The sequence below is a fragment of the Roseovarius sp. genome, assembly GCF_030373445.1.
Taxonomy (GTDB): domain Bacteria; phylum Pseudomonadota; class Alphaproteobacteria; order Rhodobacterales; family Rhodobacteraceae; genus Roseovarius.
In genome coordinates this window covers 1-54,845 of sequence record NZ_JAUCYU010000004.1, presented here as the reverse complement: position 1 = coordinate 54,845, position 54,845 = coordinate 1, and the positions used below count along the sequence as shown (strand labels likewise).

56 protein-coding genes (1 of these 56 running past the window's edge) are annotated in these 54,845 nt (G+C 62.4%); 20 read left to right on the top strand and 36 right to left on the bottom strand.

What is annotated here, in order from left to right:
• Positions 1-84, bottom strand: partial view of a SpoIIE family protein phosphatase gene (locus QUV18_RS08670; protein WP_300893340.1) — the 5' end (the start) only. It extends 1,182 nt beyond the left edge of the window; only the first 84 of its 1,266 coding nucleotides appear in the window; its start codon is at positions 82-84; its stop codon lies off the left edge, out of view.
• A gap of 157 nt (positions 85-241) precedes the next feature.
• Between QUV18_RS08670 and QUV18_RS08665 the strand changes: the two genes are divergently transcribed.
• Complete coding sequence (locus QUV18_RS08665) at positions 242-574, top strand: Hpt domain-containing protein (protein ID WP_300893338.1); 333 nt, start codon at positions 242-244, stop codon at positions 572-574.
• Here QUV18_RS08665 and ilvA read toward each other — a convergent pair.
• Positions 571-1,809 (bottom strand): threonine ammonia-lyase IlvA, encoded by a 1,239-nt coding sequence (gene ilvA, locus QUV18_RS08660; protein WP_300893337.1) that lies wholly within the window; start codon positions 1,807-1,809, stop codon positions 571-573. The two genes, QUV18_RS08665 and ilvA, sit on opposite strands and share 4 nt — an antisense overlap.
• Positions 1,810-1,951: 142 nt before the next feature.
• Here ilvA and QUV18_RS08655 point away from each other — a divergent pair, with 142 nt between their 5' ends.
• Positions 1,952-3,178 (top strand): argininosuccinate synthase, encoded by a 1,227-nt coding sequence (locus QUV18_RS08655; protein WP_300893335.1) that lies wholly within the window; start codon positions 1,952-1,954, stop codon positions 3,176-3,178.
• A 52-nt stretch (positions 3,179-3,230) separates the two neighbouring features.
• On the opposite strand, the gene QUV18_RS08650 is transcribed toward QUV18_RS08655, so the two are convergent.
• The 3 genes from QUV18_RS08650 to QUV18_RS08640 form a co-directional block, all read right to left on the bottom strand.
• Positions 3,231-3,647, bottom strand: a complete 417-nt coding sequence (locus tag QUV18_RS08650) for a hypothetical protein (protein ID WP_300893334.1) — start codon at positions 3,645-3,647, stop codon at positions 3,231-3,233.
• 90 nt (positions 3,648-3,737) lie between these two features.
• Positions 3,738-4,454, bottom strand: a complete 717-nt coding sequence (locus tag QUV18_RS08645) for an HAD family hydrolase (protein ID WP_300893333.1) — start codon at positions 4,452-4,454, stop codon at positions 3,738-3,740.
• Positions 4,454-5,362, bottom strand: coding sequence for a D-amino acid aminotransferase (locus tag QUV18_RS08640; RefSeq protein WP_300893332.1), 909 nt, complete (start codon positions 5,360-5,362; stop codon positions 4,454-4,456). The genes QUV18_RS08645 and QUV18_RS08640 overlap by 1 nt, the downstream gene beginning before the upstream one ends.
• Positions 5,363-5,540: 178 nt before the next feature.
• Here QUV18_RS08640 and msrA point away from each other — a divergent pair, with 178 nt between their 5' ends.
• The gene (gene msrA, locus QUV18_RS08635) at positions 5,541-6,206 is read left to right on the top strand and encodes a peptide-methionine (S)-S-oxide reductase MsrA (protein ID WP_300893791.1); all 666 of its coding nucleotides are present in this window, start codon (positions 5,541-5,543) and stop codon (positions 6,204-6,206) included.
• Here the strand turns inward: msrA and QUV18_RS08630 are convergent.
• Together QUV18_RS08630 and QUV18_RS08625 are read right to left on the bottom strand one after the other, a co-directional pair.
• The gene (locus QUV18_RS08630; protein ID WP_300893330.1) at positions 6,203-7,072 is read right to left on the bottom strand and encodes a ribokinase; all 870 of its coding nucleotides are present in this window, start codon (positions 7,070-7,072) and stop codon (positions 6,203-6,205) included. The two genes, msrA and QUV18_RS08630, sit on opposite strands and share 4 nt — an antisense overlap.
• A 7-nt stretch (positions 7,073-7,079) precedes the next feature.
• Positions 7,080-9,335, bottom strand: a complete 2,256-nt coding sequence (locus QUV18_RS08625) for an NADP-dependent malic enzyme (protein WP_300893328.1) — start codon at positions 9,333-9,335, stop codon at positions 7,080-7,082.
• Between the two features lie 165 nt (positions 9,336-9,500).
• Between QUV18_RS08625 and mutS the strand changes: the two genes are divergently transcribed.
• On the top strand, positions 9,501-12,116 hold the full coding sequence (gene mutS, locus QUV18_RS08620; RefSeq protein WP_300893790.1) for a DNA mismatch repair protein MutS: 2,616 nt from the start codon (positions 9,501-9,503) through the stop codon (positions 12,114-12,116).
• A gap of 4 nt (positions 12,117-12,120) precedes the next feature.
• On the opposite strand, the gene QUV18_RS08615 is transcribed toward mutS, so the two are convergent.
• Together QUV18_RS08615 and hrcA are read right to left on the bottom strand one after the other, a co-directional pair.
• On the bottom strand, positions 12,121-12,681 hold the full coding sequence (locus tag QUV18_RS08615) for a nucleotide exchange factor GrpE (protein ID WP_300893327.1): 561 nt from the start codon (positions 12,679-12,681) through the stop codon (positions 12,121-12,123).
• 10 nt (positions 12,682-12,691) lie between these two features.
• The gene (hrcA, locus tag QUV18_RS08610) at positions 12,692-13,756 is read right to left on the bottom strand and encodes a heat-inducible transcriptional repressor HrcA (RefSeq protein WP_300893325.1); all 1,065 of its coding nucleotides are present in this window, start codon (positions 13,754-13,756) and stop codon (positions 12,692-12,694) included.
• A 123-nt stretch (positions 13,757-13,879) separates the two neighbouring features.
• Here hrcA and rph point away from each other — a divergent pair, with 123 nt between their 5' ends.
• Genes rph through QUV18_RS08590 form a run of 4 tightly spaced genes read left to right on the top strand, consistent with a single transcriptional unit; the run spans position 13,880 to position 16,704 of the window.
• Positions 13,880-14,596 (top strand): ribonuclease PH, encoded by a 717-nt coding sequence (rph, locus tag QUV18_RS08605; protein ID WP_300893324.1) that lies wholly within the window; start codon positions 13,880-13,882, stop codon positions 14,594-14,596.
• Positions 14,589-15,197: an RdgB/HAM1 family non-canonical purine NTP pyrophosphatase gene (rdgB, locus tag QUV18_RS08600; protein ID WP_300893323.1), complete on the top strand. Its 609-nt coding sequence runs from the start codon at positions 14,589-14,591 to the stop codon at positions 15,195-15,197. The genes rph and rdgB overlap by 8 nt, the downstream gene beginning before the upstream one ends.
• The gene (gene hemW, locus QUV18_RS08595) at positions 15,181-16,347 is read left to right on the top strand and encodes a radical SAM family heme chaperone HemW (RefSeq protein WP_300893322.1); all 1,167 of its coding nucleotides are present in this window, start codon (positions 15,181-15,183) and stop codon (positions 16,345-16,347) included. Before rdgB ends, hemW begins: the two co-directional genes overlap by 17 nt.
• Before the next feature lie 3 nt (positions 16,348-16,350).
• Positions 16,351-16,704, top strand: coding sequence for a YbaN family protein (locus QUV18_RS08590; protein ID WP_300893320.1), 354 nt, complete (start codon positions 16,351-16,353; stop codon positions 16,702-16,704).
• On the opposite strand, the gene QUV18_RS08585 is transcribed toward QUV18_RS08590, so the two are convergent.
• The 7 genes from QUV18_RS08585 to hemJ all read right to left on the bottom strand — a co-directional run bounded on the left by QUV18_RS08585 (position 16,694) and on the right by hemJ (position 24,051).
• Positions 16,694-17,596, bottom strand: a complete 903-nt coding sequence (locus tag QUV18_RS08585; protein WP_300893319.1) for a ParB/RepB/Spo0J family partition protein — start codon at positions 17,594-17,596, stop codon at positions 16,694-16,696. The two genes, QUV18_RS08590 and QUV18_RS08585, sit on opposite strands and share 11 nt — an antisense overlap.
• A 20-nt stretch (positions 17,597-17,616) precedes the next feature.
• A complete protein-coding gene (locus QUV18_RS08580; RefSeq protein WP_300893317.1) occupies positions 17,617-18,426 on the bottom strand; it encodes an AAA family ATPase in 810 nt (269 codons plus the stop codon).
• A complete protein-coding gene (gene rsmG, locus QUV18_RS08575) occupies positions 18,419-19,030 on the bottom strand; it encodes a 16S rRNA (guanine(527)-N(7))-methyltransferase RsmG (protein ID WP_300893316.1) in 612 nt (203 codons plus the stop codon). The genes QUV18_RS08580 and rsmG overlap by 8 nt, the downstream gene beginning before the upstream one ends.
• Positions 19,027-20,898 carry a tRNA uridine-5-carboxymethylaminomethyl(34) synthesis enzyme MnmG gene (mnmG, locus tag QUV18_RS08570; protein ID WP_300893314.1) on the bottom strand — a complete coding sequence of 624 codons (1,872 nt, stop codon included), beginning with the start codon at positions 20,896-20,898 and terminating at the stop codon, positions 19,027-19,029. The genes rsmG and mnmG overlap by 4 nt, the downstream gene beginning before the upstream one ends.
• 3 nt (positions 20,899-20,901) lie before the next feature.
• Complete coding sequence (mnmE, locus tag QUV18_RS08565) at positions 20,902-22,188, bottom strand: tRNA uridine-5-carboxymethylaminomethyl(34) synthesis GTPase MnmE (protein WP_300893313.1); 1,287 nt, start codon at positions 22,186-22,188, stop codon at positions 20,902-20,904.
• A 25-nt stretch (positions 22,189-22,213) separates the two neighbouring features.
• Positions 22,214-23,485: a transcription termination factor Rho gene (rho, locus tag QUV18_RS08560; RefSeq protein ID WP_300893311.1), complete on the bottom strand. Its 1,272-nt coding sequence runs from the start codon at positions 23,483-23,485 to the stop codon at positions 22,214-22,216.
• Positions 23,486-23,610: 125 nt separating this feature from the next.
• On the bottom strand, positions 23,611-24,051 hold the full coding sequence (gene hemJ, locus QUV18_RS08555; RefSeq protein WP_300893309.1) for a protoporphyrinogen oxidase HemJ: 441 nt from the start codon (positions 24,049-24,051) through the stop codon (positions 23,611-23,613).
• Positions 24,052-24,468: 417 nt separating this feature from the next.
• On the opposite strand from hemJ, the gene QUV18_RS08550 reads away from it, so the two are divergent.
• From QUV18_RS08550 to dnaQ, 4 genes are read left to right on the top strand one after another with little or no spacing between them, the layout of a single operon-like run.
• Positions 24,469-25,068 (top strand): nucleoside triphosphate pyrophosphatase, encoded by a 600-nt coding sequence (locus QUV18_RS08550; protein ID WP_300893308.1) that lies wholly within the window; start codon positions 24,469-24,471, stop codon positions 25,066-25,068.
• On the top strand, positions 25,065-25,898 hold the full coding sequence (locus tag QUV18_RS08545; protein WP_300893307.1) for a shikimate dehydrogenase: 834 nt from the start codon (positions 25,065-25,067) through the stop codon (positions 25,896-25,898). The genes QUV18_RS08550 and QUV18_RS08545 overlap by 4 nt, the downstream gene beginning before the upstream one ends.
• The gene (gene coaE, locus QUV18_RS08540; RefSeq protein WP_300893305.1) at positions 25,895-26,488 is read left to right on the top strand and encodes a dephospho-CoA kinase; all 594 of its coding nucleotides are present in this window, start codon (positions 25,895-25,897) and stop codon (positions 26,486-26,488) included. Before QUV18_RS08545 ends, coaE begins: the two co-directional genes overlap by 4 nt.
• Complete coding sequence (gene dnaQ, locus QUV18_RS08535) at positions 26,481-27,179, top strand: DNA polymerase III subunit epsilon (RefSeq protein WP_300893303.1); 699 nt, start codon at positions 26,481-26,483, stop codon at positions 27,177-27,179. The genes coaE and dnaQ overlap by 8 nt, the downstream gene beginning before the upstream one ends.
• Here the strand turns inward: dnaQ and secB are convergent.
• Positions 27,176-27,688 (bottom strand): protein-export chaperone SecB, encoded by a 513-nt coding sequence (gene secB, locus QUV18_RS08530; RefSeq protein ID WP_300893302.1) that lies wholly within the window; start codon positions 27,686-27,688, stop codon positions 27,176-27,178. The genes dnaQ and secB overlap by 4 nt on opposite strands.
• A 60-nt stretch (positions 27,689-27,748) precedes the next feature.
• Positions 27,749-28,249 (bottom strand): FxsA family protein, encoded by a 501-nt coding sequence (locus tag QUV18_RS08525; RefSeq protein WP_300893301.1) that lies wholly within the window; start codon positions 28,247-28,249, stop codon positions 27,749-27,751.
• A gap of 111 nt (positions 28,250-28,360) precedes the next feature.
• On the opposite strand from QUV18_RS08525, the gene QUV18_RS08520 reads away from it, so the two are divergent.
• The 3 genes from QUV18_RS08520 to QUV18_RS08510 are packed head-to-tail and all read left to right on the top strand — an operon-like array spanning position 28,361 to position 30,653.
• Entirely contained in the window at positions 28,361-29,026 is a 666-nt protein-coding gene (locus tag QUV18_RS08520; RefSeq protein ID WP_300893299.1) for a Tim44/TimA family putative adaptor protein, read from the top strand.
• Entirely contained in the window at positions 29,023-30,060 is a 1,038-nt protein-coding gene (locus QUV18_RS08515) for an MltA domain-containing protein (protein ID WP_300893297.1), read from the top strand. The genes QUV18_RS08520 and QUV18_RS08515 overlap by 4 nt, the downstream gene beginning before the upstream one ends.
• Positions 30,057-30,653 carry a Smr/MutS family protein gene (locus tag QUV18_RS08510; protein WP_300893296.1) on the top strand — a complete coding sequence of 199 codons (597 nt, stop codon included), beginning with the start codon at positions 30,057-30,059 and terminating at the stop codon, positions 30,651-30,653. The genes QUV18_RS08515 and QUV18_RS08510 overlap by 4 nt, the downstream gene beginning before the upstream one ends.
• Here the strand turns inward: QUV18_RS08510 and QUV18_RS08505 are convergent.
• From QUV18_RS08505 to hslU, 5 genes are all read right to left on the bottom strand, one after another.
• Positions 30,636-31,859 (bottom strand): MFS transporter, encoded by a 1,224-nt coding sequence (locus QUV18_RS08505; RefSeq protein ID WP_300893295.1) that lies wholly within the window; start codon positions 31,857-31,859, stop codon positions 30,636-30,638. The two genes, QUV18_RS08510 and QUV18_RS08505, sit on opposite strands and share 18 nt — an antisense overlap.
• A gap of 516 nt (positions 31,860-32,375) precedes the next feature.
• Entirely contained in the window at positions 32,376-32,996 is a 621-nt protein-coding gene (locus tag QUV18_RS08500) for a class I SAM-dependent methyltransferase (protein WP_300893293.1), read from the bottom strand.
• Between the two features lies 1 nt (position 32,997).
• On the bottom strand, positions 32,998-33,753 hold the full coding sequence (gene pssA / locus QUV18_RS08495) for a CDP-diacylglycerol--serine O-phosphatidyltransferase (protein WP_300893292.1): 756 nt from the start codon (positions 33,751-33,753) through the stop codon (positions 32,998-33,000).
• Positions 33,754-33,766: 13 nt separating this feature from the next.
• Positions 33,767-34,441, bottom strand: coding sequence for a phosphatidylserine decarboxylase (locus QUV18_RS08490; protein WP_300893290.1), 675 nt, complete (start codon positions 34,439-34,441; stop codon positions 33,767-33,769).
• A gap of 38 nt (positions 34,442-34,479) precedes the next feature.
• Positions 34,480-35,787, bottom strand: coding sequence for an ATP-dependent protease ATPase subunit HslU (hslU, locus tag QUV18_RS08485; protein WP_300893288.1), 1,308 nt, complete (start codon positions 35,785-35,787; stop codon positions 34,480-34,482).
• A gap of 191 nt (positions 35,788-35,978) precedes the next feature.
• On the opposite strand from hslU, the gene QUV18_RS08480 reads away from it, so the two are divergent.
• Together QUV18_RS08480 and QUV18_RS08475 are read left to right on the top strand one after the other, a co-directional pair.
• Positions 35,979-36,272: a BrnT family toxin gene (locus QUV18_RS08480; RefSeq protein WP_300893287.1), complete on the top strand. Its 294-nt coding sequence runs from the start codon at positions 35,979-35,981 to the stop codon at positions 36,270-36,272.
• A 10-nt stretch (positions 36,273-36,282) separates the two neighbouring features.
• A complete protein-coding gene (locus QUV18_RS08475; RefSeq protein ID WP_300893285.1) occupies positions 36,283-36,492 on the top strand; it encodes a BrnA antitoxin family protein in 210 nt (69 codons plus the stop codon).
• 4 nt (positions 36,493-36,496) lie between these two features.
• On the opposite strand, the gene QUV18_RS08470 is transcribed toward QUV18_RS08475, so the two are convergent.
• The 11 genes from QUV18_RS08470 to regB all read right to left on the bottom strand — a co-directional run bounded on the left by QUV18_RS08470 (position 36,497) and on the right by regB (position 51,320).
• Complete coding sequence (locus tag QUV18_RS08470; RefSeq protein ID WP_300893284.1) at positions 36,497-37,558, bottom strand: hypothetical protein; 1,062 nt, start codon at positions 37,556-37,558, stop codon at positions 36,497-36,499.
• The gene (gene hslV, locus QUV18_RS08465; protein WP_300893282.1) at positions 37,555-38,109 is read right to left on the bottom strand and encodes an ATP-dependent protease subunit HslV; all 555 of its coding nucleotides are present in this window, start codon (positions 38,107-38,109) and stop codon (positions 37,555-37,557) included. Before hslV ends, QUV18_RS08470 begins: the two co-directional genes overlap by 4 nt.
• Positions 38,110-38,171: 62 nt before the next feature.
• Positions 38,172-39,320: an amidohydrolase gene (locus QUV18_RS08460; RefSeq protein ID WP_300893280.1), complete on the bottom strand. Its 1,149-nt coding sequence runs from the start codon at positions 39,318-39,320 to the stop codon at positions 38,172-38,174.
• Positions 39,321-39,467: 147 nt separating this feature from the next.
• A complete protein-coding gene (trxA, locus tag QUV18_RS08455) occupies positions 39,468-39,788 on the bottom strand; it encodes a thioredoxin (RefSeq protein WP_300893279.1) in 321 nt (106 codons plus the stop codon).
• Between the two features lie 63 nt (positions 39,789-39,851).
• The gene (gene addA, locus QUV18_RS08450; RefSeq protein ID WP_300893276.1) at positions 39,852-43,220 is read right to left on the bottom strand and encodes a double-strand break repair helicase AddA; all 3,369 of its coding nucleotides are present in this window, start codon (positions 43,218-43,220) and stop codon (positions 39,852-39,854) included.
• Positions 43,217-46,156, bottom strand: a complete 2,940-nt coding sequence (gene addB / locus QUV18_RS08445; protein ID WP_300893275.1) for a double-strand break repair protein AddB — start codon at positions 46,154-46,156, stop codon at positions 43,217-43,219. Before addB ends, addA begins: the two co-directional genes overlap by 4 nt.
• On the bottom strand, positions 46,149-46,841 hold the full coding sequence (locus QUV18_RS08440; RefSeq protein WP_300893273.1) for a nucleotidyltransferase family protein: 693 nt from the start codon (positions 46,839-46,841) through the stop codon (positions 46,149-46,151). The genes addB and QUV18_RS08440 overlap by 8 nt, the downstream gene beginning before the upstream one ends.
• Complete coding sequence (locus QUV18_RS08435; protein ID WP_300893271.1) at positions 46,814-47,833, bottom strand: phosphotransferase; 1,020 nt, start codon at positions 47,831-47,833, stop codon at positions 46,814-46,816. Before QUV18_RS08435 ends, QUV18_RS08440 begins: the two co-directional genes overlap by 28 nt.
• The gene (gene tsaE, locus QUV18_RS08430; protein WP_300893270.1) at positions 47,826-48,302 is read right to left on the bottom strand and encodes a tRNA (adenosine(37)-N6)-threonylcarbamoyltransferase complex ATPase subunit type 1 TsaE; all 477 of its coding nucleotides are present in this window, start codon (positions 48,300-48,302) and stop codon (positions 47,826-47,828) included. The genes QUV18_RS08435 and tsaE overlap by 8 nt, the downstream gene beginning before the upstream one ends.
• 40 nt (positions 48,303-48,342) lie before the next feature.
• Positions 48,343-49,839, bottom strand: coding sequence for a PAS-domain containing protein (locus QUV18_RS08425; protein ID WP_300893268.1), 1,497 nt, complete (start codon positions 49,837-49,839; stop codon positions 48,343-48,345).
• An 89-nt stretch (positions 49,840-49,928) separates the two neighbouring features.
• The gene (gene regB / locus QUV18_RS08420; RefSeq protein WP_300893266.1) at positions 49,929-51,320 is read right to left on the bottom strand and encodes a sensor histidine kinase RegB; all 1,392 of its coding nucleotides are present in this window, start codon (positions 51,318-51,320) and stop codon (positions 49,929-49,931) included.
• An 87-nt stretch (positions 51,321-51,407) separates the two neighbouring features.
• Between regB and QUV18_RS08415 the strand changes: the two genes are divergently transcribed.
• Both QUV18_RS08415 and QUV18_RS08410 read left to right on the top strand, forming a co-directional pair.
• Positions 51,408-52,031: an SCO family protein gene (locus QUV18_RS08415; RefSeq protein ID WP_300893264.1), complete on the top strand. Its 624-nt coding sequence runs from the start codon at positions 51,408-51,410 to the stop codon at positions 52,029-52,031.
• Positions 52,032-52,111: 80 nt separating this feature from the next.
• Entirely contained in the window at positions 52,112-52,663 is a 552-nt protein-coding gene (locus QUV18_RS08410) for an ActR/PrrA/RegA family redox response regulator transcription factor (RefSeq protein WP_300893262.1), read from the top strand.
• A 3-nt stretch (positions 52,664-52,666) separates the two neighbouring features.
• Here the strand turns inward: QUV18_RS08410 and QUV18_RS08405 are convergent, their stop codons facing one another.
• Positions 52,667-53,152 carry a GNAT family N-acetyltransferase gene (locus QUV18_RS08405; protein WP_300893261.1) on the bottom strand — a complete coding sequence of 162 codons (486 nt, stop codon included), beginning with the start codon at positions 53,150-53,152 and terminating at the stop codon, positions 52,667-52,669.
• Complete coding sequence (locus tag QUV18_RS08400) at positions 53,149-53,715, bottom strand: HD family hydrolase (RefSeq protein WP_300893259.1); 567 nt, start codon at positions 53,713-53,715, stop codon at positions 53,149-53,151. Before QUV18_RS08400 ends, QUV18_RS08405 begins: the two co-directional genes overlap by 4 nt.
• Before the next feature lie 193 nt (positions 53,716-53,908).
• Between QUV18_RS08400 and QUV18_RS08395 the strand changes: the two genes are divergently transcribed.
• On the top strand, positions 53,909-54,845 hold a 937-nt coding region (locus QUV18_RS08395; protein ID WP_300893257.1), incomplete at its 3' end, for an adenosylhomocysteinase.

The following is a 54,845-nucleotide window of genomic DNA, read 5'->3' as shown; positions in this document are numbered from 1 at the left end:
GGAACTGTCATCGACAACGAGTACCTTTCGCACCGCCTTGGCGGTGCCTGCCCCCCCAGCCTGATTATCCGTCACCTGCACCACGCACCACCGCCCAATGAAATTGCCGGGTCGGTCTAGTGCCAGGGGCTTAATCATCCGTGAAACATGGAATTCGCGCCAAAATCGAGGTGCGATCTCAACCTTTGATTAACGCACCGCCCATAGTTTTGCCGATGAAAGGAATTATCGGGGCTGAAGAATGATCGATTGGAAACGTGTTTCTGAACTGCGCGAAGAGGTCGGTGAAGACAATTTCGACGAGGTGATCGACCTATTCCTGTTCGAGGTGGAGGAAGAGCTTGCAAGGCTTGCAAATTGTCGCGATGCAGCGGCTCTTGCCGCGCGCCTTCATTTTCTGAAGGGGAGCGCGCTCAACATAGGCTTCACGTCGTTTTCCGTCCTGTGCCAGGCCGGTGAAACCGCGGCCGGCAACGGTGCGGAGGCCGACGTCGATATTGATGGTGTCCTTACATGCTATGATCAGTCGAAGCAGGCCTTCGTCCGCGGCCTCCCTCGCATTGCCGCGGCCTAGATCAGGAACTCGGCGAGCACCTCGTCATTGGTGATGTCGCGAAATGCGAAACCGGCTGAGGCCATCTTCGTTTCGATCCGGGAGAAGTTTTCCGGATCGCTGGCTTCGATCCCAATCAGGACCGAGCCAAAATTCCGTGCAGACTTCTTGAGGTACTCGAAGCGGGAGATATCGTCATGCGGGCCGAGAATATTGAGGAAATCCCGCAACGCCCCGGGCCTCTGCGGCATCCTCAGAATATAGTACTTCTTGATCCCGGAGGACCGTAACGCTCGCTCGCGCACCTCGGGCAGCCGTTCGAAATCGAAGTTGCCGCCTGACGTGACGCAAACCACCCGCTTTCCACGGATGTCCTGGCGCAGGTCCTTGAGCGCATCGACAGACAAGGCCCCGGCCGGTTCCAACACGATGCCTTCCACGTTCAGCATCTCCAGCATGGTGGTGCACAACCGGTCTTCACTTACGGTCAACGCACTCGACGGATCGAGGTCGCTCAATCTCTCGAATGTCTTTTCTCCGATCTGGGCAACCGCCGCCCCATCGGCGAATGTCTCGACCTGGGCGAGGCGCACCGGACGCCCGGCCTTCAGCGCCGCACCGAGGCAAGCGCCGCCCATCGGCTCGACAAGGGCGTAACCACAGTCATTCCCGAGATAGCTTCGCACACCGGACGACAGCCCGCCGCCGCCGACGGGCATCACGATCAGGTCAGGCACGCCGTCGAGCTGCTGTTCAATCTCGACGCCAACCGAGGCCTGGCCCTCAATCACGTCCACATCGTCGAACGGCGATAGAAAATGTCCGCCAACGTCCGCGCAGTGGGCCTGGGCCGCGGCGAGCGTGTCATCGAAATAGTCGCCGGTCAGCTCAACTTTCACGAATTCGCCGCCGAAGCTTTTCGTTTTCATAATCTTCTGCTGCGGCGTCGTGACGGGCATGAATACCATGCCGTTGACGCCGAAATGGCGGCACATGAACGCAACACCCTGCGCGTGATTTCCAGCGCTGGCGCATACGAAAGAGGACGTATCCGGATTCCTCTCCAGCACTTTGCGCATCGCGTTGAACGCGCCGCGCAGCTTGTACGATCTTACCGGCGTCAGGTCTTCCCGTTTCAGAAGGATCTCCGCCTCGTACCGGTCAGACAGGTGATCGTTGCGTTGCAATGGCGTCGGCTCGAACACGTCGCGCATGGCGGCTTCTGCGGTGCGGGCAAGGGTACGGAAATCTGTCATAGAGGTGTCACTGTCGCAATCAGGGAACCCTGGCAAGAGGCAGCTGCAATGAATACCGGCGCATACAGGCACGCACGCCACCTTGCCCAGCGCGTCAAAAGCCGATAATCGCCTCGCCCAAGACCGTGCAAAGGGGAAAGCGATGTCCGCGCCGAAAAAAGTCGTACTGGCCTATTCCGGGGGGCTTGATACCTCGATCATCCTGAAATGGCTGCAAACCGAGTATGGGTGCGAGGTTGTGACCTTCACGGCCGATCTCGGCCAGGGCGAAGAGCTCGAGCCCGCACGCGAGAAGGCCGAACTTCTGGGGATCAAGCCTGATAACATCTACATCGAAGACGTTCGCGAAGAGTTCGTGCGCGACTTCGTCTTCCCCATGTTCCGCGCCAACGCACTCTACGAAGGGCTGTACCTGCTTGGCACTTCGATCGCCCGGCCGCTGATTTCCAAACGGCTCGTGGAAATCGCCGAGGAAACCGGCGCCGACGCGGTGGCACACGGGGCCACTGGCAAGGGCAATGACCAGGTGCGGTTCGAACTGGCGGCCTATGCGCTCAACCCCGAGATCAAGGTTATCGCACCTTGGCGGATTTGGGACCTGACGAGCCGCACAAAGCTGATCGACTTTGCCGAGAAGAACCAGATACCCATTGCGAAGGACAAGCGGGGTGAGGCGCCATTCTCGGTCGACGCAAACCTTCTGCATACGTCCTCGGAAGGCAAGGTTCTGGAAGACCCTGCCGAAATGGCGCCGGATTACGTCTATCAACGAACGACCCACCCCGAGGATGCCCCGAATGAAGCCGAGTTTATCGAGGTCGGGTTCGAAAAGGGCGATGCCGTCAGCATCAATGGCGAGGCGCTTTCGCCTGCCTCGCTTCTCACGAAGTTGAACGAGCTGGGCGGCAAGCATGGCATTGGCCGGCTTGACCTGGTGGAGGGCCGATTCGTCGGTATGAAGTCGCGCGGGATCTACGAGACACCCGGCGGCACGATCCTGCTTCAGGCGCATCGCGGCATCGAGCAGATCACTCTCGACCGCGGAGCCGCTCATTTGAAAGACGAGTTGATGCCGCGCTACGCCGAACTCATCTACAACGGTTTCTGGTTCAGTCCGGAACGTGAAATGCTGCAGGCGGCGATTGACCGGAGCCAGGAGCATGTGACCGGTTCCGTGCGGCTGAAGCTTTACAAGGGGTCGGTCAACGTCGTCGGCCGCTGGTCGGACCATTCGCTTTATTCCGAAGCGCACGTGACCTTCGAAGAAGATGCGGGTGCCTATGATCAGAAGGATGCAGCCGGGTTCATCCAGCTCAATGCCCTGCGGCTGAAGTTGCTTGCCGCTCGTGATCGGCGCCTCAAGGGCTGAAAAGAAAAAGGGCGGCCCTACAAACTGGCCGCCCTCTCGGTTTGTTCGCTGATTATTGTACGGTGATAACCGTCATGACCAGTTCGCCATCGGGCTTGATGGGTCCGTCTTCCTTGGCCCCAAGTGTGTATTCGAAGATCCCGGTTTCCATCCCGCCATCTTCGGAATGAACCATCAACATCAGCATGTCGCCCGCGGCCACATCTTCCGTCAGGATCGCGGCCACGTCCATCGTTTCGCCTTCGCGGATCGGCGCGTGACCGACAACCGGACCCGGCTTCATGTCGGCATCCGTACGATGCACGACGAGCCAGCCGTTCTGCATGGCGGAAACCTTGTCGGCACTGACGATCCCATTCGCAACGCTTTGGTCCGAGGCCTCGACCATTGGCGTCATGCCGTGGTTGTCCGCAAGGGCCGTGCCCGCTGTCAGGATCGTTGCTGCAGTAAGGCTGATCAGGGTCTTCATTGAAAATCTCCAATCTGTTGAATCTGCACGCGGTCTTTCCGCGCCTGCGAGAAGGCACGTGGATTGAGAGAATTAGTTTCAAGAAATAGCCTAGAGGAGCGCCATTTCGCGCAAAGGCCGATAGAAGGGCATAGCTTCCTCTGCCAGGGCGGCCTGTTCTCCAGTAAGTTCGGGAAGCTCACCCTCTGCCGGGGCAAAGCCGGTCGAACGATGTACCGCGCCGTACCAGTGCGGTGCCCAGACGCCATCCTCTACGTGACCGCCTGTCGGCCAAGAAAGCATGGCCGTTGTCCAAGGTAGACCGATCGCCTCGCAAAGTGATCGCATCATCCTTTCAGGGTCGCGCCGTATGTCATCGGAATCGATGATCACCGGCTTCTGTCCTTGCGCTCTGAGTTGCTCATAAAGCTCGAATTGCTGGGTGAAGCCGATATCGGACAGCGTCGGGTTATCGTATTTCAGCGAGAAGCTGGCCGCGACCCGGGCGGGATGGCGGATCAGGAAAACATTGGACACCTTGCCAATCCAGTCGCGCGGCACGCCCTCGATCATGTGTTGGGTCATGTGCTTCTGATAGAAATGCGGAAGGCCGCCGGGGATGGGACCGAGAAGTTCCTCGATCACTTCGCTCGGATCGACGGCCTGCGAGGCAACGATTTCATCCCGCATCGGGTGGATCAGCCCCGTCCTCGACAGATAGGCAGCGTAGAAGGGCTCGTCCACGACGGCACAATCGCCGCGGGCCGCGAATGCGTACATCATGGCCGTCGACAAGTTTCTCGGGCCGGACCACATTGCAATCCTCATCAGGCCATTTCCCGCTGTATCAGTGCCTTGTAGAGACCTTGGATCGTTTTGGTGACCGGCCCTAGCTGACCGTCCCCGATCGTCCGTCCATCGACCTCGCCGACGGGCGTCTGGGCGCCGAACGTTCCCGTCAGGAACGCCTCGTCAGCGCCGTAGGTATCCACCAGGGAATAGTTGCGCTCGAAAACCGGTATCTGGTTCTCACGGCACAGATCGATCACCTTCTGACGCGTTATGCCGTTCATGCAGTAATCGCCCGTGCTGGTCCACACAGCCCCTTTTCGCACGATGAAGAAGTTGCAGGCATTCGTCGTGTTCACAAAACCATTTACGTCGAGCATTAGACCTTCGTCTGCCCCTGCTTTCTCGGCTGCGATACAGGCGAGGATACAGTTGAGCTTGGAGTGCGAGTTGAGCTTCGGATCCTGGGTCATCGGCATTCCGCGGAGATGCGGCACCGTCGCTAGCCGGATCGGCCGGCCAATCTGCGGCCTGGAGTGTTCCATGATAATCGTAACGGTCGGCCCCTGCTTTGACAGGGAGGGGTGCTGAAATGGTCGGCTTTTGACACCCCGCGTGACCATCAGGCGGGCGTGGGCATCCGATGTCATCTCGTTCGCGATCTGCGTGTCTATGACGGCCTGAAACACCTCCTGCCGCGTCATTCCGATATCAAGGTCGATGGCCTTTGCCGCCTCGAACAGACGGTCAAGATGCTCGTCGATGAACGCCCATGTCCCGTTATAAAGTCGCAAACCCTCCCAGATGCCGTCACCCAGCATGAACCCGCTGTCATACACGCTCACTACCGCTTCGGCCTTAGGAACGATCCTTCCGTTGAGCCAGATCCGAATGGTCTCGTTTCGGGCATCTTCCTCCGCCTGGTGTGTGGTCTGGTGCTCTGTCATTTTCGCCCCCGAATGTTACAGACGGCCTTTTCAGCGCCAGTCGGCCGAACGTTATTTGCGGCGATTCCCGGTGCCAAGGGTAAAATCGGCTCACCACTTCGTGACATGGTCGTCGGCTCTATTGGTGAGACTCGTGCTTGCTGTCAGAATGATCGCGTTGATTGGGGAGGCCGTTTCGATGATCATGTGTGGCAAGGAAATGAAAGCGGTTGTGCTGGCTGCATTGATCGTTGTCGGCATAGGTGTCCAATGCACCAAGGCGCGTGCGGCGGGTACCGAGATTCTGACAGTGGCCGGGGGTTGCTTCTGGTGCGTCGAGGCGGATTTCGAGAGCGTCAGGGGCGTCAAGGAGGTCGTTTCGGGGTACACTGGCGGTACGACCAAGAATCCGACCTACAAGGAAGTCACGCGTGGCGGAACAGGCCACTACGAGGCAGTCCAGATATTCTATGACCCGGCACGGGTCACCGAAGAGCAATTGCTGCACATGTTCTTCCGTTCGATCGATCCAACCGATGCGGGCGGCCAGTTCTGCGACCGCGGGGCCAGTTACCGGACGGCGATTTTCGCGAAGGACGCCGCAGGGCGACAGGCGGCTGAAGCAGCAAAGGCGGAGGCCGCGCAGGCATTGGGCCGATCCATCGTGACGCCCGTTCTGAACGCCGGGCCCTTCTACAAGGCCGAGGCGTATCACCAGGATTACTACAAGGGCTCCAAGCTGGTGATCACCCGCGCGGGGCCCAAGAAACAATCGACGGCCTACAAGTTCTACCGTGAAGGCTGCAACCGCGATCAGCGCATCAAGCAACTTTGGGGATCGGCAGCGCCCTTCGTCGGAAGCTAGGCCAGAAACGCTTCGACTTCGGCAATCGTCGGGATGGCGTCCGCCGTACCAGTCCGCGTTACGGAAATTGCCGCTGCGGCCGCCGCACGGCGCAGCGCCGTCTGTGGGCTCGACCCGGTCGACAACCCCGCCACCACGTAACCCGTGAACGTATCGCCTGCACCAGTGGTGTCGACTGGCGCCACGGGAAATGCGGGAACCGAAAGCGTCTGCATCAGGCGTGTATCGTGCCAGTCGGCGCCCCGGGCGCCTTTCGTTACCAACACGTTTGCGACTGGCAGGTGCAGAACCTGCGTGCCCAGCACCTCGGCGAGTTGGCCGGCCTCGACCTCGTTCATGATGAGCAGTGTCAAACTTGGCAGAAGCCGTGCCACGGCATCGGCATCGAATGGAGCGGCGGAATAGACCACATTCAAGTCCCTGCCTGCCGCCAGGGCAGCAGCCTCGGCCTGTTGCGACGTTTCATTCTGCAGCAATAGCCAATCGCCTGGCCGTCCCTCTGAAAGCACCTTTGCGACCGTATCCGGGCATTGGTCGAAGTTGGCCCCCGGGAAAATGACGATCTGGTTCTCTCCCTGGCCGTCGATCATCACGATGGCATGCGCCGTGGGCCGGGTGCTGAACTGAATATTCCTCGTATCGACCCCCGCCTCGGCCAAATGTTCGATCAGCCACCGGCCATCGCCGCCAACCGCGCCGATATGGCAAACCTCGGCTCCTGCCCTTGCAATCGCAACGGACTGGTTCGCGCCCTTCCCGCCCAGGCCGGAACTCATCTCGGTTGCGGCCAGTGTCTCTCCGGGACCGGGCAAACGCGGAAGGCGGTAGAAGTAATCCGCGTTGATCGAGCCCAGGTTATATATCATCGGCCTCTCAGCCCACCTTGCAAGCCGCCAGAACGGCCATGTTGAGGATGTCGCTGGCCGTGGATGTCGATGAACAGATCTGGATCGACTTGTCGATGCCGGAAAGGATTGGCCCGATAACCGTCGCGCCTGCCATTTCCTGCATCAGCTTGGTCGAGATCGAGGCAGAGTGCCGCGCCGGAACGACCAGGATGTTCGCCGGACCGGTGAGGCGCTGGAAAGGATAATAATCCTGTGCGGCCTTGTTGAGAGCCACATCAACGGTCATTTCCCCTTCGAACTCGAAATCAACGCCACGGGATTCCAGCACTCTTGGCGCGCGATGCATCTTCTCGGCCCGTTCCGACCGCGGATACCCGAAGGTCGAGAAGGAGACGAAAGCGACACGTGGTTCGATGCCAAGATTGCGCGCAACATGCGCGCCGCGCTCGGCAATGGTGGCCAGGTCTTCCTCGTCCGGCCATTCATGCACGAGAGTATCGGTTATCATGACGATCCGGCCTTTGTGCAGGAGCGCCGTAACACCCACGGCCCCGTGTTCCGCATCTGCGTCGAAAACGTGGTTGATCCGGTCAAGAACATGCGCCGATTTCCGCGTGGCGCCCGTTACCAGCCCATCACCATGCCCATGGGCGAGCATCAGCGCCGAGAACACGTGCCGATCGCGGGCGGCGAGACGGTGAATATCCTGGTGGTCGAACCCCCGGCGCTGAAGCTTACCGTACAGGAACGACTTGTATTCCTCCAGATACTCCGTCTTGGCGGCGTTGGTGATCTCGATCTCTGAAATCGCGTCCCCAAGCCCGGCGGCGTCGAGCTTGTGCTGAACGTCGTCGTCCCGGCCAACCACGATGGCATGGCCAAAGCCGGACCGGGTATACTGCACCGCCGCACGCAGGACACGTGGGTCGTCGCCCTCGGCAAAGATCATCCGGGCCTGGGCATTACGGGCCCGTGCATTGATCGACCGCATGATCGAGGCCGTGGGGTCCAACCTCGATTTCAATGCCTGCTCATAGGCGTCCATATCGACGATAGGGCGCCGGGCGGCGCCGGTATCCATGCAGGCCCGCGCGACAGCAGGCGGAATCGTGTGGATCAAGCGCGGATCAAACGGGGTCGGTATGATATAGTCGCGGCCGAACGAAAGCTTTCGGCCATAGGCTATGGCAACCTCGTCCGGTACATCTTCCCGCGCAAGGCGGGCCAGCGCGTGGGCGCAGGCGATTTTCATTTCGTCGTTGATTGCCCGAGCATGTACATCAAGCGCTCCGCGAAAGAGATAGGGAAAGCCCAGAACGTTGTTCACCTGGTTGGGATAATCCGACCGGCCGGTCGCGACGATAGCATCCTGCCGCACCTCGTGCGCATCTTCCGGAGTGATTTCGGGGTCGGGGTTGGCCATGGCAAAGATCACCGGTTGCGGCGCCATCGATTTGACCATTTCCTGGGTCACGGCGCCTTTGACGGAAACCCCGAGGAAAACGTCGGCGTCTTTCATGGCTTCTGCCAGCGTGCGCAGTTCCGTATCCACCGCATGCGCTGACTTCCATTGGTTCATTCCATCCTGGCGACCCTGGTAGATGACACCCTTGGTATCGCAGGCGATACAGTTCTCGTGCCGTGCGCCCATGGCCTTCAGCAATTCGATACAGGCAATCCCGGCCGCGCCGGCTCCGTTGAGAACGATCTTGCAATCCTCGATCTTCTTGCCCGACAGGTGCAACGCATTGAGAAGCCCTGCCGCACAGATCACCGCAGTGCCGTGCTGATCGTCGTGAAAGACCGGGATATCCATCTGCTCCTTGAGCGTTTGCTCGATGATGAAACACTCCGGCGCCTTGATGTCTTCAAGGTTGATGCCGCCGAAGGTCGGGCCCATCAGCTTAACCGCCTTGATGAAATCTTCGGGCTCTTCGGTGTCGAGCTCGATATCGATGGAGTTGACGTCGGCGAACCGCTTGAACAGCACCGCCTTGCCTTCCATCACCGGTTTGGAACCGAGCGCACCGAGATTGCCAAGGCCAAGCACTGCCGTTCCGTTCGAGATGACCGCCACAAGGTTACCCTTGTTGGTATAGTCATAGGCAAGTTCCGGGTTCCGCGCGATTTCTTCGCAGGGAACGGCCACGCCAGGCGAATAGGCAAGCGAAAGGTCGCGCTGCGTGGTCATCGGTACCGTCGCGGTCACCTCGAATTTGCCGGGCGTCGGCTCAAGATGGAAGGCAAGCGCCTCTTCGCGGGAGAACTTGGGTTTGGGCATGGGGTCCGCTGTCAATTACCGTTGTGTCGGTTGATCCTTAGCGGGGGATTGCGTTCGGCTCAACAGCGGTGAAAATTGGGTTTCGCCTGCCACCCCGCGTTTGTAAGGTCTTTCGAGGTGAGAACGGGGGAAATCGTGACGTCGCAGAAGGCAGCCGTGACGCCGATGATGGCGCAATACCTTGAGATCAAGGCGCAGTATCCCAGTGCGCTTTTGTTCTACCGTATGGGCGATTTCTACGAGCTGTTTTTCGACGATGCCGTGGCCGCCGCCGAAGCCCTGGATATTGCGCTCACGAAACGCGGCAAGCATCTGGGCGAAGACATTGCCATGTGCGGCGTGCCTGTGCATTCCGCCGAAGGTTACCTGCTGACATTAATCCGGAAAGGCTTTCGCGTAGCCGTCTGCGAGCAGATGGAAGACCCGGCCGAGGCAAAGAAACGTGGGGCAAAATCCGTTGTAAAGCGGGACGTCGTGCGGCTCGTCACACCGGGAACATTGACCGAGGAAAGCCTGCTCGAGGCGCGGCGGCACAACTTCCTTGCCAGTTTCTCCCGCGTAAGAGGCGAAAGTGCGCTGGCGTGGGTCGATATTTCGACGGGCAGCTTTCACGTGATGCCTTTGCCGGAGGTGCGCCTTGGCCCGGAACTGGCAAGACTGGCACCGAGTGAACTGATCCTTTCTGAAACAGATGAACTCGAACTCGAGGAACTCACGTCGGAAGCCGGCGTCTCGGTCACGCCCCTGGGCCGCTCCGCATTTGACAGCACGGGCGGCCACGATCGGCTGTGTTCCTTGTTCGGCGTCGAGACCCTTGAGGCATTTGGAAACTTCTCACGACCGGAAATCTCTTCGATGGGGGCCCTGGTCGAATACTTGGAGATCACCCAGAAGGGCAAACTGCCGCTGTTGCGCACTCCCGTCCGCGAGGCGCAGGCGCGCGTCATGCAAATCGATGCCGCGACCCGGCGAAATCTTGAACTGACGCACGCGCTGTCCGGCGGACGTTCAGGCTCACTGCTCTCCGCAGTGGATCGGACGGTGACAGCTGGCGGGGGGCGCCTGATGGAACGGCGTCTGTCCTCGCCGTCCCGCGTGCTCGAGGTGATACAGGAACGGCAGGAGGCAGTGGCCTTCGCCGTGGAACAGGCTCGATTCTGCAATGATTTACGAGAGGCGCTGCGCCGGGTGCCAGACCTCGACCGGGCCCTTTCTCGGCTTGGGGTCGACAGGGGCGGTCCGCGTGACCTGGCGGCAATCCGCAACGGTTTGACCCAAGCTGACCGGATTGCAGCCTTCATGAAGAGTATGGACTTGCCCGACCTGATGGCGCGAGTTGTCGGAGATCTTTCGGGGCATGACGCGCTGCTCGCGCTCCTGGATCAGTCACTTGTCGCAGAACCCCCCCTTCTGGCGCGCGACGGGGGCTTCATTGCCGAAGGCTACGACGAGGAACTCGACGAGGCGCGGCGCCTGCGCGATGAGGGACGCGGTGTGATCGCGGGGATGCAGGCCGATTACGTGGAGCTGACAGGCATCCAAAGCCTGAAGGTGAAGCACAACAACGTGCTGGGTTATTTCGTCGAAGTCACGGCGACGCATGCCGACAAGATGTTGTCCTCTCCGCTGAACGAGACTTTCAAACACCGGCAGACGACGGCCAACCAGGTGCGCTTCACGACAGTCCCGCTGAGCGAGATGGAAACCAAGATTTTGAATGCTGGCGGTCGGGCACTGGACATTGAGAAGCGGCTCTACGAAGGCCTTAAGGCGGCGATTCTGGACGAGGCGGCGCCCCTCTCGCAAGCCTCGACCGCCCTTGCAGAACTCGATCTGGCAACGGCCTTTGCCGACCTCGCCCGGTCCGAGAACTGGTGCCGTCCAAAGGTCGATGCAGGCCGCGCGCTTCTCATCGAAGGTGGGCGACACCCGGTAGTCGAACGTGCATTGCGTTCGCAGAGTGGCGATCCGTTTATCGCCAATGACTGCGCCCTTGGCGACGAAAGCGATATCTGGCTGCTCACTGGTCCCAATATGGCCGGCAAATCGACGTTCCTGCGTCAGAACGCCCTGATTGCCGTGCTCGCACAGATGGGTGCGTACGTGCCGGCCCGGGCCGCGCATATCGGTATGGTGAGCCAGCTTTTCAGCCGCGTCGGTGCGTCCGACGACTTGGCCCGAGGCCGGTCAACCTTCATGGTGGAAATGGTTGAAACCGCGGCGATCCTCAACCAGGCCGACGACCTTGCACTTGTCATCCTCGACGAAATCGGCCGTGGCACCGCCACGTATGACGGCCTCTCGATCGCGTGGGCAACCCTGGAACACCTGCACGAAATCAACCGATGCCGCGCCCTCTTCGCCACGCATTACCACGAGCTGACCAACCTTAGCGAAAAGCTTGACCGGGTAGACAACGCCACTGTCGCCGTCAAAGAGCACGAAGGCGACGTCATCTTCCTGCACGAAGTCCGCAGGGGCGCGGCTGACAGGAGCTACGGCGTTCAGGTTGCCAAGCTGGCCGGCTTGCCGCCATCTGTGGTCGAGCGCGCGCGTGTCGTGCTGGACGCGCTTGAAAAGGGTGAACGCGAGGGTCACGGCAAGCGCGAGGCTTTCATCGACGACCTGCCCCTGTTCGCCGCCAGCCCGCCGCCACAGCCAAAGGCGCCCGCGAAAGAGTCGCTCGCCGAGAAGCGACTGGGCGAGATCCTTCCCGACGAACTGACTCCCCGGGAAGCTCTCGACCTGATCTATGAGCTAAAGGGCTTGGTGAGGGGCTGACTTGTCAGCCCTGGAAGGAAGAAACACCCACCTGCGCTGGCCGCAGGATACGGTCGTGCAACATGAAGCCCTGGGCCGAAACCTGGATGATATCGCCCTGCTTCGTTCCCGGAAGTGGCGCTTCGAACATGGCTTCGTGCTGCTGCGGGTCGAACCGGTCGCCGACCTGCGGGTCGATCACGCGAATGCCGTGCTTCTCGAACACCTTGATCAGCTCGCGCATGGTCAGTTCGATCCCCTCAATCATGGGGCCGGCGACCTCGCGTTGCTCATCCGTCACCGACTCGACCGCGCGCTTCATGTTATCGAAGACCGGCAGCATATCGCGGGCAAGCTTGGACCCGCCGTAATTCTCGGCTTCGGTCCGTTCCTTTGCAGCCCGTTTGCGGGCATTCTCCGCGTCGGCCAGCGCCCGCATGAATTTGTCTTGAAGCGCGTCTCGTTCCGCACGGAGAGTCTCGACCTCGTCCTGCTCCTCAGGGCCATCTTCCGCCAATCGGGCTTCTTCCTCGGCCTCAGCCTCGGCGATGTCGTCCAGGAACCGGTCTTCGTCACGCTCTGCCATTCTTTCACCTCTAACTTCGGTCCGCGATCAGTTTGCCGACGATTTGCGCCGTGTAGTCGACGATCGGCACGATGCGGCCATAGTTCAGGCGCGTCGGGCCGATCACGCCCACCGCGCCAATAATCTTTCGGTCAGCGTTCATATATGGAGAGACCACCAAAGAGGAACCCGAAAGTGAGAAAAGTTTGTTCTCTGAACCGATAAATATTCGTACGCCTTCCCCCTCGTCCGCGAGCTCGAGAAATTCCGCGATATCACGCTTTCGCTCGAGGTCATCGAACAGCGTGCGGATGCGTTCAAGGTCTTCTTCCTCGGTTTCAGGATTAAGCAAATTTGATCGGCCGCGAACGATCAAACGCTCGTAATTGTCTGATTCGCCCTCCCAGATCGCAAGGCCGCTCTCGACCAGTTGCCGGGCGAGCTGGTCGATTTCCTGACGCCTCGATTCGATCTCTTTTGCGATAACGGATTGCAGGCCCGACAAGGTCTTGCCTTCGACTAGCGCGTTTAGAAAGTTCGCGGCCTCTCGCATCGAGCTGGGTGTCTGGCCCGGCGGCGGAGTGAATATCCGGTTTTCGACATGACCGTCGGCAAAGACCAACACCACCAGCGCCCGGTCATGGCCGAGACCCACGAACTCGATATGCTTGATCGGGGCTTCGTGCTTTGGCGCAAGCACAAGCGATGCTCCATGCGTTACACCTGACAAGGCGGAACCGATCCGGTCAAGAGCCGTTCCCACATCGTCGGAGTTGCTGCCAAGTGTCGCGTCGATCATCTGGCGGTCGGTGCTGTTGAGGTCGCCGACCTCGAGCAGCCCGTCAACGAACATCCGCAAGCCTTCCTGCGTTGGGATCCGGCCAGCCGATACGTGCGGGCTGTTCAGCAAGCCCAGGTACTCAAGGTCCTGCATCACGTTGCGAATCGTCGCTGCGCTCACCTTTTCGCTCATGTTGCGCGTCAACGTGCGGGATCCGACAGGATCGCCTGTTGCAAGATAGGTCTCGACAACGCGGCGAAACACTTCGCGCGAGCGTGCGTTCATCTCTTCGAGAACCTTGCCTGCGTCGTTCATTCCGAATGACATCCTGCTTACGTGATCCGCCATTAAAGACGGACAAATGAAAAGGTCAATCGGGGTTGCACTTGCCGAGGGCAGCCATGTATCCCCAACGCACCAGCTAACGAGGTATTTGCCATGCGACCTTCCGGGAGAGACTTAAGCGAGATGCGGCCGGTTTCAATCGAGACCGGGGTCACGAAACATGCGGAAGGCTCCTGTCTGATCAAGGTTGGCGATACGCATGTTCTTTGCACGGCGACGATCGAGGACCGTGTACCGCCTTTCATCAAGGGTTCCGGCCTTGGCTGGGTGACGGCAGAATACGGAATGCTGCCCCGTTCCACCACCAGCCGGATGCGGCGCGAGGCTGCGGCAGGCAAACAGGGGGGACGCACGGTCGAAATCCAGCGCCTCATCGGTCGCAGCCTTCGGGCCGGTATCGACCGCGTGGCACTTGGCGAACGGCAAATCACCGTCGATTGCGATGTGATCCAGGCTGATGGCGGCACGCGTTGTGCATCGATCACAGGCGGCTGGGTGGCGCTTCGCCTCGCAGTTCAGAAACTTATGAAGATCGGCGATGTGATCAGCGACCCGATGACCGACCCTGTTGCCGCTGTAAGCTGCGGAATATACGCGGGCCAGGCGGTTCTCGACCTGGATTATCCGGAAGACAGTGATGCCGGTGTCGACGGAAACTTCATCATGACCGGTTCGGGCCAGCTGATCGAAGTTCAGATGAGTGCCGAAGGCGCGACGTTTTCTCGTGCGCAAATGGACAATCTGATGGATCTGGCACAGAAGGGCGTGGCCGAACTCGTCGAGGCGCAAAACGCGGCGGTCAATGCGTAGGTTCGAATGCGACACGCTATTGGTCGCAACCCATAACGCTGGCAAACTGGAAGAAATCCGGACCTTGCTGAAACCATTTGGCGTAACCGTTATCGGCGCCGCCGAGCAGAATTTGCCCGAACCCGAAGAAACCGAAACAACTTTTGTCGGCAACGCACGCATCAAGGCGCATGCGGCGGCACGGGCCACGGGCCTGCCGGCTTTGTCGGATGATAGCGGTATCGAGATTGATGCTCTGGAGGGCCGGCCTGGAGTTTGGACGGCGGATTGGGCGGAAACAGGGTCTGGCCGCGACTTTGGCGTTGCGATGTCGCGTGCGCATGAAGAGCTCTTGCATACGGGTGCACCGCAACCCTGGAAGGCCCGGTTTTGCTGTACACTCGTTCTTGCCTGGCCCGACGGCCATGACGAGGTTTTTCCGGGAAAGGTCGATGGGCGTGTGGTATGGCCCACGCGGGGCAACCAGGGGCACGGGTACGACCCGATGTTCCAGCCCGACGGATATGACGTGACGTTTGGCGAGATGGATAGCGCAGAGAAAAACCGCATAAGCCACCGTGCCGACGCATTCGCCAAACTCGTGAATGGCTGTTTTGACTGACGATTGGCAGGAAGGTGGCTTTGGCCTCTACATTCATTGGCCGTTCTGCGAAGCCAAGTGCCCCTATTGCGATTTCAATTCTCACGTCAGCCGCTTCATCGATCAAGAACGGTGGAAGAAGGCCTATCTGTCCGAGATAGACCGGTATGCCGAACTGCTTCCTGGCCGGGTGCTGCAAACGGTGTATTTTGGGGGCGGAACACCAAGCCTGATGGACCCAGGAGTTGTCTCGGAGGTCATCGAGAGAATTCGTCGAAATTGGCCAACGTCGAATGACACGGAGATAACGCTCGAGGCAAACCCCGGCTCCGTAGAGGCTGGTCGCTTTGCGGCCTATGCGCAGGCCGGCATCTCGCGCGTGTCAATGGGCATTCAGGCGCTGAACGATGCCGACCTTCATCGGCTTGGCCGAATCCACTCAGTTGCAGAGGCTTATCAAGCATTTGATATTGCTAGGAAATATTTCGATAGAGTCAGTTTTGACCTGATCTATGCCCGCCAGAACCAAACCGTTGCCGCGTGGGGTGAAGAACTTCGGGAAGCGCTATCGATGGCTGTCGATCACCTATCCCTTTACCAGCTGACCATAGAACCCGGCACGGCGTTCGGCGATCGGTATGCCCGTGGCAAGCTGAGCGGTCTGCCCGACGATGACCGCGCGGGTGACATGTACGAAGCGACGCAGGAGATCTGCAACTCCGCCGGCCTGCCGGCCTATGAAGTCTCTAACCACGCGGCTCCCGGCGCGGAGTCGCGGCACAACCTTGTCTACTGGCGGTATGGCGACTACGCGGGGATTGGTCCGGGGGCTCATGGTCGCATCACCATCGCAGGTCAAAGACGCGCCACCGAGGCGTACGCCCAACCCGGCAAATGGCTCAACGCGGTAGAGGCCACGCAACCTGTCGACTCGATTGAACCGATCTCCGGCTCGGAACAGGCTGATGAGTACCTTATGATGGGCCTCCGGGTCAGTGAGGGCATTGATGCGCGTCGGTACAGGGCTATGTCTGGGCAAGACCTGTCGGCGCACACGCTCGCACGGCTTGAGGAGATCGGCATGATCGTGCAGGAAAAGTATCGAGTCAGAGCCACACAACACGGACGCATGGTTCTCAACGCGGTGATCAAAGAGTTGATGTCAGGCTGAATAATGCGGTTCGTGTGGCTCGGCCTTGGATTGCTTTGCGTTGGCCTTGGCTTGGTTGGCGTTGTCCTCCCGCTCGTGCCGACGGTGCCCTTTCTGCTTCTCGCAACATTCTTCTTTGCCCGTTCGTCGGAGCGTCTTCACAGCTGGTTGCTTTCGCATCCGCAATTTGGCCCCGCGATCATCGATTGGCAGGAACGCGGCGCCATAAGCAGGCGGGCAAAGACGCTCGCGACGATATCCATTTCCGCGGTATTCGCTCTATCATTTGCAATGGGACTACGCCAAACGATCCTCGTAGTTCAGGCAATCGTCCTCGGCTGCGTACTGATATTTCTCTGGACTCGGCCTAGTTGCTGACGCTGAGGATCCGGCAAAGATCATCGAGTTGTTCCAGCGTGTCGTAGGCGATGACAATCTGGCCGTTCTCTTTGCCGGGCTTGTGATCGATCAGAACCTTCATCCCCAGGCCAGCCGAGAGATCGCCTTCAAGAGCCTTGGTATCGGCGTCCTTTTCCGATGTTGCCTTTGCCTTGGGTTTGGAGCCTCCGGAAAAGATATTCTCCTGCTCCGCCTTGGCGAGCTTTTCAGCTTCGCGGACTGACAACCCTTTCTTGATTATCTGCTTTGCCAGGGCTACCGGATCTTCTGCCGTGACCAATGTACGCGCGTGGCCGGCCGACAGTTTTCCGTCACGTAGGTAGCTCTGCACCTCCTCGGGAAGTGTCAAAAGCCGGACCGAATTGGCAATATGGCTCCGGCTTTTACCTAGGGCAGTTGCGAGGCGTTCCTGCGTATGACCAAACTTTTCCATCAGCTGACTGTAGCCCGCAGCCTCCTCCACCGGGTTCAGATCTGCCCGCTGAACGTTTTCGATGATCGCAACTTCAAGAACCTCGGTGTCGTCGAATTCCCGGACCAGCGCCGGCACGGCATGCAGCTTCGCCATTTGCGCTGCTCGCCAGCGACGTTCGCCCGCAACGATCTCGAATTGGCCTTCGGTTCTTGGGTTCGGCCGGACGATCAGAGGCTGAATTATGCCCTTTTCCCTGATCGACGCCGCAAGGTCTTCCAGTGCTTCGGGGTCGAATGATCGACGTGGCTGATCGGGATTCGGCGAAATCATTTCGATCGGGATGACCTGGTCGGGGTGTTTGGGATCGGCGGCGTCGTTCCCGTGCCCCTCATTGACATCCGCCATAAGCGCCGAAAGCCCCCGCCCAAGGCCGCGTTTCGGTTTCTTTTCTGCCATTCCGGCCTCTCCTCAGGTCTTCAGGCCGCAACGGGCGTATGGTTTTTCATCAGTTCGGCGGCAAGCTCTCTATATGCTTGCGCCCCCTTGGACGCTGTGTCGTATCGAAGGACCGGAAGCGAGTAGGACGGTGCTTCGCTTACGCGAACATTCCGTGGAATGAGTGTTCTGAACACGAGGTCGCCAAGATTCTCACGGGCGTCCGCCTCAACCTGGGCCGAGAGGTTGTTGCGCATGTCATACATAGTCAGAACGATGCCTTCTATCCGAAGGTTCGGATTCGCTGACTGACGCACCTCTCTCACGGTCAGCATCAGTTGGGAAAGCCCTTCCAGCGCAAAAAACTCCGATTGCAGTGGCACCAAGACCGAATGTGCGGCCACCATCGCATTCACAGTCAGAAGATTCAGGGATGGGGGGCAGTCGATCAGGATATAATCGAAGCTGAACTGGTCTATCGCCGGTTGACGCAGGGCATCGTGAAGAAGATAACTGCGCTTTTCATTTGAAATGAGTTCGATATCGGCGGAACTGAGATCGACTGTTGCCGGAATAATCTGAAGATTCTGCTCTCCGGTTTCCAGTACGACGTCTTCCAAGTCTACTTCATCCAGCAGCAAGTCGTATGTTGTAAAAGTCCGAGCGTCCGGCTCAATACCAAGGCCGGTGGAAGCATTACCCTGCGGATCTAGGTCAACGATTAACACGCGACACCCGGTTTCTGCCAGCGCGGCCCCCAGGTTGATCGTGGTGGTCGTTTTGCCTACACCACCTTTCTGGTTGGCTACGGCAATGATTTTGGGCGTCTTGGGCCGGCTCGGATCAGACACGGGATACTCCTGTAATCCTCAAAATGACGGGGCCATCCTCGGTCACACTTTTAACCTCGTGGTGCTCGAACTTCCACTTCTGTTGTGCTTCAGCCAGCTCTTTTTTCCACGTCACCCCTTTGGGAAACAGGGCCATGCCTCCCTCCCTAAGATTTGCATGCGCGTAGCTCAGCAATGTCGAGAGATCCGTGAGCGCACGAGCCGTCACAACGTCACACCCCAAGTGTGGCAGGTTCTCCACCCGGTCATTCACGACCGTAACAGCCAGATCCGTTTCTCGCGCCACGGTGCGGAGGAAGGCGCATTTTCGGGAATCGCTTTCGACAAGTGTGACATTGCTTGGCGAGTCGAATTCCTTTGCAAGGATAGCAATGACAAGGCCGGGAAAACCTCCGCCAGACCCGAGGTCTGCCCAGTGGTCGACTGGATGAGGTGCCAGTTCATGTAACTGCGCAGAATCGGCAACGTGACGACGCCAGACGTCGTTTACCGTGGATTTCGCGACAAGGTTGATGCGCGGATTCCATTTCTTGAGTAGATCTACGTAGACCTCTAGACGGGCCGATGTTTCACGTGAAACACCCAACGCGGCAGAGTTGCTCATGCGCTTTCTTTGCGCCTGTACTGACGGAGGCGCGCCAATATCAAGGTTAAGGCCGCCGGGGTCATCCCATCGATCCGGCTGGCTTGCGCCAGATTTGAAGGTCGCGCCGCAGAAAGTTTGGAGCTGAGTTCAGTTGAAAGACCAGAGATCGCGTCAAAATCGAAGTCGGACGGTATGATTTGCGCCTCATCTCGCCTCATCATGTCCACGTCCCGCCTTTGCCTTTCTATATAATTGGCATAAAGCGCGTCTTTCGCGATCTGCTCTCGCACTTCTCGGTCAATAAATCCCAATGATGTGTCAAGCTTCAACAGGGTGTCAAACTGCACATCGGGGAAGGACAACAAATGGAAACCGGTGCGACGTGAGCCATCCTGGCTCACTTTGACTCCCGCGGCGTCGAGCTCTTTCGAAGTAAAAGTCCGTTCCTGCAACTTCACCTTGGCTGCATCCACCCGGTGCATCTTATCTTCAAACACACTCTTGCGCTTCGAGCTTACGCAACCGACAGAGATCCCGATGGGCGTCAGCCGTTGATCCGCGTTGTCAGCCCGAAGGGAAAGTCGGAATTCGGCTCGGGAAGTGAACATGCGATAAGGCTCCGTCACCCCCCTGGTTGTCAGGTCATCGACCATCACTCCGATGTAACTGTCTGATCGACTGAAGATAAGCGGCTCTTTCTCACGCACCGCCAGCGCCGCATTCAACCCTGCTACAAGCCCCTGCGCCGCCGCTTCCTCGTAACCCGTGGTTCCGTTAATCTGCCCTGCAAGATACAGCCCAGGCACCGATTTCACTGCAAGCGTAGCGTCCAGCGCTCTAGGATCGACGTAATCATATTCGATCGCATATCCCGGTTGCAGGATGCGTGCCTGCTCTAGGCCGCGGATAGAACGCACGTAGTCTTCTTGCACATCCTCAGGCAGGGACGTGGATATGCCATTCGGATAGATAACATTGTCCGAAAGGCTTTCCGGTTCCAGAAAGATCTGATGGGATGATTTGTCCGAAAATCGAACCACCTTGTCTTCAATAGACGGGCAATACCGCGGCCCGATACCGTCAATGTGCCCCCCATACATAGCGGATCGGTCAAGATTCCCGCGGATGATTTCGTGTGTGATCTCGTTGGTATGCGTTATTCCACAAGATACCTGCTTCGCGAGGACTTCGCGCGAAAGGAATGAAAAGAGTACCGGGTCTTCATCACCGGGTTGTTCTTCGAGAATATCCCAGTTGATCGTTGCGCCATCCAGGCGAGGGGGCGTACCAGTTTTCAGACGACCTAGTTTCAAATCGAACGAGTCGATCCGTTCGGCAAGCCTGACTGACGGTTTGTCCCCCATCCGCCCGCCTGGACGTGACACATCGCCAATATGAATGACGCCGCGCAAGAACGTTCCTGTCGTCAGGATAACCGCGCTCGCCCGAATCCCGGAACCGTCCGCGAGGATCACGCCTGAAACCGCTTCCCCCTCCATGAGAAAATCTGCAGCTTCGCCTTCGATGATCTCAAGATTCAGCTGGGCCTCCATCTCCGACAGCATCTCTTCCCGATAGATTCTTCGGTCAGCTTGGGCGCGCGGGCCTTGAACAGCAGGTCCTTTACGCCTGTTAAGCAGTCGGAACTGGATCCCGGCCCGGTCAGCCACTCGTCCCATAACTCCATCGAGCGCATCGATCTCGCGCACGAGGTGACCTTTCCCCAGCCCGCCAATAGCTGGGTTACAGGACATGACTCCAATGCCCTCGCGCGAAAGTGTAACCAGTGCAGTGCGCACACCCATCCGGGCGGACGCGTGCGCCGCCTCTGCGCCAGCATGCCCACCGCCGATTACGATGACCTCAAAATGTTTCACGTGAAACACTCCTTACTTCCCGAGGCAGAAACTCGCGAAAATCTCGTCCAGAACGTTTTCGATATCGATCCTGCCTACCAGAGAATCAAGAGCACGAATAGCGGTTCGCAGCTCCTCTGCCGCAAGGTCTGCGGAATCTTCTCCGTAAGGCAAAAGCCCCAAGGCTACCTCAAGGGCTGCCACTCCCCGTGTCATGGCATCCTTATGGCGATGCCGCGTGGCAATTCCGTGCCCGGCTGCACGATCACCGAGCAACGTGGAAATCCGGCCAACAAGCTCAGACACGCCCACTCCGGTCTTTCCGGAAATTCCATTCACCGGCGCCCCGTTCAAATCGGCCTTTGCAGTAAGAACGATATCCGTTGGCTCTGGCGTCATTTCAGGAATGTTCCCCGCTTCCACCAGGAAAACACGCAAATCCGCAAGCTTCGCTCGGTCACGAGCGCGGTGAATGCCAATTGATTCCACCGCATCCTCCGTCTCACGCAGACCGGCCGTATCGAGCAACGTCACCGGTAAACCACCGAGATCCATGCGCACCTCGATAACGTCGCGTGTCGTACCCGCATACTCTGAGGTAATTGCAGCCTCACGGCCAGCCAATGCATTGAGCAACGTCGACTTCCCGACATTTGGAGCGCCAACGATAGCAACCTCGAACCCTGTTCGAATACGCTCCGCAATTCCGACACCATCGATCTCTGCTCGAAGTTCTTCGATCACTTCCAGCACGAGGCTCGATACTTCTGGCCCCACGTCTACCGGTACCTCTTCATCGGCAAAATCAATCGTCGCCTCGAGAAGCGCGGCCGCCCGAATGAGCTTTTCGCGCCAACCCTCTGCCTTCCGACCGAGGTCGCCAGACAGCACTCGCATAGCCTGACGCCGCTGCGCCTCTGTCTCGGCATCGATTAGGTCAGCAAGGCCTTCCACCTGGGCCAAGTCGAGCATTCCATTCTCAAGGGCACGGCGCGTAAACTCGCCCGCCTCCGCTGCCCGTAGGCCATCGAGCTGTTCAAGTTCCACAAGCAGTGCGTCCGTAACCGCTTTACTTCCGTGTACTTGAAACTCTGCCGAGCTCTCCCCAGTGAAGCTGTGATCTTCCGTAAACGTCAGGACAAGCGCTTCGTCCAACCGGTGCCCGGTTCGATCTCGCAGAATCCGAAGCGACGCCTTACGGGGTGGCGGCACATCGCCACACAGCAGGTTTACCGCCTCATGTGCTGCCGGCCCTGACACGCGGATGATCGCGACGCCGGCTTTCCCAGGCGCCGTTGAAAGAGCGAATATCGTGTCCATGATCGCGCTCCGAAGAGGCTCCGGGTCAGGTGTTCATTGAATCGAAGAATTCCGAGTTTGTCTTCGTCTGCTTGAGCTTACTCAACAAGAACTCGATCGCATCCGTGGTGCCCATCGGATTGAGAATCCTGCGAAGAACGAAGGTCTTCTGCAGATCGCCCTTGTCGATCAGCAGGTCTTCTTTCCTCGTACCCGACTTGAGGATATCGATCGCCGGGAACACGCGTTTGTCCGCAATCTTACGGTCGAGCACGAGCTCCGAGTTACCGGTGCCTTTGAACTCTTCGAAGATCACCTCATCCATACGGCTGCCGGTTTCAATAAGCGCCGTCGATACGATGGTCAGCGAACCGCCTTCCTCGATATTCCGCGCCGCACCGAAGAACCGCTTCGGCCGTTGCAGCGCATTGGCATCAACACCACCTGTCAGAACCTTGCCGGAAGACGGCACGACAGTGTTGTAAGCTCTACCAAGTCTTGTGATCGAGTCGAGAAGGATTACTACATCTCGCTTATGCTCCACCAAGCGCTTGGCTTTCTCAATAACCATCTCGGCCACGGCAACATGGCGCGCCGCAGGTTCATCGAATGTCGAAGAGATCACTTCGCCTTTGACTGAACGCTGCATGTCTGTCACCTCTTCCGGCCGTTCGTCGATCAGAAGAACGATCAGATAGCATTCCGGATGGTTCCGTTCGATGCTGGCCGCGATGTTCTGCAAGATCACCGTCTTACCTGTCCGCGGCGGCGCCACGATCAGCGAACGCTGGCCCTTCCCGATCGGCGCGACAAGATCGATGACCCGGGCGGACTTGTCCTTGATCGTCGGATCCTCGATCTCCATCTTCAGCCGCTCATCGGGATAAAGCGGCGTCAGGTTGTCGAACGCGATCTTGTGGCGCGCGTGCTCGGGATCCTCGAAATTGATCTGACTGACATTGGTCAGGGCAAAGTAACGCTCGTTGTCGTCAGGTGCGCGGATTTCACCCTCGACGGTATCACCCGTCCGCAGTGAGAACTGGCGGATCGTATCGGGCGACACGTAGATGTCATCCGGGCCCGGCAGATAGTTTGCTTCCGGCGAGCGGAGGAAGCCGAACCCGTCCTGCAACACCTCTAGCACACCATCGCCGAAAACCGTCCAGCCTTCATCCGCACGCTCGCGCAGGATCTGGAACATCATCTCGCCCTTGCGCATCGTCGAGGCATTCTCGATCTCGAGATCCTCTGCCATGGCGAGCAGGTCTGCCGCAGTCTGAGCTTTCAGATCCGACAGGTTCAAACGGTCTTGGGACATGGGAAGACACCTTTTGGCTCTGCGCATCTCATGCGCGGCAACCAATTTCATTCATGGAAAAACAGCATCCCGGACGGGTGCCTGCTCGCGGATATAAGGAGACGTGCCCCTCATGTCAACGAAAGTCAGAAACGCACGACCACGGCAAGAACGATGACCACCATCAGGAGTGTCGGAACCTCGTTCATGATCCTGTACTGTCGGCCGGTCAAGGTATTCTCTCCTGCCGCAAAATCCTTCCGTTTGCGACCGAGCCAGTGATGGAACCACGTCATCGTCAGCACACCCCCGGCCTTGACCCATGGCCAGGCCGAACCCCAGTCCACCACACCGGGCGTGAAGACAAGGCAAAGCCCGAATACCCAGGTGGCGATCATCGCCGGGTTCATGATCACGCGAAGAAGTTTTTCTTCCATCATCTCGAAAACCGGGTCGTTTCCGCCTTTCTGTTCTACGTGGTATACGAACAGCCTTGGCAGATAGAAGATACCCGCCATCCAGGAAATCACGGCCATGATGTGAAATGCCTTGATCCACGGATAGGCTGTGGCAAGCAAGTCTGTCATTGCGCGCTCCGGTGTTTCCAACCCTCCTAATAATAAAAATAGATATAAGAAAGGATGATGTGTTTGTAGGAAGCCAAGAAACTGTGGATTACGTGGTTCTCAACAGGAATATGAACAGAACAAGGCGCTGTGGGGAAACCTGTAGATGAGAATGTCCGTAGCGGATTAGGTAACAATATTACCTATTAATTTCAGAATGTTATCGTTACTTTACTGCCTTGTTACCTTGTGGATAAAAATCTGATCTTCTTCTTGAAAATGTAAGTTGCCAAGTCAGCCAGCTTATCCTTTCCCACAACCTGATAAAGCTTGAAGATCACGTTGGAACGAAGGGCAAATCTTGCAAGCGCAGACGCGCCGTGGAAATGTCCGGGGTCAGTCCGCAACGCATCCAGAAGAAATCCTCGGTTTATCCACATGGCCCAGAAACTCGTGCTTGCATCAGCGTCCGGCATTCGTCAGCAGTTGCTCCGCAATGCGGGCATAAACTTCGAGGTACAGCCCGCCCGCATCGACGAGGTTGCCTTGCGCGATGCAATGCAATCGGATGACGCACCGCCACGGGACATCGCGGATGCGCTGGCTGAAATGAAAGCGCGAAAGATCGCGATGCGCGAGAGAGATGCATTGGTGCTTGGCTGCGACCAGGTGCTGGCGCATCGTGGTGATATCCTCGGAAAGCCGGAAAGCCCGGAAGACGCCAGGGCGCAATTATTGCGATTGCGTGGTGACACCCACCAGCTCTTGTCCGCGGCGGTGATCTACGAAGACGGCGCGCCAGTCTGGCGCCACGTCGGGGTGGTTCGTCTGGCCATGAAGGCGTTCTCGGACGAATACCTGGATGCGTATCTGCAACGCAACTGGGAGAGCATCCGTCACTCGGTTGGAGGATATAAGCTTGAAGAAGAAGGTGTCAGGTTGTTTTCTCAGGTGCAGGGCGATTATTTCTGCGTCCTGGGTTTGCCTTTGCTGGAACTTCTGTCTTTTCTGGGATTGCGTGGGGTAATAGAGACATGAATGACTCAAGGATTCCCCTTGCCGCCGTGATCGGTTCGCCGGTGGCCCATTCCAAGTCGCCGCAGCTGCACAATCACTGGCTCAAGGTAAACGGACTGCCCGGGTTTTATGTCCCGATGGATGTCAAGACGGATGACCTCGAAACCGTGTTGCGATCCCTTCCGAAGATGGGCTTCGTCGGGGCCAACATCACCATTCCGCACAAGGAAAAAGTTCTCGAGATCGCGGACCAGATAACCGATCGCGCAACGCTCATCGGGGCGGCAAACACGCTGATATTCCTGCAAGACGGCAAGATTCATGCCGACAACACAGATGGTTATGGCTTCATCAGCAACATCCGGCAGAATGCCCCGGATTGGGATCCGGCCGCCGGTCCCGCAGCCATACTGGGTGCCGGCGGTGCGGCGCGGGCGGTGGTCACGTCCCTGCTCGATGCCGGCGTGCCCGAGATCCACATTTCCAACCGCACCAGGGTGCGCGCCGAAGCGCTGCGCACCGACTTTGGCAAGCGACTGCAGGTTATCGACTGGGTTCAGGCCGGCAACATGCTCGAAGACGCCACAACGGTCGTGAACACCACGTCGCTGGGAATGATCGGCAAGCCGCCGCTGCGTGTACCGCTGGATGGTCTCCAGCGTGGCGCACTTGTCACCGACCTCGTCTATGCACCGCTGAAGACCAGGTTCCTCGCCGAGGCCGAGGATCTCGGCTGTCAGATCGTTGACGGTCTCGGAATGCTCTTGCACCAGGCCGTGCCTGGCTTCGAGCGCTGGTTCGGCGTGCGCCCCGAGGTCGATAGCGCAACGCGGGCGGCAGCGCTGCGATGATCTTCCGGCTCGGGCTGACAGGGTCCATCGGCATGGGTAAGTCGACCACGGCCCGGTTGTTCGCCGAGGAAGGCTGCGCCGTGTGGGATGCGGATGCCGCCGTTCACCGTCTTTATGCCAAGGGTGGCATCGCGGTCGAGCCCATGTCCGAGGCATTCCCGAACGCGATCGAAGATGGTGCGGTGTCCCGCCCCCGCCTCAAGGATATCCTGGCAAAGGATCCCGGCGCCCTCGCCAGGATCGAGGGCATCGTGCATCCGCTGGTCGGACAGGACCGCGAAACCTTTCTCGAAACCGCCCATGCGGATATCGCCGTGCTCGATATTCCCCTGCTCTTCGAAACCGGAGGCGAAGGCGCGATGGATGCCGTTGTCTGTGTCACCGCCCCGCCCGACGTACAGCGCGCCCGCGTATTGGAGCGCGGCACCATGACCGAGGCGCAATTCGAAGCCATCCTCGCCAAGCAGTTGCCCGATGCGGAAAAACGCCGCAGGTCCGACTTTGTCATCGTGACCGACTCCCTTGAGCATGCACGCGAACAGGTTCAGGATGTGGTGAAGCAAATCAGGAACAGGCTGAAGCATGCGTGAGATCGTACTCGACACCGAGACCACGGGATTCAATCCGAACGAAGGCGACCGCATCGTCGAGATCGGAGCGGTCGAGCTTTACAATCACATGCCGACCGGCCGCACGTATCACCAGTATATCAATCCTGAACGATCCATGCCGCAAGAAGCGTTCGAGGTGCATGGGTTGGGCGATGACTTCCTGCGTGACAAGCCTGTCTTCGCGAAGATCGCACAGGACTTCGTAACGTTCGTTGGCGACGCGAAGCTCGTCATTCACAATGCGGCGTTCGACATGAAGTTCATCAACGCCGAACTGGGGTGGGTCAAACTGCCGTCTATCCCCTGGGAACAGGCGATCGACACGCTCGACATTGCCCGGAGAAAATTTCCGGGTTCTCCTGCCAGCCTCGACGCGCTTTGCCGCCGGTTCGGCATAGACAATTCGTCGCGCACCCTGCACGGCGCCTTGCTCGATTCCGAGATCCTCGCCGAGGTCTACCTCGAACTCATCGGCGGGCGGCAACCCGACTTCGGCCTTACGGCGGCACAGTCGCCGACGGCAGGAGATCGAACCGAATACGAGGAAACCTGGCGTCCGCAGCCGCGCCCGAACGCCCTGCCCCCGCGACTGACCGAAGCCGAAGCCGCCGCCCACGCGGCCTTTGTCGAAGACATGGGCGACGGCGCGATGTGGAAAAAAACCGGTTAGGCGTCGGGCGTCTCGGGCTGGCCCGAGGCTGATTGCCGGCGGGCAATCTCGTTCCGGTAAAGCTGTACCCAGTCGATGTTCTCGAGGTTCAACGGCGGGAAGCCCCCGTCGCGCGTGACGTCGCTGACGATCCGGCGCAGGAACGGGAAGGTCATGCGCGGGCACTCAATCAGCAGGAACGGATGAAGCTGTTCGTCCGGCACACCCTCGATGTGGAAGACGCCCACGTACTCTAGCTCCAGCAGGAACAGGTGCTGTTCCGTGCCCTTGTTCTTGGAACTGACCCGCAGCTTGGTGACGACCTCGTAAGTGTCGGGGTTTTGCCGTTTCTTGGCGTCGAGGTTCACAGAAACCTCGATATCCGGCGTCACTTCGCCGCCAGTGCCCTGTTGCGCGAGGATGTTCTCGAATGACATGTCACGCACGAACTGCGTCACGATGTTCATCTTGACCTGCGGCGGCTGCTGGGGCTGTTGCGGCTGTGCGCCGCCGTTTTCATGTTCGGCCATGAAGCTCTCCGATAAGCGAACTTAAATCGAGAGTTGGCTTAGCAGGAAGGCAATCCGGCCTCAATGCCTAGTCCAGCCCGACGATCCTTGCGTGGATCGGTCGCTGTCACTGCGGTCGAGATCTTCGTACTCTCCCTCGATCACCTCAGGCCCTTGCGGGTGCCGATGCGGCGGCTGCCGGCGCGGCCCGTCGGGGCCCATTTCGAACCTTTGCACATGCACCCGCTTTCGCAGGTAATTGAACGCGGCGTGCCGCACCGGCGGCATAAGCAATGCAAAACCGACCGCATCGGTAAAGAACCCGGGCGTGAGCAACAACGCCCCGGCAAAAAGGATCATCGCACCATGCGCCAAGGGTTCGGTCGGGTCGTTCAGGCGTGAGAAGGACGAGCGCAGTTGCCCCATGGCCATCGCACCCTGCGTGCGCACCAGCCACGTGCCGATGATGGCCGTCAGCACCACGATCCCCAGCGTTGGCCACAACCCGATCGCACCGCCCACCTGGATGAACAGGGCGATCTCGATCAGCGGAACCGCAAGGAACGCAAGGAACAACCACATTGAAAAAACCTCGTATCGGGGCCCACCCTGTACGGTGGACTTGCCTGCATCAGTCACCTACATAGGTTTGCAAACCATGTGTTACCATGCCCCGCATGTGAAGAGGTGCCTATGAATTCCCCGCTACTGCAGCTTTTGGTGCTGGCAGGCATTGCCATCTTCCTGATCCTGCGCCTGAAAAGCGTTCTCGGCACGCGGGACGGGTTCGAAGGTCCGCCGCGCCGCGGTGCGCCCGAACCTGCCAAGAATGACCGACGTCAGGAGTTCGAGGTGATCGAAGGCGGGCCTGATCACGACATAACCGACCACGTGCCGGAAGATTCCGAGGCCGCGGCCGCGCTCGCCGACATGAAGCGCATCGAGCCCTCCTTCACGGTGACGGATTTCCTTCAGGGCGCCCGGGGGGCCTATGAATGGATCCTGATGGCCTTCGAAAACGGCAACCTCGACCAGGTTGCGCCCTTCCTTGCGGAAGATGTCTACGAGGCCTTCGCACAGGTCGTGGATTCCCGCCAAGAACAAGGGCTTACCGTCGAGGCAGAATTCGTGGGCGTCCGGGGAACCACCCTGGCCGACGCCCGGTTCGACAACACTTCCAACCGCGCTGAGGTGACGGTCAGGTTCATCGGCGAACTGATTTCCGTCGTGAAGGACCAGAACGGCGAGATTATCGAAGGCAAGCCGGGCCAATCCAAACGTCAGAAAGACACCTGGACGTTCGAGCGGGTCATGGGGTCGGGTGATCCCAACTGGCGGCTTGTCGCGACGGGCGAATGATCCGGCGGTTCTGGGCCGCGCTTTGTGTGTGGATGCTGGCGGCCGCAACCGCCGCGTCCGAGGACGTGACGCACAAGATTTTAGAATTCGATGACCTGGAAGGCTGGAATTTCGATGCCCATGACCGGGCGCTCGAGGCTTTCCTCGTCACCTGCCCCGACCTCCGTGACCCGGACTGGCGATCGCTCTGCGCGCTTGCCCAGCAGGAACCGGACGCCAAAACGTTTTTCGAACTGTTTTTTCGCCCGATGCTGATCGAGAACGGCAGCCGGGCCATGTTCACCGGGTATTTCGAACCTGAGCTCGATGGCGCCCTGTCTCCGAGTGCGCAGTATCGCTATCCCGTTTACCGGGAACCGGAGATCGCAAAGGTCTCGAACCCGTGGCTGACCCGTCGCGAGATCGAAACCGGCGATTTCATGCGCGGCAAAGGCTACGAGATTGCCTGGGTGGACGATCCGGTCGAGCTGTTTTTTCTTCAGATACAGGGCTCCGGCCGCATCCGGCTTTCCGATGGTCGACGGATCCGGGTGGGATACGGCGGATCGAATGGCCACCCCTATCGATCCATCGGGATCGAACTGGTGCGACGCGGCATTTACAAACCGCACCAGGTATCGGCCGAAGTCATAAAGAACTGGGTCAAGCGCAACCCGCAAGCCGGACGCGAGCTTCTGTATCACAACCCGTCCTACGTCTTTTTCCGTCGTGTCGATCAGGTGCCGCCCGAGGACGGTCCGCTTGGGGCGATGAACCGGTCGGTTACCCCGAAACGCACCATCGCGGTAGATCCGGCTTATACCCCGCTGGGGGCCCCGGTCTGGGTCGAGAAGAAGGGGGACGATCCGTTCAACCGCCTGATGATCGCACAGGATACCGGCTCGGCCATCAAGGGGCCGCAGCGGGCGGACGTTTTTTTTGGCACGGGGGATGCCGCCGGCAAGGCTGCGGGGATGTTGAAGGACCCCGGACGGATGGTGGTGCTGCTTCCGATCCAGCGGGCCTTTGCCACGGCGACGGAGCCGTATCAGTGAGCCGCCGGAAGCTTCGGCCGGACGAGCTTGAGCTCTGGAACAAGGTGGCGAAAACGACGGAGCGGATGCATCCGGCCAAACCCGCTAAAACCAAGCAGGGGCTACCTTTTCGTGAAGAGAAGAAAAGCCCCGATCAACCCCGCCAGGAGCCGATAGAGCGTTTCGAGATCGGGCAGAAATCCAAGACCAGGGGGGCGCGCCACGACGTGCTGCCGGGTCTGCCCGAGCAGATCGCCGCGGCGCCGGTTCAGATGGACCGTAAGGCCTATGACCGTCTGAAGCGTGGCAAGCTCAAGCCGGAGGGCCGGATCGATCTGCACGGCATGACGCTGGACCAGGCGAAGCCGGCGCTGCAGTCGTTCATCATGAAATCCTTTGCCCGCGAGCGGCGGTTGGTGCTGGTCATCACCGGGAAAGGCAGGCAGTCGGAGGACGATGGCCCCATCCCGCAGCGACCTGGCATCCTGCGCCACGCGGTGCCGAACTGGTTGCGGTCGCCGCCGCTCTCGCAGATGGTCTTGCAAATCTCCGAAGCCCATGCGCGGCATGGCGGGGGTGGGGCCTACTACGTGTATTTACGGCGAAAACGCTAGCAGGGGACGGGCGCGGGAGACGCCGATCATCATCATGATCGTCGTGAAGACAAAGTAGACTGCGACCAGCATATACTGGGTTTCAAGTCCCAGGCCGAGGTCGATGCCGAGGCCGGTGATGCCGGGGCCGATGGCGGAGCCGAAGACCATGACGGCCGCCGCCATTGCCTTGATCGAGCCCAGGCGGCCGGTGCCGTAGAACTCGGCCCAGAAGGCGTTGGGCAGGGTGGTGTTGAAGCCCGTGGTGAGGCCCATGAACAGGAAGCCCATCAGCACGGCCAGGGGCGTTTCGGCCATCGCGAAGACCAGGAAGGCGGCGATCATCGGGATCTGCATGAAGGGGATCAGGCGGGGTGTGCCGAACCGGTCGAGCCCCCAGCCGGAGGCTATCATGGCAAGGATGCTGACCACCGTGTAGATCGGAAACATCGCAACCAGTTCAACATGTTCGACCGCCTTGATCTCGGCGAAATGGACCTGGTGAAAGAAGAAGGCGGTGACGAAGGCGGAGGGACCGAGAAGCGCCGGGATCATGAACCAGAACAGGAAATGGGTGACGGTCTGGTGGCGGGTCCAGTGGCGGCCTTCCATGCCGAGGGACTGGTCGGACTGGGCCCAGGATTGCGGGGTGCGTTCCTGCCGGAGGAGCAGTAAAACAAGGGGTATGCCGAGGATCGCGATGAGTGCCGCGCCGCCCCAGAGCAGCCGCCAGTCATAGATCGCCATCAGTGCCACGAAGCCCAGCGGCAGCAGCGCCTCGCCCATCGCGAAGCCCAGCGTGGCGACCGACAGGGCCTTGCCGCGGCTGGCGATGAACCAGCGGGACATGGCCACCACGGCGATATGACTGGTCATCCCCTGCCCCGTGAAGCGCAGCGCGAAGATCACCAGGATCAGCCCCCACCACACCGGGTTCAGGGCCATGGAAACGCAGGCAAACCCCAGAAAAACAAGGATGATCGGTGCCAGAACGCGCACCCGGAAATGATCGGTCAGACCGCCCGCCCAGACCATCACCAGCGCCGAGGCGGTGGTGCCCAGCGTGTAGATGCCGCCCCATTGGCCGTGGGAGAGGTCGAAGGCTTCGCGTATGTGGCCGGCGAAGATCGAGATGAAGAAGGTCTGGCCGAAACTGCTGAGAAAAGTCAGCAGGACGCCGGCGGTCAGCCACGGGGCATTGTCGCGGAGGAAGGCGAGAATGGGCATGCCCTTTCGTCGCCCGAAAACGGGGGGAAGTGAAGCGAAATCGGCGACCGGGGCGAATCAGGGGTTAAGACGCGGATTAACAAGGAAAATCCCATGTCGGTATCGCGTCGGTATCACGTCGGTATTCTGTCGGTGTTTTTGGCGGTGGTTGGCCGGGTTGATGTGGCGTTCGGTGGGGGGTGGCACGAGATGTTGTGCGGGGTGCAACGGAGGTTTTTTTTGGGGGGAGAGTCTCGGCCCACGCCCGGAACAAAGCCGCGCCAAAGCGCGGCGCCGGGCGAGCGCCGGCCCGTCCCGGCGGGCAGGCGCTTTATAGAGGTCGCGCGACGTTTCGGCCTAGGATGTATTCGGATCCATAAAGCGGCAGCAAGGATCGTTGCGGCGCCTCCCCACGGGCCGGCGCTCGCCCGGGGGGAGTGACGACGGACGGGGCGATCATGCCAAGGGTGTTCGGCGCGAGGTCCCGGCTCAGGGCCGGGACGGGTGGTCTGTGCGGGCGGTGGGTTGGCCCCTGCCCTACGACGGCCGGGGTTTTTCCATCACGAGGAAGGTCATCATGCCGAGCGGCGGGATGGTCTTGCGGTCGGTGACGGAGAGGTCGTCGCGCAGGACGGTGTCGATGTGGAAATCGGAATGCCAGCCGAGCACGTTGGCGAAAGGCGCCGAGATGCGTTCGAGGAAGGCGAGCGGGCCTTTCTCGCGCACGAAGTGGTTGGTGATGACGATCCGGCCGCCCGGGGCACAGACACGGGCGATCTCGGCCATGCAGCGCTCGGGTTCGGGGACGACGGACAGCACGTGCATCGCCGCGACGGTATCGAAGCTGTTGTCGGGAAAGTCGAGCGTGCGGGCATCCATCTGGCGCAGCTCTTCCACATGCGACAGGCCCCGCGCCTTGACCTTGGCCCGCGCCTTCTCGAGCATCTCGTCGGAATAGTCGATGCCGGTCACCCGGCAGGCCGGGTCGTAAAGCGGCAGGGCCAGCCCGGTGCCGACGCCCACCTCGAGCACCCGGCCCGGCCGTTCGTTGATATATTTCACCGCCCGGCGGCGGCCACCGTTGGTGACCGCACCGAAGGTGGCATCGTAGACCGGGGCCCAGCGGGCGTAGGAGTTTTCGACGGCGTTCAGTTCCATGTCAGCGCTTCCTTGTCAGGTGTCGGCGGGAGGCAGAGAGCGCCGCCCAGAGGACTGTGGCGAGGTAGATGCCGCAAAGGACGATCATCGTGACCCATTTGAAAATGAAGAACGCGCCCGCCAGCAGGACGAACCCGGCGGCGAGCAGCACGGCATTGTCACGGGCCAACGGCAGCCCCTTGAGCGAGAGCGTGGGAATGCGGCTGACCATCAGCCCGGCGATGAGCAACAGGTAGACGCAGATCGCGAGGTCCGGCAGGATCGGCCGGTCGGTGAAGGCGAAGGCCATGAACATCGGCACCATGGCGAGCGTGGCACCGGCCGGGGCCGGGATGCCGACGAAGCGGTTACCGTCATCGGGCAGGGTGCCGGCGCGGTTGCCGACGTTGAACCGGGCGAGCCGGACGACGCAGCAGAGCGCGAAGATCAGCACCACGATCCAGGAGAGCACGCGCATTTCCTGCAGGGCCCAGAAATAGACGACGAGCGGCGGGGCGACGCCGAAATTGAGGAAATCGGCCAGCGAGTCGAGCTCGGCGCCAAGTTCGCCGTCGCTGCCGATCATGCGGGCAACGCGGCCATCCAGACCGTCGAGCACCACGGCCACCAGAACGAGAAGGACGGCGGGCCCGTAATGCGCCTCGAACCCGAGGCGGATCGCGGTCAGACCGGCGCATATCGCAGCCAAGGTCATCAGGTTGGGCAGCATCCTGACGAACAGCGTTTCGCGTAGAGGTTTTCCGTGCCTGTTTGGCATTCAGTACCGAATGTCAGCTTTCGATTGGCGTGCCGGTCTCTGCGATGACGGTTTCGCCGGCGATCATGGTCTGCCCCGGTTTTGCCAGGAGCCTTGCGCCTTCGGGCAGGTAGACATCGAGCCGGGACCCGAAGCGTATCAGCCCGAAGCGGTCCCCCCCGTTTAACCGATCGCCTTCGGAATTGAAACTCACAATCCGGCGGGCGACGAGGCCGGCGATCTGGACGGTGACGATATCGCGGCCATCTTCCATGCGGATGACGAGGCCGTTGCGTTCGTTGTCTTCGCTGGCCTTGTCGAGAGAGGCGTTGAAGAACTTGCCCGGACGGTAGGCCATGCGGGTTATGGTCCCGCTGACCGGCGCGCGGTTCACGTGGCAATTGAAGACCGACATGAAGACGCTGACCCTTGTGAGCGGCGTTTCCGGCAGGCCGAGCTCTGCCGGGGGGATGGCCGGTTCGATGAGCGAAACAATGCCGTCGGCCGGGCTGAGGATGGCGTCGGGCCGGTCGGGGGGCACACGCTCGGGGTCACGGAAGAAGTAGTAGCACCAGATGGTGAGGCCCACGCCCAGCCAGCCGAGCACGTCCCAGATGAGGAACAGGACCAGCGTGATGGCCGCGAAGATCGCCACGAAGCGGCGGCCCTCGGGGTGCATCGGCTTGATGAAGGTCGACATCATGTTCATGGCCGGACCTTCCGGTTATGGGCGAGGGACATCACCGGTCAGAGCACGTAGCGCGAGAGGTCGGCGGAGCGGGACAGTTCACCGAGGTTCGCCTCGACGAATTCGGCGTCGACGGTGATGGTTTCGCCGGCACGGTCGGGGGCGGTGTAGCTGAGCTCTTCGAAGACGCGTTCCATGACGGTATAGAGGCGGCGGGCGCCGATATTCTCGACCGACTGGTTCACCTCGGCCGCGATGCGGGCGAGCGCGGCGATGCCGTCTTCGGTGAAGGAGACAGTGACATCCTCGGTGCCCATCAGCGCGGTATACTGGCGGGTAAGGGCGTTGTCGGTTTCGGTCAGGATGCGGACGAAATCCTCCTCGGTCAGCGCGCGAAGCTCGACGCGGATCGGCAGGCGGCCCTGAAGCTCCGGCAGCAGGTCGGAGGGCTTGGCGATGTGGAAGGCGCCCGAGGCGATGAACAGGATATGGTCGGTCTTGACCGCGCCATGCTTGGTGGAGACCGTGGTGCCCTCGATCAGCGGGAGCAGGTCGCGCTGGACCCCCTCGCGGGAGACGTCGCCGCCGCGGGTGTCGGACTTGGCGCAGACCTTGTCGATCTCGTCGAGGAAGACGATGCCGTTCTGTTCGACCGCCTCGACCGCCGTGCGGTTGACGGCCTCGTCATCGAGCAGCTTGTCGGCTTCCTCTCCGATCAGGATCTCGTAGCTTTCGGCCACGGTCATCCGCTTGCGGGTGGTGCGGCCGCCGAAGGCCTTTCCGAAGATGTCGCCGAGGTTCATCATGCCCATCTGGCTTCCGGGCTGGCCAGGGATGTCCATCATGCCCATGGGGTTGGAATTGTCGGCGATGTCGAGCTCGATCATGGTGTCGTCAAGCTCGCCGTTCTTGAGCTTCTTGCGGAACATGTCGCGGGTGGAGTCTCGGGCGTCATCGCCGGCGATGGCGGAGATGACGCGTTCCTCGGCATTGGCGTGGGCCTTGGTTTTCACGTCCTCGCGCATCCATTCGCGGGTCTGGTTGATGGCGGCGTCGACGAGATCGCGGATGATCTGTTCGACATCGCGGCCGACATAGCCCACCTCGGTGAACTTGGTGGCCTCGACCTTGATGAAGGGCGCGCGGGCGAGCTTGGCGAGGCGGCGGGAGATTTCGGTTTTGCCCACACCGGTCGGGCCGATCATCAGGATGTTCTTGGGGTACACCTCCTCGCGCAGGTCATCGGAGAGCTGCTTGCGGCGCCAGCGGTTGCGCAGGGCCACGGCGGTGGCGCGCTTGGCGTCTTTCTGTCCGATGATGAAACGGTCCAGCTCGGACACGATTTCGCGCGGGGTGAGGTCGGTCATGTGGGGCTCCGGCTTTGGCTTTCAGGTCACATACGTATCCTGACGGCAAAGTCCAAGGGGGGTTGAGGAATGTAGCTACGTCGTGTAGATACAAAAGGGAGTTTACGCCTGTTTAAGTTCTTTTCCCTAGCAAGGGTATGGAGCTGTCCGGACATTGTTCGGAGGCGCCGAGCCGGGCAAGGGATTCCTCGATGTTCGAATGGGACGAGGACAAGCGAAAGCTCACGTTGGAAAAGCATGGTCTGGACTTTCTCGATGCCGCGGAAGTCTTTGCGGAAGGTCACCTGGTACTTACGGCTCGGAGCGATATAGAGCAGCGTCGGATCGCGATAGGCCCGGTCAATGGTGTGGCCATCGCCGTGGTCTTCACGATGTGGGATGAGACGATCCGGATCATCACAGCGCGGAGGGCGCGACGGAATGAGCGGGAAGCATATGACGCGCATGTCGCTCGACGAGATGCGGAAAACCAAAAGCCGGACTGATTGGGACCGCGTGAATTCGGCCCCGGATCATGAGGGCGAGGCGGAGATCGACGTGGATTGGGCCAAGGCCGAGCTGGTCGAGCCGTCGCCGAAGAAGCTGATTTCGTTGCGGATCGACGAGGATATCATCGCGTTCTTCCGGAGCCAGGGCAAGGGCTACCAGACGCGGATGAACGCGGTTCTGCGGGCCTACAAGGACGCGGTGGAGAAGAAAGGCTAGCCCGTCACGCCGAGGGCGGCAGCCGGTCGAGCGGCAGGAAGGGCATGAGCCGGAGCAGCCGCGCGCGGATCTTTTCCCAGAAGGCGCCGAGGATCAGCAGGACAATGCCGAGGGAGAGCACGGTCGTGGGCGCGCCGTCGCCGCCGAGGACGGTGAAGGCCAGCGCCACCGAATAGCCGATGGCCGCCAGCAGGAAGGAGCGGCGGTCGATCACGATGGCGACGAGGGCGAAGAAGGCCAGCACCGCCACCAGCAGGATGTTGGAGCCGGCGGTGTCGCGGTCGAGCAGGGTGAGGGCGATGGTGTTCACCAGCGCGGGCGCCGCGACCACGTGAAGCCAGAAGCCGTTGGCCGAGCGGCGGGTGACGCGGTGCGGGTCGCTCATGTCGAACCACATGGCGACGAGGAAGACGGCGAAGCCCAGGACCAGCGTGATGAAGGCGAAGGGGCCGCCCGCCGACAGGAGGAACAGGTCGTCGAGGTTGTCCGGTGTGCCGGCGGAGGTGGCCGCGAGCAGCATGGCCACCGCGAAGAGCCCGATGGCGATCATCGCCATGGCAAAGGGCACCCGGAAGCGCCACCAGAAGACGAAGAGCGCCAGCGTGGCGAGGAAGGTGGGGAGCGGCAGGCTGGAGTAATCCTCCTGCGCGAGCATGAAGATTTCCGAGAGGCTGGCCGCCAGCCCGGTGACCGCGTTGGCGAAGAACAGGATCGACAACGCGATGGCCGGCGCGACCATGCGGCGGCGGCGGACGAAGTATTCCGACAGGAGCCAGAGCACGCCCGCGCCGACGAGCGCCATGGTGATGACCTGCGTGCGGTAATCGACGATCTCGGTCAGCATGGTGGCCGCGTTCACCGCGATCCAGCCTGAGGCGAGGATGACGAGGCCGACGACGATGAAGATCTCGTTGAAGCCCTTGAAGAGCTCGAAGGGTTCATCGCCCGGCGCCAGGTTCTCTCGCGCCCCCCGGCGGCTGTCGGCGAGGCTGGCCAGAGAGGCGGCCTGTGCTTCAGAGACGATTCCAGCCGAAACGCCTGCGCGAAGATCGTCGCGCCCGATCATTTGCCGATGGTTTCCACGGTCAGGTTGCCGTTGGTGTAGACGCAGATATCCGACGCGATGGCCATGGCGGCGCGGGCGATCTCCTCGGCCGACTTGTCGCTGTCCATCATGCCGCGGGCGGCGGCGAGGGCAAAGTTGCCGCCCGAGCCGATGGCCGCGATGTCATGTTCGGGTTCCAGCACGTCGCCCGCGCCGGTGATCACGTAAAGCTGTGACCCGTCGGTAACGATCAGCATCGCCTCGAGCTTTTGCAGGTACTTGTCGGTGCGCCAGTCTTTCGCCAGCTCGACGCTGGCGCGCTGCAATTGGCCTGGTGTGGCCTCGAGCTTGGCTTCGAGCCGTTCCAGCAGCGAGAAGGCATCGGCGGTCGAACCCGCGAAACCGGCGACCACGTCATAGCCGCCCGGGCTGAGCCGGCGGACCTTGCGGGCGGTGCCCTTGATGACGGTCTGGCCAAGGCTGACCTGCCCGTCGCCGGCCACGACAACCTCGTCGCCTTTGCGGACGGCGATGATGGTGGTGCCGTGCCAGCCGGGGAATTCTTGGGTCATGGGGGCCTCCGCTTTGTTCTCGGGGGTATATGGAAGGGGCGGGCGCGGGGTGCAAGGGCGGATCAGCCCAGCAGGTCGCGCGCCACCTGTTCGAAGATCCGCACGGCCGGTGCGATCAGGTCATCCGGGAAGTCGTAATCGGGATTATGCAGCGCGGCATGGGTTTCGCCTGCGCCGAGGAGGAACATGGCGGATTTGGCGGTGTGGCCGAAGCGGCCGAAATCCTCGGACGCGCGCCAGGGCTGGCCGGCGGTGTCGTGGGGGATTTGCAGCGTGTCGAGGGCGCGGCGGAGGTGGGCGGTGGCCTCGGGGTGGTTCTCGGAATGGAGGAAGATGTCTTCGAACGTGTGGGCGGCGGTAAGGCCGTGTTGATCGGCCGCGTGGGTGATCAGGGTGAGCGCGTCGTTCACGAGGTCGTCCATCCCGTCATCGGTGAGGGTGCGAAGCGTGGCGTAAAGCGTGGCCTCGCCCGGGGCGATGCCGAAGGCGGGCTCGCCCATGCGCAGGTGGGTGACGGTGACGAGCTTGAAGGCGGGCTGCCCGAGCCGGCCCTGGCCGAGGGCTGTGAGGGCGGGCATGAGGGAGGCGACCGCGGCCATCGGCGAGGTGCCGCTTTCAGGGTTGGAGGCGTGGGCGGATTTGCCCGTGAGGGTCAGGTGCAGGCCGCGCGACGCGCAGTTGACGGGGCCCTCGGCAAGGCCGATCGCGCCGAGGGGCAGGCCGGGCATGTTGTGGAGGGAAAAGGCGTAATCGGGTGAAACAGGGTCGAATTTCGGGTCGGCGATGACCTCGGCCGCGCCGGCGCCGGTTTCCTCGGCCGGCTGGTAGAGCAGAACGGCGCGTCCCTTGGCGGGTCGCTGGCGGGAGAGACGGCGGGCAAGGCCGGTGAGGATGGCCATATGCCCGTCATGCCCGCAGAGGTGCCCCTTGCCATCGGTTTCGGAGCGGTACTCCGGCTGCCCGGTCTCGTGGATCGGCAGCGCGTCGAGCTCGCAGCGGAAGAGCACGGTGGGCCCCGGCTCGACCCCCTGGTAAACCGCCGCGATGCCATGGCCGCCAAGGCCGGTGATCAGCTCGTCCGGCCGGAAGGGGGACAAGGCGAAGAGGATGCGCTTGGCCGTCGCCGCCTCCTCACCCGAGAGTTCGGGCGTGCGGTGCAGGTCGCGCCGGAGGGTGATGAGCTCGGCAATATCGGAATTGGTCAGCGTCATGGGCTGTAAAGAACCACTCCCGCCGCCAAAAGAAAAGCCGCCCCCGTGGTTCTTCTGGCCGGAAATATCCCGGGGTCTGGGGCAGAGCCCCAAAAAAAACGGGCCGCCAAAAGGCGACCCGTTCCTGTCAAACCCAAAAAGGGAAGATCAGATGCTGTCTTCGATCCAGCTTTGCAGCGCGGCCTTGGGGGCGGCGCCGGCGCGGTTGGAAATCACCTCGCCGTTCTTGAAGATGAACAGCGCTGGGATGCCGCGGATGCCCAACTGGGTGGCGGTGTTGGGGTTCGAGTCAACGTCGACCTTGGCGATCTTGACCTTGCCGTTCATCTCGGTCGAGATCTCCTCCAGCGCGGGGCCGATCTGTTTGCAGGGGCCGCACCATTCGGCCCAGAAATCCACCACGACGGGGATATCGGAATTCTTCACTTCGGCGTCGAACGTATCGTCAGTTACGGCAACTGTGGGCATTTCGGTTCTCCCGGGAAAGAGGTGTGGCTTGGGATCGCAACCTAGGAAGCGGGGCCGGGCGCGTCAAGGTATATGGGTGTTGCACAGGGCGGCCGTCACAAGATCGTGTGGCAGGTGCATGAGCTGGGCGGTTTGCGTCCAGAGCAGCGCGGTTTTGATTTCACGGTCGGGGTAGAGCTGTTGGAGGGCGTGGGCATAGGCGCCCATCTGGCGGAGGAGGCCCTCGGGGCAGGCCTCGGGCGTGGCGGGGACGATGGCGTTGGTCTTGTAGTCGATGGCGGTCACGTGGGTGGGGGTGACGATGAGCCGGTCGATGATGCCGTGGATGCGGGCGCCGTTCAGGGCATCCAGCCGGGCGGTTACGGGGACTTCGAGCAGGGCATCGGGTGTGAAGATATCGGCCAAGGCGGGGGCCTTGAGGACGGTGCCGGCAGCGGTGGTGAGGGCGGTCAGTTCGTCGCCGGTGGCGGCGTCTTCGCCTTGCGAGAGGATGCGGGCGGAGAGATCGGGCCAGCCGGCCTCGGACGTGCCGGCGAGGGTTTCGAGCAGCAGGTGGATCTGGCGGCCGCGGCGCTTGGCGGTGTCTTCGTCGAGCCCGTCCTCGCCGGGCAGGGCCTTGGCGCCGCCGAGATCGGTGGAGGGGCTGAGGGGCGGGGCGGGGAGCTGTGGTTCGGGGGCGATCTGCGTGAAATAGGGCGGAACAGAGACTGTTTCGGTGTCGTCAGGTCGTTCGGTTGCGGTGGCGGAGGCGGGCCAGTCGCCGACCTGGTAACGCAGGCCCGGACCGTGTTCGGTGGCGAGCGGCACGGCGCCCGTCTTATCCAGCCCGGCGCGGACCTTGTCGTGCCAGCTCAGCCCGTCGGTGCCAAGTTTGCCCGCTGCCGAGACAATGAGCCATTGCTCGGCGCGGGTCATGGCGACATAGAGCAGGCGGTCGCGCTCGGCCCGTTGGGCGGCCCTGGCATCGTCGTCGGCCTGCCGCTGCGAGGCGGGGATGTCCTGGCCCGTCATGCGCCAGACCAGGGTGCCGCCTGTCTGGGCTGTCTTTTCGCGCAGGTTCATCGGCCACTGGTTGGTGTCGGGCAGGATCACCACGGGGGATTCGAGGCCCTTGGCGCCGTGGACGGTCATCACCCGGATGCGGTTGCCGGCATTGTCCATCTGGCGCTTGATCTCGAGGTCGTCGGTTTCCATCCAGACGAGGAAGCCGGTGAGGCTGTCGACGGCGTTGCGTTCATAGGCGAGCGCCTGCATGAGCAGGGCGTCGATGCCGTCTTCGGCCTCCTGCCCAAGGCGGGCGAGGAGTTTGCGGCGGCCATCGTGGCGGATGAGAATGCGTTCGATGATCTCGTAGGGGCGGAGGTAGTCGGCCTGGCGGCGGAGGTCGCCGAGGATGGCCATGGTTTCGGGGAAATCATCGGCCCGGTTGCGAAGCTCGGCCCAGAGGTATTTTTCGACCCTGTCATGGGCCAACTCGTAAAGCTGCGCCTCGGACCAGCCGAAGAGCGGCGAGCGTAAGGCGGTGGCGAGCGCCAGGTCATCCTCGGGTGTGGCGAGGAAGGAGAGGAGCGCGGCGAGGTCCTTCACCGCCAGTTCCGCGCCGACCTTGAGCCGGTCGGCCCCGGCGACGGGCAGGCCCAGCGCCTTGCATTCGCGGATGACGTCGTGGAAGAGGGCCGAGCGGCGGCGGACGAGGATGAGGATATCGCCCGCCTCGATCGGCCGGGCGGTTTCGCCGGCCTGGTCGGGAAGCGGCGTGCCGATCATGGCCTTGATGGTCTGCGCAAGCGTCTTGGCCAGAACGCGGGCCGGATCGTCGGGCGCCTTGACGTCGACCGGGTCGAACCAGTCAGGGTCTTCCGGCTTCTCGGGCGCCTCGATCAGCGGCCAGAGGTCGACGCGGCCGGGCATCTGCTCCTTGAAGGCCTTGTGTCCGGAACCGTCACCGAACCCGCTGGATTCGTGATTTTCGAAGGTGGCGTCGACTGTATCCAGAATGGCGCGGGAGGAGCGGAAGGAGAACTCCATCTCCATATCCTGCAGCGGGGTTTCATTGTTCGAGAGACGCGCCGCGAACTCGGATTTCATCCGGTCGAATTCACGCGGGTCGGCGCCCTGGAAGGAATAGATCGACTGTTTCTTGTCGCCGACGACGAAGATGGTGCGGGGCGTATCGGGGCGGGTGCCCTGGCCGCTGGTGAATTCCTGGGCGAGGCGTTCGATGACCTGCCATTGGACGGGCGAGGTATCCTGGGCCTCGTCGACGAGGATATGGTCGAGCCCGCCATCGAGCTTGAAAAGCACCCAGTCGGCGACCTTGCGATCGGTCAGCAGGTCGCGGGCCTTGAGGATCAGGTCGTCGAAATCGAGCCAGCCGCGGAGCAGCTTGGCCTGCTCGTAGGCCGGGAGGAAGACCCGGGCGAAGGCGTGGAGGGCGGCGGTTCGCTCCTTTGCCTGAAGGGCGATGCGCTGGGCACGGGCGGTTTCGACGCGGGCCATGAGGGCCTCGAGCTGGGGCATCAGGGCCGCATTGGATTCCCGGCAGGCCTTGGTTGGAAAAGACCCTATCTTGGCGGAAAAAGGCTCTTTGGCGCCGGGGCCGGTGAGGAAGACGTTTTCGAGAATTGCAAGGCAGTCGAAGCCTGGGCTGGTTATGCTGGTGAGCTTGGTGCCCGCCCCTTGATCGCTTGGGCCGCTGGCCGCCAGCGCCGCGCAGAGCGAATCCAGCAGCTCCATTTCGCCGCCGAGAAAGACGCTTGCCGCGATGCTGTCGCGGGTGGTGCCGGGGGGGAGATCGAAGAGGTTCTCGAGCCATTCGTCGGAGGCGGGCGTGTCGAAAGCGGCCCTGTTGTTGACGATTTCCTGCGTCAGTTCGTCGAGCGTTTCGCCGGTGTGGTGGCGGGCGAGGGTGTAGAGCGTGTCGGCCTGGGGGCCGGAGGCGAGGGCCTCGACGATCTCGGCGCGCAGGAGGGTGGCGGCGCGGTCTTCCATCTCGGTGAACTGGGGCGTCACGCCGGCCTCGAGCGGGAAACGGCGGAGGAGGGCGGAGCAGAAGGAGTGGATCGTCTGGATTTTCAGGCCGCCGGGGGTTTCGATGGCGCGGGCGAAGAGGCGGCGGGCGTGGTTGAGCGTGTCGTTTGTGATCACAAGCTCGTGGCCGAGGGTCTGAAGCTTGGCCGTCAGCGCCTCGTCGGGAAGCATGGCCCATTCACCGAGGGTGTTGAACAGCCGGTTCTGCATCTCGGAGGCGGCGGCCTTGGTGTAGGTGAGGCAGAGGATGTGCTGGGGGTCGACCTGATCGAGAAGCAGGCGGGCGACGCGGTCGGTCAGTACCTTGGTTTTGCCCGAGCCCGCGTTGGCGGAGAGCCAGGTGGAGCGGTCGGGCATGGCGGCCTTGATCTGGCGCAGGGTGGCTTCGTTATGACCGATCATTGGCCCACCTCGCACGGGTCGGGGTCGTCGGTGATGTCCCATTCGCCGAAGCGGGCGAGCTGGTCGTAGTCGCCGGTGTCGATTGTCTTCTCCAGCGCGCGGCGGGAGGTGTAGCCGAGGTCGGGGGACATGTAGCGGGCGATCAGTTCGCGGAACTCTTCCCAGACCTTTTCGGGTGGTTCAGTGTCTAATGGCGCGGGTTCCTCGGGTTTGCCGCTGCCGAGGCTGATGAAGACAGCGCGGGCGACTTTTGCCGGGGCAATGGGGCCGAAGCCGGATTGCGTGGCGATGGCGGCGGAGAGGAGGAGCTGCTTGTCGAAGTGTTTCTGTTGGTCTTTCGAAGGCGCCTTGCCGGTCTTGTAGTCGTAGAGGTGGAGGTTGCCGGCGGGGTCAATGTCGATCCGGTCGGCCTTGGCGGTGAGGCGGAAGTCGAGCTCTGGGAGGTCGGCGGCGCCCTTGGCCTCGAGCGCGGCGGGCTGGGCGAACTGGCGGCGGGCGTGTTCGCCCTCGATGAAGGTATCGGCGGCGCGTTCGAGCTTGGCCTGCCACATGGCGCGGGTGTCGGCCCAGGGGACGGCCTCGGCGAGGACAGTGGCGGTTTCGGCGATGAGCCGGTCGCGGGTGATCTCTTCGGGGGTGTCTCGGGTGGCGTCGATGAAGCGTTCGAGGGCTTCGTGGATGACGGTGCCGCGGAGGAGGGCATCGGGCACGCGCATCAGCGGGTCGAGCGGTTCGAGGCGGAGGACGTGACGGGCGTAGATGGCGTAGGGGTCGCGGATCAGTCTCTGAATCTGCGTAACGGAGAGTTGTTTGGGGCGTGCCGCGGTCGGCGGCTTGGGCGAGGGACGGGTTTCGGCGGGGGTGGTGCCGGGGTCCTCGAAGGCCTTCGCGAGGTCAAGCCAGTGCCGGCCGCGTTGGCGCATTTGGTCGAGCGCCGCCTTGCCGCCCTGATCGGGGAGGCCGGAAAGGAGGTTTTGCAGGCGGTTGAGCCAGCGGGATGGGACGGTTTCGGTGTCGTCGGAGCGGATCGAGCGGGTGATCCAGACCTCGGGGGCGAGCAGGGCCTGTTGGAAGTCGTGCGCGGCGAGGCCGATACGGCGTTCGGGGAGGAGGAGGCCGGCGGCGGCGCGCATGTCGCGGTTGAGCCAGGGGTCCGGGCTGGGGTTATCGGGCCAGCTTCCTTCGTTGAGGCCGGCGAGGATCAGGAGGTCTGCGCCCTGGACCCGGGCCTCGAGCGTGCCCCAAATCCTGATGAGGGGGTGGGCCTTGATCGTCTTGCGCACGTCGCCGCGGGAGAGGATGGCGTGGAACAGGGTGGCATAGTCGCGGGCGTTGACGGCGCCGCCGTGAGGGGCGTTTTCGGCAAAGTCAGAGACTGTTCTGAGGGCTTGGGCGCCGTCCTCGTCGGCCCAGAGCTTGCCGGTGGTTTCGCCGTCTGCGCCGCGAGCGATCTGTTCGGCGAGGGCGATGTGGCGCGTGGTGCGGTCTTCGAGGGAGACCTCGCCCGGGAGTTCCTTGTCGGTGAAGCAGGCGATGAGCCAAGCGGCCCAGGGTTCGGCGTGGGGGTCCTTGGAGGCGGCGGCCCAGGCGTTGATGTCCTGCGCCGTGGGGTAGGGCGGGCCGTGGCGGCGGATGTGGAGTTCGAGCTCGCGGGTGAGGCGGAGGTGGGGGCCGCGATCGGCGCCGGTATGGGTGATCGGGTGCTTCAGGAGGGTGAGCAGCGCCTCGGCGGAGAGGGGGAGGTGGAAGAGCTCGGCGACGTGGCGGAGGAAGCGGCCGACCGGGGCGAGATGGAGGGGCATGCCGGCGCTGTCGTCGGGGAGGATGCCCCAACGGTCGAGCGAGGCGGTGACCTGGCGGCTGAGCGTGCGGTCGGGGGTGATGAGCGCGGCGCTTTGGCCCTTTTCGGCGGCCTCGCGCAGGCGGAGGGCGATGGTGAGGGCCTCGGCGCGGGGGGAGGGGGCCTCGAGCAGGGTGACGGGGGCCATTGCAGGCTCTATTCCCGCCAGATTCGGCCCGTCGCGGCGCCATTGGTCGGTGATCGGCGCCGGGCGGAGGGCGAGGGAGACGAGGCGGTTGCGTTCGGGGCTGGCGGGGGTGTCGTCGGACCAGTCGGGGATGTCGGCGGGGGAGAGGTCGAGGGCATGGAGGAAGCTGGCGAAGCGGTATTGCGGGTGGTCTTCGGAGGTTTTCGGGTCGTTCAGGCGGTCCCACACGTCCGGGGGCATGTCGCGGTCGAAGCCGGGGAGGATGACCGCGCCCTGGGGCAGGCGGGCGACGGTTTGCATCAGGAGCTGCGTGGCGCCGCGCGAGCCGGTGGAGCCGGCGACGATGATGGGGTGTTGCGGCGGGTTCTCGGCCCAGAGATCGGCGAGGGTTTCGACGACGAGGCGCTGGCGGGTTTCGACGTCAGGCAGGGTGGTGGCATCGTCGAAATAGTGTCTGACAATGCCCAAAAAGGCTTGGATGCGGGCCCAGTGGCCGGATTGGTCGGTGACGTCGAGCTGGCTTATCCGGTCGGGTGAGACGCCTTCGCCATGCATCTCGTCCATCAGGGCGGCGAGGCTGTCGGCGAGGTCGTAGAGGGCGCTGCGCGGGGCGAGGTCGGGCTGGGCGTCGAGGAGCCTGGAGACCAGTTGCAGGAGTTCGAGCCGGCGGCGGAGGGGGGAGACCGGATCGGGGATGTCGGCCATCAGGGCGTGTTCGCCAAGGTCGGTGACAAGGCCGATGCGGGGGAGGAAGCAGGCGGGGCCTTCGTCGTAGATCGACCGGATGCGGCGGGCCATGCGGCGGGTGTTGACGAGAAGGCGGGCGCGGGCGAGCGCCTCGGGCGGGTGGCCTTTGGTGCGGGTGGAGAGGCCGCGGACGAGGGCCGCCGGGAAATCCACCCCGAGCGGGACGGCGAAGACGCGAGGGGTGGAGGACGGCTCAAACATGGCCGTATTGAAGCATGTCCTCGGCCAGTTCGATACCCTCGGGGCGGCCCACGTCGCACCATTTTCCGGGGTAGCTCGTGGCGAAGAGACGGTTGGATTTCAGCATCACGTCCCAGAGGCGGTTGAGGGAGAAATGGGCCTCGGGGATGGCGGCGAGGCCGTCTGTCTTGATGATTTGCAGGCCGGAATAGATGGCGCCGGGGCCGCGGCGGGCCGGGCCGGTGCCGATGAATTCGAAATCGCCCTTTCCGGTATGACCGATGGCGTTTCCAGGGGGGATGCAGAGGAGGAGGCCGTCCATCCGGGATGGATCCCAGGCCCGGGCAAGCTGGGCCAGGGGGTTGGGGCCGGACCAGACGGCGTCGGAATTCATTGTGTAGACCGGGCCGTCGCCCAGGAGCGGCAGGGCGTGGCGGAGGCCGCCGCCGGTTTCGAGGATCTCGGGCTGTTCCTCGGAAAACAGGATGTCGGTCTCGGAGAGGTATGACCGCAGTTGATCGGGTCTGTAATGGAGGTTCATGACGATACGGGTGACGCCCGCGTCGTGGACAAGGCCCAGCGCGTGGTCGATCAGCGGTTTTCCGGCGACGGGGATCATCGGCTTGGGCCGGTCGGCGGTGAGGGCGCCCATCCGGGTGCCGAACCCTGCCGCGAAGATCATGACAGGGAGGGGATCGTCGCGCATTTGTCTTTCAGCCTTTGGAGGATGTCGGGGCTTGGGGCGGGGAGCGTGTTGAGCATGGGGCGGACGGGGGCGAGCGCCGGGTGGGCGAGGTCGCGCTGGAGGAGGTTCCAGACGCGGGGGATCATGTCGACATACCATGCCTTGCCGTCTCGGACGCAAAGGCGGGCGAAGACGCCGAGGATGCGCAGGTTCCGCTGGGCGCCGAGCAGGTGGTAGGCGGTGCGGAAGCTGTCGTCATCCTGCCTTGTGGTCTCGATGTAGCGGGTAAGCATGGCTTTTTCGGTGGATTCCGGCACGTCGCGGCGGGCGTCTTGCAGGAGCGAGACGAGATCGTAGGCGCGGTGGCCGAGCATGGCATCCTGGAAATCGAGCAGGCCGACGCGGGCGGTGCCGGATCGGTCGGGGAGCCAGAGGAGGTTCTCGGCGTGGTAATCGCGCTGGATGAGGACGGATTCGGAGGTGTTGTCGGCGAGGAGCCGGTGGAAACTGTCGCGGAACTGCTGGCGGACGTCGGAGGGTTTTTCGCCGGTGGCGGCGAAGGCGTACCAGTCGAAGGCGAGGGCCGCGAGATCGGTCATCAGGGGCGGATCGTAGGGGTCGAGACCGGCGGGCGGATCGTTTTCGTGCAGCTGGGCCAAGAGGTCGGTTGCGGTGGAATAGAGACTGTTTTCGAGCCCGGGCGAGGTTTCGAGGACGCGGGCAAAGAGGGCGTCGCCGAGGTCTTCCAGGAGGAGGAAGCCCGCGGTTTCGTCCTCGGCAAGGATTTCCGGGGCGGAGAAGCCGAGGCCGGTGAGGTATTGCGCGATGTGGACGAAGGGGCGGATGTCTTCGCCCTTCTCCGGCGGTGCGTCCATCAGGACGGCGTTGCCGCTGTCGGAGGTGAGGCGGAAATAGCGGCGGTTGGAGGCGTCGCCGGCGAGGAGGGAACATTCGGCGGCGGACCAGCCGGCGCTGTCGATGAAGGCGTCGATCAGGTCGGAGCGGTCAGACATGGCGGAGGCTTTCGAGCTTGGCGGGCCACTTGGCATCGGTCCAGGTGAAGGTGAGGGTGCGGGCCTCCTCTGGCCCCGGGGCGGTGAAGGCGATGGTCAGCGCGTCGGCCGGGGTGAGCGGGCCGAGCCGGTCGGGCCATTCGATGAGGCAGATGGCATCGGTGAAAGCGGCGGCGAGGCCCAGCTCCTCGATCTCGGAGGTGTCGGTGAGGCGGTAGAGGTCGGCGTGCCAGATCTCGCCGGGCGTGGCGTTGTAGGTCTGGACGAGGGTGTAGGTGGGCGAGGGCACGTCTTCGGGCATCTCGAGGAGGGAGAGGATGGCCGAGCGGGTGAAATGGGTCTTGCCGGCGCCGACATCGCCCTGAAGCAGGATGGTGTCGCCGGGGGCAAGCTGTTGGGCCAGCCTGTGCGCGACGCGGCCGGTCGCTTCGGGGCTGTCGCAGGTGAGGGTGAGGGGCGCGGCGGACATGGGGGGAAATTACACGGGCCGCCGCCGCCTGCAACAGGGTTCAGAGCGCGGGCTGCCTGGCCTCTTGCCGGGGCGAGAGGGAGAGCATGGTGAAGCCGCCGGTCAGCGGAGCGAGCTCTAGCGCGACGTGGCCGGTGGCCGCGTCGCCCGCGCGGCCGGTGAGCGGCGCCTGGCCGGCGCCGGCGAGAAGGTCGGACCAGAGCGTGTCGTTCGGGTAGAGGGTGCGGCCTTTCTGCACGAGGTCTTGCAGCGTGATCTCGGTGAACGTGTCATCGGCGACGGTGAAGCGGTCGCGGAAGGGCTGGTTGCAGAGGATTAGCGCGCCGTCGGGGCCGAGGACGGCGATGGCGTCGTCGAGCCGGTCGAGCACGGCCTGGCGGATCTCGAGCTGGCTTCGGGTGCGGCGGGTGAGAGAGATTTCGTCGGTGATGTCCTCGAACAGGAAGGCGATGGCGCCGTCGGGATGGGGGCGGCCAGTGACCCGGTAGGTGAGGCCGCAGGTGAGGGACCACGCCTCGGAATAGAGGCCATCGGAGGCGGTTTCGATCATCTCGTTGATCTGGGCGCGCCAGGAGGCGTAGTTCTTCGGTTCGGGCAGGACCTGGCGGTCGCGGAGGCGGTCGAAGAAGTCGAGCAGGCCGGGCCGGGCGCTGAGAAATTCGACGGGCAGGTCGGTGAGATCGACCAGCGCGGGGTTGAACAGGGCGAGGCGCTGGCCCCGGTCGAAGACGGCGAGGCCGGTGGCGAGGTCGGCGAAGGTCTTGGTGAGGGTCTGGATGAAGCTGCTGCGCATGGCGTCGGTGTTGACGAGGTCGGTGACATCGGTGGCGTAGAGGATGCGCTGATCGCCGGCGCCGGTGAGGGTGAGGGCGATGTGGCGGCTGCGGCCGGTGTCGGGGTCGGTGAGGGTGACGGGTTCGGTGCCGGTCTCCGCGGGGTGGCCGGCGGCATGGAGGAGGCGGGTTTCCTCGGCGTCGGAGAACTCCTGGAAGACGGCGTTGCGCCAGGCGATGCGGCCATCATGGTCGAGCGTGCAGATGGCGATGGGCGCTGTTTCGGCAGCCTTGCGGAGGAGGCGCCTGGTGGCGAGGCAGGTGAGGACGTCGTGCCACTCGGCCGGCGAGGGCAGGGCCGGGTCGACCAGGGTGACGCGGTGGCCCTGGCGGATGGCGGCGATGGTGATGACGGCGGGATCGGCCGGATCCCGCGCCGGGTGGGTGTTGAGCTGGCCGGGTGACATGGGCGGCAGGTCGGCGGGCAGGCCGGGAAAGCGGGGGGCGAGCCAGGCGCGCAGGTCGGGCCATTCGGTGAGGCCGGTGAGCGCGTCGTCGGGACCGCCGAAGGGCGCGGCGTCGTGGTCGATGAGGATGCCGTCGCGGAACAGGAAGAAGTTGGTCGTGCCCGAGCCCGCCCTGGACCACGGCCCGGCGCCGCGCCGCGACCACAGGGGCCAGCGCGCGAGCGCCCAAATCACCAACCCGGCCATCAGCCCCGAAAGGACGACGGCGACCGGCATCCCCAGCAAGATGCCCTGCATCCCCAATCTCCTGTCTTCCCCAGGTCAGGGTTGCGCAATACGGTTAACGGCAGGTTAATGGATTCAACCCGAGGCCGAGTATCGTGGCGTCATGCACGTATGGGCTGGTTCTCTCCGAGCGGCATGCCGGGCCCGGTTCCGGAGGCGATGGCGGCGCGGGGCCAGCGGACCTCGACCACGGCGCCGGTGCGCTGGGCGCGGTCGAGCCGGTGGCGGAAGGATTCGGTGCCATTGGCGAAGCTGAGATCGGCGCCGGAGCGTTCCAGCAGGGTCTTGGCGATGAAGAGGCCCAGCCCCATGCCTTCGTATTCCGGGCGGCGCGGGTCGCGCCCGCCGCCGCGCCGGCGCATTAGCGGGTCGCCGATGCGGCCAAGCAGGTGCGGCGGGTAGCCGCGCCCGTCATCCATGATGCGCACGGTGATCTCGTCATCGGACCAGCGGCTTTCGACCCAGACATCGGCGCGGGCGAAATCGACGGCGTTCTGCACGAGGTTGCGCAGGCCGTGGATCACCTCCGGACGGCGGAGGATCTCGGGCTGGAGCGCCCTGGACCCTTCGGCCGGGGCGTGTTCGAAATGGATGGATTTGCCGCGGTCGATATGCGGGTCGGCGGCTTCCTCGACCACGGCGGAGAGGGGGGCGCGGCGCAGGTGCAGGTCATCCTTGCCGGCGCGGCCCATCGACCGGAGGATGTCGCGGCAGCGGTCGGCCTGTTCGCGGATCAGAAGCGCGTCGTCGCGCAGGTCGGGGGTGTCGGCCAGCTCTTCGGCCAGTTCGGAGCTGGCGAGCTTGATGGTGGCGAGCGGCGTGCCCAGCTCGTGCGCCGCGGCCGCGACCACGCCGCCGAGATCGGTGAGCTTCTGTTCGCGGGCCAGCGCCATCTGGGTGGCTTGCAGCGCCTCGGCCATGGCGCGCATCTCAGAGACGATCCAGCGGGAATAGACCCCAAGGAAAATCACCGCGATGACGATCGCGAACCAGTTGCCGAAAAGGAAGATCTGCGGCACGCGGAGGAAGAACCCGTCGGCCGTGCGCAGGGGCAGGTGGAAGGGGATGAGCAGGCTGACGATGAGGATCGACATCACGCCGAGAAAGATGGTGGAGCGCGACGAGAGCGCCGAGGCGGACACGGTGACGGGCCCGACGATCAGGATCGAGAACGGGTTGTGCAGCCCGCCGGTGAGGTAGAGCATCAGCGCCAGTTGCAGCATGTCGAAGAGCACGACCAGCAGGGTCTGGGATTCGGTCAGGCGCTTGTTCTCGGGGAAGACGAAGCCGGCGACGAGGTTGGAGATGACCGACGCGCCGATGGCGAGGTAGCAGAGGCCGATCTCGAGTTCGAGGTTGTAGAGGCGCTGGGCGACGATCAGGGCCGAGATCTGGCCCATGATGGCCCACCAGCGGAGCAGCACCAGCGTGCGCAGGCGGATCCAGTTGTCGCTGTCGCTCGTGTCGGCCGGGGCCGTTCGATGTTCCGCCATGGGTGACCCGGGTGACGTTGCAGTTTCCGACCGCGATGTTAGATGTGCGGTGACGCGAAAAGAACCCCGGAAATGAAAGGGTCCCCCATGACACGGATCATCGCCATCGGCTCTGCCGTCGTGCTGGCTGTTCTGCTTGGTGCGATTTACTGGATGACGATGGGCCGCGGCGGGGACGACCGGTTCGCACAGTGCCGGGAGAGCAATATCGCGGGCGGCGCCGGGGCCATCGGCGGACCCTTCGAGCTGGTGAGCGAGACCGGCGAGACGGTGACCGAGAAAGAGGTGATCGACCAGCCCGCGCTGATCTATTTCGGCTATACCTTCTGCCCCGATGTCTGCCCGGTCGACGTGGCGCGCAATGCGCAGGCCGTTGATATCCTTGAGGAAAGGGGCGAGATGGTGAAGCCGGTCTTCATCTCGGTCGACCCGAAACGGGATACGCCCGAGGTGGTGGACGACTTTACCGCGAACCTTCATCCGCGGATGCTGGGCCTGACCGGATCGCCCGAGCAGGTCAAGGCGGCGAGCCAGGCCTACCGGACCTATTACAGCGCCAATGACAGCGAGGATGACGAGTATTACCTCGTCGATCACTCGACCATGACCTATCTTGTGCTGCCGGAGACCGGGTTCGCCGATTTCTTCCGCCGCGATGCCTCGGCCGAGGAGATGGCGGACCGGGTGCAATGCTTTCTGGACGCGGGCTGAGGCCGGTGCGATTGTTTGACGCATGCCGGGGCGCGCGGTAGAGATGAAGTGCACGCGGCGCGTGTGCACGGGAGGGAATGATGGCCGATAATCAAAGAGACATTGGCGAGGACAAATCCCTTCTGCTTGTCGATGACGACGAGCCGTTCCTGAGGCGGCTGGCCAAGGCGATGGAGAAGCGCGGCTTCGAGGTGGAGACCGCCGGATCGGTGGCCGCCGGACAGGCCATCGCCACGGCGCGGCCGCCGGCCTACGCGGTCTGTGACCTGCGGCTGGAGGATGGCAACGGGCTCGACGTGGTGGAGACCATCCGGGAAAAGCGGCCCGATGCACGGATCGTGGTGCTGACAGGGTATGGCGCGATTGCCACCGCGGTGGCGGCGGTGAAGATCGGCGCGACGGATTACCTGTCGAAGCCGGCGGATGCGACGGATATCACCAACGCGCTTCTGGCGACGGAGGATGAATTGCCGCCGCCGCCGGAGAACCCGATGAGCGCCGACCGGGTCAGGTGGGAGCATATCCAGCGGGTTTACGAGCTGTGCGACCGGAACGTGAGCGAGACGGCGCGGCGGCTGAACATGCACCGGCGGACGTTGCAGCGGATATTGGCGAAGCGGTCGCCAAGGTAGCGGCTAAAGGTCGAAGCGCTTGGAGATGCGGTCGACGGTTGCACCACCCGGCAGGGGCACGTTCCGGCGGATGTCATAGGTCTCGAACCCGCGGCTCTGGTAATAGGCGAGCCCGCCGGTGTTGTCGGCGCGGATGGTGGCGTTGATCCAGGTGTAGCCCAGGGTTGTCGCCGCGTCGCGGGTCCGGTCGAAGAGGGCCGAGCCGATGCCGAGCTTGGCGCGGCCGATCTGTACGAAGGTGGCGATATCGCAGGCGTCGGGCGGCAGGGCGTCTTTCGGTTCGATCCACTGGAAGCCGAGGAGGGTTCCGCCATCGTCCTCGGCGAGGTGCCATGCGGCGGTGCCGGGCGTGGCGCGCATCCAGTCTTTCAGCATGGCGGGCGTGACCGGGTCGGTCATCGCCGTGGTGCCGCCGGCGGCGATGATGACGTTCAGGAGGTCGGCCATCGGCGCGGCGTCGATCGGGCCGGCGGGGCGGATGTGGATCATCCCGTTTCCTTCAGCAGCTCCGCGTGGCGGGCGGTGTAGGCGGTGCGGGTTTCGGTGGGCGGACGCAGGAGGATGTGCAGGCCGTTCATGGTGGCCGGGTCGGGCTGGCCGAAGAAGCGGTTGGCCTCGGGCTCGGAGAAGCCGGCGATTTGCGTGGCTTCCATCCAGGCGCTGATCTTGTCGGCCTTCTTGATCTGCTTCTTGACAGCGGCCGGGATGGTGGCGGGCAAGCCGAAGCGCAGGTGAACGGCGGCGGCGAGGCGTTTGTCGAGCTCGTCGTAGTTCGGGCCTACGGCGGCCTTCACCGGAGAGATCATGTCACCGATGACGTATTCCGGCGCATCGTGGAGGAGCGCGGCAAGGCGCCATTTCGCGGGGGCGTTCGGGTTGAGGCGGGCGTAGAGCGTTTCGACCAGCAGGGAGTGTTCGGCCACGGAATAGGCGAAATCCCCCAGGGTCTGGCCGTTCCAGCGGGCGACGAAGCTGAGCCCGTGGGCGATATCCTCGATCTCGATATCCATCGGGGTCGGGTCGAGCAGGTCGAGCCGGCGGCCCGATAGCATCTTTTGCCAGGCGCGGGGTTTGGCCACTTGGGTCTCCGGTCAGATGGGTAAAACGCGGGCAGTCATAGCGGCGGGACGGTGAATTTGTAAAGTCCCGGCCGGGGGGACGTGGCGCCGGGCCATTCCCGCATTGCCCGCGTGAGAGGCCGGTGCTATCTGGCTTGCGACAATGGGATTTGCAAGGAGCCGCCAAATGGCAAAGGATTACCTGGTCAAGGATATCAAGCTCGCTTCGTTCGGGCGCATGGAACTGGACATCGCCGAGACGGAGATGCCGGGGCTGATGGCCCTGCGGGAAGAGTACGGCGAGGCGAAGCCGCTCAAAGGGGCGCGCATCGCGGGATCGCTGCACATGACGATCCAGACGGCCTGCCTGATCGAGACGCTGGTGGCGCTTGGGGCCGACGTGCGCTGGGCGAGCTGCAACATCTTCTCGACCCAGGATCACGCGGCGGCGGTGATTGCCGAGAGTGGCACGCCGGTCTTTGCCGTGAAGGGCGAGACGCTGGAAGAATACTGGGATTACGCCGATCGCATCTTCCAATTCGAAGAGGGCGGCGCGAACATGATCCTCGACGATGGCGGCGATGCGACGCTTTACATCCTGATGGGCGCACGGGTCGAGGAAGGCGAGACCGACCTGATCGAGAATCCGCAGAGCGAGGAAGAGCAATACCTCTTCGCGCAGATCAAGAAGCGGATGAAGGAAAGCCCGGGCTGGTTCGTCAAGCAGCGGCACATGATCAAGGGGGTTTCCGAGGAAACCACGACCGGCGTGCATCGTCTCTACAAGATGATGGAGAAGGGTCATTTGCCGTTCCCGGCGATCAACGTGAATGACAGCGTGACCAAGTCGAAATTCGACAACAAGTACGGCTGCAAGGAAAGCCTTGTCGACGGCATCCGCCGGGCTACCGACACGATGATGGCCGGCAAGGTGGCGGTTGTCTGCGGGTATGGTGACGTGGGCAAGGGCTCGGCGGCCTCGCTGTCGGGCGCGGGCGCACGGGTGAAGGTGACGGAAGTCGACCCGATCTGTGCCCTGCAGGCGGCGATGGATGGCTACGAGGTGGTGACGCTGGAAGACGTGGTCACATCGGCCGATATCTTCATCACCACGACCGGCAACA

Bases quoted from the DNA above. Each gene is read 5' to 3' on its own strand.
- QUV18_RS08665 (WP_300893338.1), top strand. From the start codon at position 242: ATGATCGATTGGAAACGTGTTTCTGAACTGCGCGAAGAGGTCGGTGAA.
- ilvA (WP_300893337.1), bottom strand. From the start codon at position 1,809: ATGACAGATTTCCGTACCCTTGCCCGCACCGCAGAAGCCGCCATGCGC.
- QUV18_RS08655 (WP_300893335.1), top strand. From the start codon at position 1,952: ATGTCCGCGCCGAAAAAAGTCGTACTGGCCTATTCCGGGGGGCTTGAT.
- QUV18_RS08650 (WP_300893334.1), bottom strand. From the start codon at position 3,647: ATGAAGACCCTGATCAGCCTTACTGCAGCAACGATCCTGACAGCGGGC.
- QUV18_RS08645 (WP_300893333.1), bottom strand. From the start codon at position 4,454: ATGAGGATTGCAATGTGGTCCGGCCCGAGAAACTTGTCGACGGCCATG.
- QUV18_RS08640 (WP_300893332.1), bottom strand. From the start codon at position 5,362: ATGACAGAGCACCAGACCACACACCAGGCGGAGGAAGATGCCCGAAAC.
- msrA (WP_300893791.1), top strand. From the start codon at position 5,541: ATGATCATGTGTGGCAAGGAAATGAAAGCGGTTGTGCTGGCTGCATTG.
- QUV18_RS08630 (WP_300893330.1), bottom strand. From the start codon at position 7,072: ATGATATATAACCTGGGCTCGATCAACGCGGATTACTTCTACCGCCTT.
- QUV18_RS08625 (WP_300893328.1), bottom strand. From the start codon at position 9,335: ATGCCCAAACCCAAGTTCTCCCGCGAAGAGGCGCTTGCCTTCCATCTT.
- mutS (WP_300893790.1), top strand. From the start codon at position 9,501: ATGATGGCGCAATACCTTGAGATCAAGGCGCAGTATCCCAGTGCGCTT.
- QUV18_RS08615 (WP_300893327.1), bottom strand. From the start codon at position 12,681: ATGGCAGAGCGTGACGAAGACCGGTTCCTGGACGACATCGCCGAGGCT.
- hrcA (WP_300893325.1), bottom strand. From the start codon at position 13,756: ATGAACGACGCAGGCAAGGTTCTCGAAGAGATGAACGCACGCTCGCGC.
- rph (WP_300893324.1), top strand. From the start codon at position 13,880: ATGCGACCTTCCGGGAGAGACTTAAGCGAGATGCGGCCGGTTTCAATC.
- rdgB (WP_300893323.1), top strand. From the start codon at position 14,589: ATGCGTAGGTTCGAATGCGACACGCTATTGGTCGCAACCCATAACGCT.
- hemW (WP_300893322.1), top strand. From the start codon at position 15,181: ATGGCTGTTTTGACTGACGATTGGCAGGAAGGTGGCTTTGGCCTCTAC.
- QUV18_RS08590 (WP_300893320.1), top strand. From the start codon at position 16,351: ATGCGGTTCGTGTGGCTCGGCCTTGGATTGCTTTGCGTTGGCCTTGGC.
- QUV18_RS08585 (WP_300893319.1), bottom strand. From the start codon at position 17,596: ATGGCAGAAAAGAAACCGAAACGCGGCCTTGGGCGGGGGCTTTCGGCG.
- rsmG (WP_300893316.1), bottom strand. From the start codon at position 19,030: ATGAGCAACTCTGCCGCGTTGGGTGTTTCACGTGAAACATCGGCCCGT.
- mnmE (WP_300893313.1), bottom strand. From the start codon at position 22,188: ATGGACACGATATTCGCTCTTTCAACGGCGCCTGGGAAAGCCGGCGTC.
- rho (WP_300893311.1), bottom strand. From the start codon at position 23,485: ATGTCCCAAGACCGTTTGAACCTGTCGGATCTGAAAGCTCAGACTGCG.
- hemJ (WP_300893309.1), bottom strand. From the start codon at position 24,051: ATGACAGACTTGCTTGCCACAGCCTATCCGTGGATCAAGGCATTTCAC.
- QUV18_RS08550 (WP_300893308.1), top strand. From the start codon at position 24,469: ATGGCCCAGAAACTCGTGCTTGCATCAGCGTCCGGCATTCGTCAGCAG.
- QUV18_RS08545 (WP_300893307.1), top strand. From the start codon at position 25,065: ATGAATGACTCAAGGATTCCCCTTGCCGCCGTGATCGGTTCGCCGGTG.
- coaE (WP_300893305.1), top strand. From the start codon at position 25,895: ATGATCTTCCGGCTCGGGCTGACAGGGTCCATCGGCATGGGTAAGTCG.
- dnaQ (WP_300893303.1), top strand. From the start codon at position 26,481: ATGCGTGAGATCGTACTCGACACCGAGACCACGGGATTCAATCCGAAC.
- secB (WP_300893302.1), bottom strand. From the start codon at position 27,688: ATGGCCGAACATGAAAACGGCGGCGCACAGCCGCAACAGCCCCAGCAG.
- QUV18_RS08525 (WP_300893301.1), bottom strand. From the start codon at position 28,249: ATGTGGTTGTTCCTTGCGTTCCTTGCGGTTCCGCTGATCGAGATCGCC.
- QUV18_RS08520 (WP_300893299.1), top strand. From the start codon at position 28,361: ATGAATTCCCCGCTACTGCAGCTTTTGGTGCTGGCAGGCATTGCCATC.
- QUV18_RS08515 (WP_300893297.1), top strand. From the start codon at position 29,023: ATGATCCGGCGGTTCTGGGCCGCGCTTTGTGTGTGGATGCTGGCGGCC.
- QUV18_RS08505 (WP_300893295.1), bottom strand. From the start codon at position 31,859: ATGCCCATTCTCGCCTTCCTCCGCGACAATGCCCCGTGGCTGACCGCC.
- QUV18_RS08500 (WP_300893293.1), bottom strand. From the start codon at position 32,996: ATGGAACTGAACGCCGTCGAAAACTCCTACGCCCGCTGGGCCCCGGTC.
- pssA (WP_300893292.1), bottom strand. From the start codon at position 33,753: ATGCCAAACAGGCACGGAAAACCTCTACGCGAAACGCTGTTCGTCAGG.
- QUV18_RS08490 (WP_300893290.1), bottom strand. From the start codon at position 34,441: ATGAACATGATGTCGACCTTCATCAAGCCGATGCACCCCGAGGGCCGC.
- hslU (WP_300893288.1), bottom strand. From the start codon at position 35,787: ATGACCGACCTCACCCCGCGCGAAATCGTGTCCGAGCTGGACCGTTTC.
- QUV18_RS08480 (WP_300893287.1), top strand. From the start codon at position 35,979: ATGTTCGAATGGGACGAGGACAAGCGAAAGCTCACGTTGGAAAAGCAT.
- QUV18_RS08470 (WP_300893284.1), bottom strand. From the start codon at position 37,558: ATGATCGGGCGCGACGATCTTCGCGCAGGCGTTTCGGCTGGAATCGTC.
- hslV (WP_300893282.1), bottom strand. From the start codon at position 38,109: ATGACCCAAGAATTCCCCGGCTGGCACGGCACCACCATCATCGCCGTC.
- QUV18_RS08460 (WP_300893280.1), bottom strand. From the start codon at position 39,320: ATGACGCTGACCAATTCCGATATTGCCGAGCTCATCACCCTCCGGCGC.
- trxA (WP_300893279.1), bottom strand. From the start codon at position 39,788: ATGCCCACAGTTGCCGTAACTGACGATACGTTCGACGCCGAAGTGAAG.
- addA (WP_300893276.1), bottom strand. From the start codon at position 43,220: ATGATCGGTCATAACGAAGCCACCCTGCGCCAGATCAAGGCCGCCATG.
- addB (WP_300893275.1), bottom strand. From the start codon at position 46,156: ATGTTTGAGCCGTCCTCCACCCCTCGCGTCTTCGCCGTCCCGCTCGGG.
- QUV18_RS08440 (WP_300893273.1), bottom strand. From the start codon at position 46,841: ATGCGCGACGATCCCCTCCCTGTCATGATCTTCGCGGCAGGGTTCGGC.
- QUV18_RS08435 (WP_300893271.1), bottom strand. From the start codon at position 47,833: ATGTCTGACCGCTCCGACCTGATCGACGCCTTCATCGACAGCGCCGGC.
- tsaE (WP_300893270.1), bottom strand. From the start codon at position 48,302: ATGTCCGCCGCGCCCCTCACCCTCACCTGCGACAGCCCCGAAGCGACC.
- QUV18_RS08425 (WP_300893268.1), bottom strand. From the start codon at position 49,839: ATGCAGGGCATCTTGCTGGGGATGCCGGTCGCCGTCGTCCTTTCGGGG.
- regB (WP_300893266.1), bottom strand. From the start codon at position 51,320: ATGGCGGAACATCGAACGGCCCCGGCCGACACGAGCGACAGCGACAAC.
- QUV18_RS08415 (WP_300893264.1), top strand. From the start codon at position 51,408: ATGACACGGATCATCGCCATCGGCTCTGCCGTCGTGCTGGCTGTTCTG.
- QUV18_RS08410 (WP_300893262.1), top strand. From the start codon at position 52,112: ATGGCCGATAATCAAAGAGACATTGGCGAGGACAAATCCCTTCTGCTT.
- QUV18_RS08405 (WP_300893261.1), bottom strand. From the start codon at position 53,152: ATGATCCACATCCGCCCCGCCGGCCCGATCGACGCCGCGCCGATGGCC.
- QUV18_RS08400 (WP_300893259.1), bottom strand. From the start codon at position 53,715: ATGCTATCGGGCCGCCGGCTCGACCTGCTCGACCCGACCCCGATGGAT.